Source organism: Nostoc sp. DedSLP04, from assembly GCF_034530775.1.
GTDB lineage: Bacteria > Cyanobacteriota > Cyanobacteriia > Cyanobacteriales > Nostocaceae > Nostoc.
The window spans coordinates 255,817-311,409 of record NZ_JAVRCL010000001.1 but is presented as its reverse complement, the minus strand read 5'-3'; the positions used below and the strand labels follow the sequence as shown (position 1 = coordinate 311,409).

The window sequence follows — 55,593 nt, the reverse complement described above, 5'->3', positions numbered from 1 at the left end:
ATGCGATGGAAGCTGTGCTTCACACAGCGGCTTAACCGCCTTGGCGGTTGCTATACCAGCACAAGTTTACCGATATATCTTAGATTTTTTGGCTAGCAACCCCACTCCCGAACAAATTGCTGAATTTAAACCTACTCCCGAAATGCAAGAACGATTGCGTACCTTGCTAACACGCAGTAACGCAGGTGAACTCACACCCACGGAGTTGAAAGAACTAGATGAATATGAACGTATTGAACACTTAGTAGTGATGATTAAAGCAGGTAACTTCTAAATAACGACGAACGACTAGCCCAACGGCAAAGATTGCACTGAACTCTTCAGACCTGACGCAGGCATTCACTTACACAGCTAAAATGATTTCAAGGAAACTCTTCAGCAGAACCACAACGCTGAAAAATAACCTGTAAGTATTATCTGGTGCGATCGCAGGAGGCAAAAAATGGGCTTGGCTGGATTAAGAATTGTGTTGGTAGAACCAGCTGGGCCGATCAATATCGGCGCGATCGCCAGGGTAATGAAAAATTTCGGTCTATATAATTTAGTATTAGTGAACCCCCAATGCGATCCGCTATCGACGGAAGCTTTGATGATGGCTGTTCACGCTCAGGAAATTATAGAATCTGCGGTAATAGTGGCAACTTTACCAGAAGCATTGCATGGATGTGTACGGGCGATCGCTACTACTGGTCGCGTTCGCAGTTTAGAAACACCTTTAGAAAATCCCCGCACTGCACTACCCTGGTTACTGGAGGAGCCAGAAAAACCCACAGCCCTGATTTTTGGCAGAGAAGACCGGGGATTAAGCAATGAAGAATTAAATTATGCACAGAGGTTTGTTGGCATTCCCACAAGTCAAGATTATGTCGCCCTAAATTTGGCTACTGCTGTCGCAATTTGTTGTTATGAATTGTCACAATCTGCCCAAAAACTTGACACTCAAACCTTACCTCAAACTGAACTCGCACCCTTGGATGTTGTGGAAGGATACTACCAGCAATTAGAATCAGTATTACTGAAAATTGGTTATGTATATCCCCATACGGCAGCTAGTCGGATGGGAAAATTTCGCCAATTATATAATCGCGCTCACTTGAAAACTGGGGAGGTGGCCATGCTGCGAGGAATTTTGCAGCAGGTAGAATGGGCCCTGAAAAACCAGAAGAATAGTGAAAACTTGTAATTATTCGTTTAATATATACGCAATCATCTCCCCAAAATAATTAATATGGCTTAAACTAAACACAAAAATGCTACTTAGTGGCAAAGTGGAATTTGAGTATTAATATTGCTTAAAAATTAAGTTTGGGGTCAAGAGTCTGCAAGAAAACAGTCAAGTGGGTCACAAGGAGTAACGGTGTCAGAATCAAGTGGCGAACTAACAGCTTTCTCGCGGCGTCAACCCTTAAATCGCCGCCCGCAGCCACAAAAAGTTCAAAAAGTGGTAAAGAAAAGAGTTAAAGCTAACAGTAAGCAGGAAATTACAAATGGGCCTGACGGGGGACAAACACGCCCAAAGAATCAAATTAGTCCTCCCCCAATCCCTGGCGCTACACGTAGGGTAAAATCGGGGTTAGTTATGCCAACGGCAGTAAAACCAATACCTAGTGTTAAGGGAAAAATTCCTCCCTTTCGACCGGGTGCTGTGATGGTTAAAACAGTGCGGATGGAAAAGCCAAAAACAGGCAGACGCTCATCGCGAAAAACCCAGTTAAAGCCAATGGCCAAAACCGTATTGTATGTTTTGCGGTTATTGATTGTGGGTGTTGGGATGGGTGCAATTGTGGGCACTGTATTGTCAGTATTAGACCCAGCCAATCGCATCAGCACAAATTCGGCGTCGCAATCTAATAATAATGTTAGTAATGTGGCGCGATCGCAACCACAACCTACCCAAACTCCCCCAGCCGCAGCTTCGAGTCTCTACCTATCTCAAGAAATTACCTCTTTGAAAAATGCCGTGCAAAATTTGGCGGCCACCAACCCAAATCTTACACCGGGAATTTTCTTAGTAGATTTGGATACTGGTAATTATGTAGATATCAATGCCTCTACGAGTTTTCCGGCGGCTAGCACGATTAAAGTGCCGATTTTGATTGCCTTTTTCCAGGATGTAGACGCGGGGAAGATTCGCCTAGATGATATGCTGACCATGCAACAAGATATGGTCGCTGGCGGTTCAGGAAATCTGCAATACAAACCACCAGGAACTCAGTACGCCGCTTTGGAAGTAGTCACTAAAATGATTACAATCAGCGATAACACGGCGACAAATATGCTGATTGCCCGACTAGGAGGAATAGACGCTTTAAACCAGCGTTTCCGTAGTTGGGGATTGACAACCACAACAATTCGTAATCAACTCCCAGATTTACAAGGGACAAATACCACTAGTCCTAAGGAACTAGGAAATTTGATGGCGATTGTGAGTCAAGGAAATTTAGTTAGTATGCCATCACGCGATCTCATGCTTGATATCTTGCGTCGCACCCAAAAAGACACTCTGCTGCCAGCAGGTTTGGGAACAGGTGCCAGAGCATACCACAAAACGGGTGATATCGGTACAATGTTGGCAGATACAGGTTTAATTGTGGTTCCAACTGGCAAGCGCTACATAGCCTCTGTAATGGTACAACGTCCTGCAAACGATCCTCGCGCCGAAAAATTGATTAGCTCAATTTCTCGTGCAGCCTACCAAGAGTTTAGCCAGAATGCTGTCACGCCAAACACCACTACAAACATACCCACAAATGGTTATCAGCCCCAGGTTGCGAATCCTGCTTTACCTAACGCTACAACAGGCACTGCGCCCATGAGCATTTATCAGCCTCCTGTTGCCACTCCTGTACCTAACGGCATGGGAAGTACAATACCCACAAACGGTTATCAGCCCCAAGTTGCGAATCCTCAATATTATCCTCAAAGATAATTTGTAATTCGTAATACTTTTCAAACAAATGAAACTATTAAGATTTGATGATATTATGATTAGGGTCTAAATTACCATTCAAATCTTAAGAGTTCCAATTCCTAATAGCTAGTTTTCAACATTAAACGCAATTTATTTTGAATATTTATAGTCAATTAAATTGTTCTAACAATGTCTCAACACTAGCATTACGATCCAAAAAAGAAAATAAATGCCAGTAGCGCAGTTTTCCTTCTTTATCTAATACAAACTGTGCTGGTAAAGGCGCTCCCAGTGCCTGCCCTGCTTGATATGTACGAAATACTCGACAACTAGGATCGCTCAAAAGTGGCATTTTTAAGCCTAAATCTTTGACAACTATTTGACTTTGCCTTTCATCGGTACTAGTAATCATTAAAACTTCTATACCGCGATTTTTGAATTGCTCGTAGTTTTTATTCAAGGCTTTGATGTGAGGAAAACAAAGAGGGCAATATTGCTTTTCGGTAAAAATGCGAGTAAAAGCAAGTAAAACTGGTTGTTTGCCTTTATAATCAGACAACTTTACTAAAGTTCCGTTGGTAATATCTGGCAATTGAAAGTCAGGTGTTCCTACTCCCAATCTGAGTTGATTACTAGCTGGAACTGGTAAAAAATTACGGAAGAATCGCTCATTTAATAAGCCACTAAAGTCAGTTGAAGTCAACATATTTTTAACCTTGGTTATTTAAATACTATTTTAGAAAAAACCACAGATATTTACGGAGGTTGACATTGTTTAATGTGTATCTCTGTTTATCTGTGGTTTTCATTGATTTTGCTTTCAACTCCAAAAAGCTGGATTAGAGTTTTTTAGCTAGCGAAATTTAGACAGCAGAGAAGTAGACTTTAGACTTCACTGGGTCAGGATTCATGGTCTTATCACCAGGTTGCCAACCAGCTGGGCAAACTTCGTCAGGGTGAGACTGAACATACTGAATTGCTTGTAATGTCCGCAGGGTTTCATCAACGCTACGACCAAAAGCTAGATTGTTAATCGTGGCGTGCTGTATAATACCATCTTTATCGATGATGAACAGACCACGCAAGGCAATGCCTGCTGCTGGGTCAAGAACGTTGTAAGCGGCGCTGATCTCTTTCTTGATGTCGGAGACTAGAGGATAATTCAGGTCGCCAACGCCACCAGACTTACGATCTGTTTGAATCCAAGCGAGGTGAGAAAATTCACTGTCAACCGAAGCCCCAAGGACTTCAGTATTGATTTTCTTGAATTCTTCGTAGCGATCGCTAAATGCTGTAATTTCAGTAGGACAAACAAAGGTAAAGTCTAGTGGGTAGAAAAACAGGATGACATACTTACCGCGATAATCGGAAAGTTTGATTGTCTTAAATTCCTGATCTACCACAGCCGTTGCTGTGAAATCGGGAGCTTGTTGACCAACGCGGAGGCTTCCTTCGGTTCCATAATTAAGGGACATTAACCTAATTCTCCTTTATCGGTTTAGTAGCGTTGGAATTTGGGTCAAGTAAAATTTACCCATCCACGCTCTCACAGTTTAATTACGATCTGTTACGACTATATCATACTCATAACGATTTTGAGTAGCAAATGTCTGATTTAGATACAAGAGAATGGTTGCTTACCAACGGCTTAGGAAGTTTTGCCAGCGGTACAGTTTCTGATGTCCGCACGCGTACTTATCATGGTTGGCTGTTTGCCGCCACAAACCCACCTTCTGGAAGGACTCTGCTGTTTTCGCACCTAGAAGCTAGCTTGGAAATATTAGGGCGCGTTGTGGCACTGGGGACAAATGTTTGGGGTAACGCTCAGATTGAGCGAACAGGCTATGAACAGCTACGCTGTTTTGATATTAACCCAGTTCCTAAATGGACTTGGGGTCAAGATAACTGGCAATTAACCAGACAATTGGTGATGCCCTATGGTTTGGTGGGGAATGAAGGCTGGGGATTGGGGATTGGGGACGAAGGGACACAGGGGCAGGGGAGCAGGGGAGCAGGGGAGCAGGGGGCAGGGGAGCAGGGGCAGGGAAGAATAATTTATAACCAATGCCCAGTCCCCAGTCCCCAGTCCCCAGTCCCCAGTCCCCAGTCCCCAGTCCCCAATCCCCAATTTTGCCATCGAATTTTAATCCAGTATCGCTATGAGGGAACTGAAACAGCGATTTTACGGTTGCGACTGTTGATAGCAGAACGTGACTTTCATCACCAGCAGATTGCTAGTCAAGAATTACAGTTTTCACAATTGCTAGGGGAACAGCAAGTCTGTTTACAAGCAATCAATTCTGGGCGCTTCGGCATACCTTGGCACTTGCGCTGGACACAAGGAAATTATCAACCAGATGCAGTTTGGTATTGGGATTATAGATTGTCTGAGGAGACAAAACGGGGATTAGGCGACAAAGAAGACCTCCACAGTCCTGGTTACTTGATAGTCACACTTCAACCAGGAGATACGGTAACTTTAGAAGCACGAGTAGGTTTTCCCGACTCAGTACCAGATGTTCTCACCGTCAAAACCTTCGCAGAAGCTGTGGAGGCAGAGCAAGAAAGGCTCTCACAGATTTTTGGATGGAGAGAGGGAGGTAGAGGGGCAGGGGAGCAGGGGGGTAGAGGGGCAGGGGAGCAGGGGGGCAGAGGGGCAAAGGAGCAGGGGAGAAGTTGCAGTAAGTTTTTCCCCTCTGCCCCTTTTCCCCTTGGCACCTCTGCCTCTTATGCCCAATTTCCAATCTGGCAACAACTACTCAAAGCAAGCGATCGCTTTATCGTCTATCGAGCCTCAATTGCAGGCCCTACGGTTATTGCTGGTTATCACTGGTTTAATGACTGGGGACGCGATACATTAATCGCTTTACCGGGGTTGGCATTAGTTCCACAGCGTTTTGACCTCGCAAAAGGAGTATTGCGAACTTTGGGGCATTATTGTCGCCACGGTTTGATTGCGAATGCATTTCCCGATCTCAATGGCGAACCAATTTATAACAGTATTGATGCGGCATTGTGGTGGATTGAAACTTTAGGACTTTATTTAGAAGCTACCCAAGACTGGGATTTTTTGGCAGAGCAATTCCCTGTAGTACAGCAAATCTATAAAGCGTTTGTCGGTGGTACACATTTCAATATCCAGGTGGATGCTACCGACGGACTAGTTAGTTGGGATGCTCGTGGTGTAGCTCTCACCTGGATGGATGTGGTAATTGGGACACACCCCGTCACACCCCGTTATGGGAAGCCAGTGGAAATCAATGCACTGTGGTATTCTGCTTTATGTTGGCTGAGTCAGTGGGCAGAGCGCTTGAGCCAAATGGAATATGGCTCACCAGTGCGTCTCACTAAGCAAGCACAGCGTTATGCTAACCAAGCACAACATATGAAAACCTCACTGCAAAAATTCTGGAATCCTCAGCTAGGTTATCTGTACGATACTATTGAACCAGACGATCGCCGGAATTTTCAAATTCGTCCCAATGCCGTTTTGGCGCTGTCGTTACATCATTGTGGGTTTTCCGAACAGCAAGGGTGTCAGATATTAGATTTGGCAACTACCAGCTTGCTCACTCCTTATGGTCTTCGCAGTCTCGATCCAGGAGATCCAGAATATAAAGGAAAATATGAGGGCAATCAACAGCAACGCGATCGCGCTTATCATCAAGGCACTGTTTGGACTTGGCTAATTGGGCCGTATATTCGGGCTTGGCAACGTTTTTATCCACAACAATCGTTGCCTTTTGATTGGCAACCTTTGCTAGATCACTTTTTCTTTGATGCTTGTCTTGGTTCTATTTCTGAGATTTTTGATGGCGATTCACCTCACACACCCAGAGGAGCGATCGCTCAAGCTTGGTCAGTTGCTGAAGTAATCCGCTACATAAAATAGTTGTAGGATAGAGATGGTCTTGGATAATTATTCTTGATTAATATACATTCACAAATTAATATTGCTAGTTGGAACCTACAAAACCCTTACTATACACGCTTTTTAGTAATTTATTTAATTATTTAAAAGTGACTAGAGATTTTCGTTTATTTCACCAATTTAGGCCGCAAAACCAAAGATATTTATTTTCTCTTGTGAGAAAATATCCTATAAGAAAACTTCGTGGATGAGATGTAGTATTATTGAGAGTAGGAATGTAATTAAGGCTTAATATACATACTCTAAAGGATGTATGATTAATAGCACAATTACTATTGATAACAGCTGAATTTACATTTCCTGATTATGAAAAACATCATATATTAAGGCTAAATAAGCCTAAAGAAGTATAGATATAAATCAAGAAATCAATTAATAAAATAAAGTACGAAAAATGAAGTTTACGTAGGAATTTTTGTAAATAAAGTGACTCAACCTAATAACAACACTAACCTCCAAGAGGCAACAGATTTAGGGGCTTCCATTGCTCTAGCTACTACTACAGATAAATGGCAAGTATTGTCGTACAAGGCTCCAATCCTACCTATACATGCGGCTCTACTTCGTACTGGTAAAATATTCTTTTTCTGTGGCTCAGGTAACGATCCCAATCGGTTAAATACTCCCTATGACAGTGTGGTCTGGGATATAAACAAGGGAACCTTTTCCCGTCAAGCGCCTCCATTGGATAGTAACAATCAACCGATGGATCTTTTTTGCGCTGGTCACTCCTTCCGGCCTGATGGTCAGTTATTAGTTGCAGGTGGAACTTTGCGCTATGACCCATTTTATGGTTCACCCTATGCTCTGATGTTCGATCCCATTGCTGAGAAATGGGTCAAGATATTATCAATGAATAATGGTCGCTGGTATCCTACTGTGTTAACACTAGGCAGCGGTCGAGTCTTAGCAGTGTCTGGGCCGGATAAAGATGGCAAGCTCAATAGACAACCAGAAATTTATTCTGCTTTCTTTCCAAATGGTTGGAACGCTTTTCCAACAACTAGTGCCTTACCGGCATACGCACATCTGTTTCTACTAAGTAGTGGTAAAATCTTTTATTCAGGTGCTCAGATGGGTGTTACTGGAGTGACACCAAGGATATTAACCCTGCCAGAGACATTTACACAATCCATTACAGAAAAAGTGGTGACAGGGCTGCAAGACATAGCTTTTGGCGATCAAGCTGCCAGTGTGCTTTTACCACCTGCACAAGATCAAAAGGTGATGATTCTTGGTGGAGGTAGTGGTAAAACAGCAACAAAGAGAGTAAATATTGTCGATTTAAAAGCTAGTAATCCAACTTACGTAGCAGCAAAGCCGTTAAACTATGCCAGGATGCATCACAGTGCAGTTTTGTTGCCCGATCGCACAGTGTTTGTTTGCAATGGTAGCAAAATGAATGAGGACACAACACAAGCAATGCTGCCAGCAGAAATCTACAATCCAGCGACAAATACCTGGACAGTAGTAGCTAAACAAACTGTTCCCCGCGTATATCACTCGGTGGCCTTGCTGCTACCAGATGGTAGGGTCGCAGCAGCTGGAGGGAACCCTCAACGGACGGTCAATGAACTGCGATTAGAAATCTACAGTCCTGCGTATATGTCGCGATCGCGTCCAGTTATTCGGAGCGCTCCTCAAACAGTGACCTACGGGCAGCAATTTACGATTCAGACACCCCAAGCTGCGAATATTAAATGGGTTAGTTTTATTAGACCAATGGCAACTACCCATTCTTGCGATACAGAACAAAGGTTAGTCGATGCACCCATTATTTCTAGAAACGCTACTTCTGTTAAGGTCACGGTCATAAACAATCGAAATATCGCACCACCGGGCTGGTACATGCTTTTTATTAGTGACAACAATGGAACACCCTCAGTAGCAACCTGGACGCAAATATATTAGCCTTATCTGTTTATGTTCGCACTGCTACCTAATAAAAGTCATTAATTCTAGGAAGGAAAATATGAATTACAAGCTATCACGTCGACGGTTTGGACAATTGGCACTTGCTGGAACTGTAGTATCTGGACTGAGTTATCTAACCAAGAAAGCCTTGGCAGAAACACCAAGTGTAAATATTGTCGGTATAGGTTCTAGCCCGATCGTTACTATTGACCAAACGGCTATTACAGAGGTAAACACCACTGAATTAGTAGAGAACACTGCCCTAAACAGTGTAAGCACAGATATTAAGCCTGTAGGACTAGTTTTGCAATCCTTAATGACAGGAAAAGCTCAGGTACTTACAGATAAAAGTACACCTCTATTAGAGCCTAATGAGATATTGAGTGGTTTTACCTCTTTAAGCGATGGCACACTTGTTGTAGCCATTACTCCGGTTGCGATTAGTCGGAGACAGGCGACATTTACTCGTATTACATTTTTGGGTACGCCTGTAAGAACTTTGATACTTTCAGGACTTAAACCAAATCAACAGCTTGGGAGCTTGCTAGGTACTAATGATGGGCGGCTCATTGGTCTAGTAGGTAAGAAGAACGGGACACCACCGATCAAATTGGTAGATATTGACCTTCAAACAGGAGAGATAAGTTTTATTAGTAAGGTTAAATTCCTGGAGGATGAGCGGATCAGCAATCTAGCTGAGTGTCCAAATGGAATACTTTATAGCTCTGTAGTTGGTGAGTATGGTGAGACAACTCTGGTACAGGTAGATCCAAATCAAAAAAAGCCTATCAGACTAGGACAATTGAAACTTAATGGTCAAGCATGGAATAATGGCTTACAAAGCTTAGTTTGCTCTGCAACAGGTCAAATCCTCGCCTTTGGAGCGATGAGATATGAGACTCCTAATGCTGTGTTTATTGTTGATAAGAACAGTGGAACTATGACTCGGCTACAAGACTTTGATAGTGCTCAGATTACACGTGCTCGTGCTTAGAAGAAATTGATGTCTGGTTTTGGGGGAAAGGGAAAGGGTTAAAAGGGAAAAAACCTTATATATCTAGCCTTCCACTCCTTTTCCCTTTAACCGAGCAGTATTGGGTACAGCTTATTATTAAGAATATTTTTGACTGATTTTCTAATTAGTTAACCCTGGAAATTCTGATTAATATAAAACAGCAGTAACTCAAACAAATATATAATGATTTTGATAGATAGCTGATATCAGGAAAGGTTGCCGAAGTTCAAAACTTGCTCATTAGATTCTCCTTTGGAGTACAGCGATCGCCTTTTCGACAGCTAAGAATCTAATGAGAGAGTGGGTTAGCTACGCTAACCGGAGGTATCGCTAATTATTAATTACGACGGAAATTTCTCTTGCGTTGTTTGTGTCTTGCGACTTCTTTGCGTTTGTGTTTTTCCAAAGGTGTTTCAAAGTGACGATTCTTTCTCATGTCTGGAAAAATACCTGCTTTGGAGACTTCCCTCTTAAATCGACGTAAGGCTGACTCAATTCCTTCATTTTCGCCCACAAATACTTGGGTCATTTATCATCTCCTACTTAATTGGTACTGGGCAATTAAAGCCATCCAGTAGACCGGAGCGCAAAAAGGGCAGATAATGATTCTGCCCTTTAGACGTTAAAACTTAATTTTTGATCTTAAAGCTTAGTAGCGCGATCTATTGTATCCACCGCCACCGCCACCGCGACGATCGCCACCACCAAAAGAACCACCTCTATCTTCCTTTGGTTTCGCTTTATTCACTTTGAGATCGCGTCCCATCCATTCAGCTCCATCAAGAGCATCAATGGCAGCTGTTTCTTCTGCTTCTGTGCCCATCTCTACAAAGGCAAAGCCGCGTGGCCGTCCTGTTTCACGGTCAGTAGGTAACTGAACCCGCTTTACAGTACCGTGTTCGGCAAAAACAGAATTGAGGTCTTCTTGTGTGACCTCGTAGGATAGATTACCTACATAAATTGACATGCATTATCTCCAAAATCATAGGTGTGTAGAGATTTAGATTTCGGAGGCAAGTTTGTTAAGACCAAAAGGAAAAAGCCTGTCAATACTAAAAACAAAGAATGTAACCGAATTTTATTCTCACTTGATTATCTTAGCACATCATTGAGTTCTTACCCACCGGAACTCAAGATTGGGGATTGGAGATTAGGCACAAGAAGCAGAGGTGCAAAGGGGTACGGAGGAAAAACTTACTGCAATTTCTTTTCTGCTTTTCCACTGCCTCATCTCCCTCAGTACCCAGTCTCCTCATAATAATTGATTAGCAGAAATTCCCCAAATAATTGCAAAATAAATGCAGTTCGTCATTGTTACTAATTGGAAATGCCGACTACACTTGCTGACGCACAAAATTTACTTTCTGACCTGATCGCCCGCTACTCTAAGCGTGTAGATTATCTAATGATTCGCCTTGAAGAAGCAGAAGGGACTGATATCTTGTTGCGTGGCGACAAGGTAGAAACTCTCAGTGAAGGCATCTCCATTGGTGGACATATTCGCGCTTGTTATAAAGGCGGATGGGGGTTGAGCTGCTTTAACCAACTGGCAACAATCGAAGATCGCATAGAAGAAGCGATCGCAGCTGCGCGGATGGTTGGTAATGAAGAAACTTTACTTGCACCCATTGACCCAGTGCAAGCAGTATGCATTTTACCTCTAAAAGGTACCGATCCCCGAAATATCCCACTCTCGCAGAAAAAACAATTGTGCGATCGCTATGCCCAATTGCTTAAAAGCGTCGATCGCCGAATTACCACTACCTCGGTGCGTTACGGTGACAGCGCCCAAAAAGTAATCATTGCTACTTCCGAAGGTACTTCGATCGAGCAATCTTGGGTGGATATGGAAATGCGCTTTGCCGCCACCGCCAGAAATGGCGAAACCGTACAAACTGGACGGGAAACTACTGGCTCTCGCAAAGCTTACGAAGATTTAACTAGTTTGGATGAACAGGTAAAAGATGCTGCTCAAAGAGCGATCGCCGCTTTATCTCTACCACCGGTCAAAGGCAATACTTACACTGTAGTCATTGACCCAATTCTCACGGGTTTATTTGTCCACGAAGCCTTCGGACATCTTTCTGAGGCTGATATGGCTTACGAAAACCCCGATCTGCTGGAAGTTATGACCATCGGACGGCGGTTTGGCCCAGAAGAACTGCAAATTTTTGATGGTGCGGCTCCAGAGGGACATCGCGGTAGCTATTTTTACGACGATGAAGGCACACCAGCTACTACTACTCAACTAATTAAAGATGGAGTTTTAGTGGGACGTTTACATTCTCGTGAAACTGCTGGCAAATTGGAGGAAGCGCCTACGGGTAACGCTCGCTGTCTCAACTATCACTTTACTCCCATTGTGCGGATGACAAATACTTGGATTGAACGGGGTAAAACACCAGTTGCAGACTTATTCACCGATATCAAAGAAGGAGTTTATGCCCGTAATTGGTTGGGTGGGATGACAAATGGGGAAATGTTCACCTTTAGTGCTGGGGAAGCGTGGATGATTAGGAACGGCAAAATTGCTGAACCTGTGCGAGATGTGACGCTTTCGGGAAATGTATTCCAAACTTTAGCGGATATTGAGGGACTTGGTGATGATTTTTATTGGGATGAATCTGGCGGTTGTGGTAAGGGAGGACAAAATGGCTTATCAGTGGGTTGTGGTGGCCCTAGCCTCCGAATTCGAGATGTAGTGGTTGGTGGGGAAACATGAACTATCTGCTTCAGTCGTAAGAATCATAATCTGCAAAAGAATAGGAATTGGTTTTGCCATAACCTTTAGCAGACGAACACCACAATTGAGTATAGCGATCGCTTTGCACTAATGCTTAACGTGAGTCTGCAACGGAGGCTCACGTTAATGCTTAAACTTTTAAGGTGAGCAGCATCCCTCCCAAGTATGAAATTAACTCACAACTCTAGGTAGTAGCGCTAGTATTTAAAAATAGCTAGTCTAGACAAAGTTGATTCAATATCCACTTTAGTTTGATTCATCACACTAATCCTCCGTGGCGCGTGCTGGGGATTTAGTGTTAGTCTGGATAGTCCAAAATTATTCATAATCGATTTCTTGCAGACTAGCTACTACTGCGCTAACGTAATTCGTAATTAAAGACTATTTCAGACACTTATTTAAACACCCAAACTGAAATAAAGCCACGTATATATAAAAGCTAATTACATTCAAAAATTACGAATTACGAATTACGAATTACGAATTAGTTAAACGTTCCTTAGCACAGCGACAGATATGAAAGCAGATCAACTCCTGAAAAACTATGCCGCAGGTGTCAGAGACTTTACTGGCGTCAACTTGAGCGAGGCCAATTTAAGAGAAGCCAATCTCAGTGGCGTAATTTTAGATCGAGCAATTTTAGATGGAGCTAATCTGAGTCACGCTAATTTAACCAACGCCAGTTTGATTGAAGCAGACTTAAATGGAGCAGATTTGAGCAATGCGGATCTCAGTAATAGCAACTTAAGCAAAGCTATTTTGGATGGAGCGATTTTGGATGGAGCGATTTTGGATGGAGCTAATTTGAGTCACGCTGATTTGACGGTTGCTAAATTGATTGAAACTAAATTGAGTGAGGCGGATTTGCAAGAAGCAAACTTGATAGCAGCAAATCTAGATGGAGCGGATTTAAGTGGTGCAGATTTAACTGTAGCTGACTTATCCCAGGCAAATCTCACTCAAGCAGATTTAAACCAGACAAATTTGAGTGGAGCAAATTTGTCTGGAGCCAATATAGAAGGAACTATTCTGGATGATAATGTCATCCCTTAATCTTCTCTGCACAGGCGCTACAGTTTACACACCAGTCTTTTTGAGTTGCAAAGGCATTGTTTTAACTGACAATGCCTTTGTTGCAGCTGACAATACCATCGAGATGAGAACTTGGAATATTGCATAAAAGTCTATAAGGGACTTCCAAGAAATAAATTATCCAATCTTGTGGGGCGGGCATCTTGCACGCCTTTGGTTACTGGGCGGGCGAGACGCCCACCCCACAATAAATAGTTGGATATTTTTTTATTTGGAAGTCTATAACTTGTGTGTACACACGATCTGCTTGCCAGAAAAAGTCAGATGGATATATTTTTTATACACAAGGATATTACTGTGAAAAAGTTTGCTACAAGTAGTGTTATTTACGATTGTCATAATTAAAACAATTGACTCTCAACTATCAATGGTGAACTCTACCCTCGTCGTCACACTCTATGTCAACCCTATGACAGGGAATGATAGCAATACTGGTTCACGGTTGAGTCCATTTAAAAGCCTCACCCGTGCTTTAAAAGTAACCAAAATCCCGACGATAATTTATCTGGAGTCGGGGACTTACAACGCCGCTAGTGGTGAGGTGTTTCCACTAATCATACCTGGAGGAGTGACAGTGGTAGGTAATGAAGCTAACAAAGGTGTAGGGATTGTAATTTCCGGGAGTGGTGAATATCAAAGTCCCAGTTTTGGTATACAAAATATTACGCTGCTCTTGGTAGATAATGCCAGTCTTTTAGGTGTAACTGTCACCAATCCCTCAGTTAAAGGTACTGGTATCTGGATTGAATCGGCTGCACCTACTTTAAGTAACAATACTTTGAGCAACTGTGGGCGGGAAGGTGTGTTTACCACTGGTACTGCCAAACCCGCAATTTTAGATAACATATTTGTACAAAATACTGCTAGCGGGTTAGTAATGGCAGGTCATAGCCAGGGAGAAGTACAACAGAATGTATTTCAAAGAAACCCTTTAGGTATAGCAATTAGTGACTTTGCCGTTCCAACGATCGCCAATAACAAGTTATCAGAAAATCGCACAGCGATCGCACTTTCTCGTAATGCCCAACCTGTGCTGCGTCAAAATCTGATTACTAAAAATACCCAAGGTGGTTTATTAGTCAATGGCAATGCAGTCCCAGATTTAGGTAATAGCGAAGATCCAGGTGATAATATTTTTCGGGATCATAGGGAATTTGATTTATATAATGCCACTACACAAAAGCTAGTTTCCGTAGGTAATCAATTAAATCCTTCTCTAGTTAAGGGCATGGTAGAATTACTCCCAACCAATCGAGTAACGGTTAACACCAGTTTCTCTGATACCTCGACAGAATCCCCACCTCAAAAACTCCCCTTGCCCCCTTGTCCCCTTGTCCCCTTGTCTCCCCCTCCCCCCTTCCCCGCCTCTCCCGAACTAAACGGACATTGGGCAGAACCATTTATTCAGGCATTAGCGAGGATGGATTTAACTCATGCTTTTGCCGATGATAGTTATCAGCCAGATAAACCCATGACTCGCGCCCAGTATGCAGCAATGGTGGCGATCGCTTTTAACCCATTTCCCAAAATCCCCGCACCTGATTTTACGGATGTACCCAAGGATTTTTGGGCTTATAGCGCTATCCAAATCGCGGCTAGCGGTGGTTTTGTTGGCGGATTTAGCGATCGCACTTTCCGCCCCGATCGAGGTGTGCAACGGCTACAGGTGATTGTCTCCTTAGTAAACGGACTGGGACTACCAGCTGTCGATCGCGATGTTGTAGAAGTATATAGCGATCGTCATACCATTCCCGACTACGCCCGGACAGCCGTTGCTAGTGCTACACAACGTGGAATAGTTGTCAACTATCCAGATCCGAAAGTACTTGCACCTTTACGTTTTGCAACACGCGCTGAAGTTGCAGCGATGGTTTATCAGGCATTAGTCGCGATTGGGCGAACATCTGCGATTAAATCAGTCTATGTGGGGTTGCATTCTAGAAGTTGGCAAGTAGAATAAGGAACACTGCCTATCGGCTCGGCAACTCTTGGAAAAATAAACCATGTAGTTAAAAGCACGCTAGGCTAATATGCGGTGGGTGACAAATCTTAGACCTATTGCCTAAAGCTAATAGCCTCATGTTAACAACACTTCCAGACACCTCTGCCAACTTGGCGATCGCTTTATTAATTAACTATAGTTTCGATCTCGGTGGGTATAGTGCCAATGAGCTAGTTGAGCGTTGGCAAACGCAATACCCCCTTAATTGGCTACACTTGGCAGTGATTGAGGCACTATATCAAGGTCGTTATAAAGCGGTTTCTGTGCAGCAAATTTTAGTATTTTGGCAGCGCCGGGATCAGGCTACATATCATTTCAACATGGAATTTGAACGGATGATTTGTAGCAAGTTTCCTCAAAACTTAACGTCATCGGCTGCGCCAGCTTTACCGCCAGCCAAGAGAAAACCCACTGTAGAGCAAGTGACAAGTCCTCAATTACCACCAGCTAAGATTCGCAACGGCTATCAACACAGCAATACTGCAATTCTCCAACTGAAAAGTTATCAACCAAAGACATCTTTGAGTGAAGAAGAAGGAAAGCAGGAAGATAGAGACAATAAAACTGTCTTGAAGTCTCCGCTTTCTGGGAAATTTACCTCTTCGGCAACCCTTGAGCGATTATCTGCTGTCAGCCAGAGGCAAACTTCACAAGAAAGTCCAGTGCCTTTCCCGTCACCAAACCATCATCAACGACAGCCAAAACTGCTCCCGCCTGCTCCTATTCATGCCCCAATCGGGCAATTTACTCCCGAAACAAGCGATCGCTCTGATTCTTTTACATCTAAACTCAAAGCCATGTCTAGCGAACATAACCCAGGTGTGGAGAGCAGGGGAGCAGAGGAGCGCGGGAGCAGGGGAGCAGAGGAGCACGGGAGCAGAGAGCACGGGAGCAGGGAGCAGGGAGCAGGGAGAGAATAACTAATGACAAATGACAAATGACAATTGACAATTGACATTCTATTCTGCAACTAACAACTTAAAGCGTTCATCGTCGGCAATATCATCAAAATCTAGGTCACTTGCTGCGTCTTCTTTATACCTGGGATTAAGTTCAATCGCTTGTTGTAAAGTTAACAGAGATCGGTCAATTTGTCTTTGCAGTGCGTAACAGGCTGCTTTGTTGTAATAAGCACTGGCATAATCTGGCTTAATTTCTAAGGCTTTGTTAAAACTAGCGATCGCTTCATCATCGCGTCCTAATCTTACCAATGTATAACCATGTTTATCCCAGATTTTGGGAGAATTGGGTTGGAATTCCAGCGCTTTCTCAAAGGAGATTATTGCCTCTTCGTATTGTTCTAATGCTACTAGAGAAAGACCGCGATTTAACCAAGCAACGGCATCATCGGGTTTAATTTGTGTAGCTTTATCAAATGAGTCAAAGGCTTGCTGATGCTGTTGGAAGTTACCAAAAGCAACGCCGCGATCGCACCAAGCTTGATGATAATCTGGCTGAATCGCAATCGCTCGATCGTAAGATGCGATCGCATCTTGGTAGCGTTTTAATCTTCCCAGAGTTAGACCACGTTTTAACCAACTCACAGGTTCATCATGTTGGATTTTAACTGCTTGGTTGTAAGCTGCGATCGCATCTTCATAGCGTCTTTGAGAAAACAGATCGTCTCCCTGTTTTACATACTCATCAGCAGTGAATTCTGGTTGTTGCGGCTGTTCCTGTATTTCTTCTTCAACTTCAGAATTTACCACCTCTAGAATGGATTCCGGCGTAATTTCAGATAGTTCTTGAAGAATCAGATCCTTTCTTTCTTCGGCATCTAATTGTAACTCAGAGAGTTGAGAGTCAAATTCAGTTTCTAATCTTTCTAACTTCTCTAAAATGAGAATTTTTTGTTGTTGGGCATTCCATTGTAATTCTGAGAATTGCGAACTAAACTCAGAACCAGATTTTTCTAAATTCTCAATGAGTAGCTCTTTGGATTTTTGAGCATCTACATGTAATTCCGATAATTGAAATTTAAATTCTGACTGCAATACTTCTAAATTTGTAATAATTTTATTTTTTTGTTCTTGAGCATCTACCTGTAATTCCGATAATTGAGATTTAAGTTCCCGCTCAAATATAGTTAAACTGTCAAAGGCAATCTCTTTTTGCTTTTGAGCATCTACCTGTAATTCGGATAACTTTTCTACAAACTCTGACTGTAATTGTGTTAAGCTTTCAAAAATTATATCTTTTTGCTGTTGAGCATCAGACTGCCATCCAGAAAGTTGAGATATGAACTCAGACTTTGATATTTCTAAATCAGTAACGGCTAGTTCTTGCTGTTGATGCACACCTAACTTTAACTTAGACAGTTCTTCTGCGATCGTAGATGCTAATTTTCCTAAATTTTCCAATGCTATATCTTTTTGTTGTTGAGCATCAAACTCTAACTTAGATAGTCCCGAAGCAAATTTTGACTCTAAATTTTCTATATTTTTTTGAGATTTTTTTAGTTCCGCTTCTAATCTACTTAATACCTGCGCTTTAGCTAAATTTAGATCGGATATCTGAATAGATACATTTTCTTGTTCATTTTTAATTTTTTGTTGTAGAGCAGTCGTTTCCTGTTCTAATTCATAATTTATTTTTTTTGCTTCTTGAATAACATTTTCAGCTTCTTGTTTAACGGTGGTTAGCTGATTTTGTAATTTTTCCATTCCCTGGACTTGTTGCATCGCCCTATCAACAATTTCCCGGATTATCACCCGTCGCAACAGCCATAACAAAGCAATGACTGCGACTGGAAAGAGACTTAGTATAACTAGCCAAACATCGAGTAAAATAGTTGTGCGGTTAAAAGTGCTTTTAAAATCAGACTGGACTTGCTGTTGAATTCGTTTTTCTGCTCGTAGTCGTGCTAACTCTTCCCGTTCTGAATTCGATAACACCGGAGTCGGAGTTAGTGCTGGGTTGGGTGATGGTGCAGATTGTCCACTGGCGATTCCAACGAATAACAATAAGGGTAAAAATACAATCGTACTTTTTACAATTAAAGCGAAAACAGCTTGATTTTTGCTCTGCATAACAACCATCTGCGTCTGTTGGTCAGTTTTTGAAGCGGCGTGCCTCTTTCCAATCTATAACAGAATTAAGTAGTTAAATGTTGTAAAGGCAGTGTAAAATTCTGAGCAATCCTTCACTAATCCGTTTCCTCGTCCTTAGTGTACGTACAACTTTAGTAGTAGAGTGCAGTTAAGTTTGTGACAATTTTTTTGAGGTACTATTATAACATTATTAAGTTGTAACTGCTGCTAAAGATGGTGAAAATCAAGCAGTACAAATAGTAATTTCTCAACTAGTGGAAGACAAATTGCAAAATGATAGACGCTTTCTTAGACCATCCACCAAAGAAGGTTCGGACTTTGTTCTTACAGATAACAAGGCGTTGAAACTGTAAGTTATACCTATATGGTAAGTGTCAGATGTGGTTACTTCGCATTAACATTAGATTATCTCCGGTAAGCAGATTACTTGTCCTAAAATTAACTTAACAAAGGCGGTAGAAAATGGGTCGCATAAATCCTTACACACTACAATTGCAGATTACCCGAATGTTTGAGCAAGGGCAATCATTATTTGCCACAACCAAGGTACAGGAATGGTTGAAAGAACGTAAACACAATCCAGAAGATTATGACATTATTTTCCATAAAAAACCTGCACCTCCTGGTTCCAAAGAAGTGATGGTTGTGGAAATTGAATTACGCCGCAAAGATGGACAACCTGTAGATCCGTGGTTGCAGGAACAAGCAAATCTCCATGCCTGATCGCAACTATAGCAATCCTAAATTAGATGTGAAATCTTCTTTTTCTTTTCTTGGCATTTTGCAGAAAAGGTGATTTGTTGATTTTCACAGCTTAGAGGATATTTGAAAAGTCATGATTGATGTATTAAATATTTTTACCCCACCCTCACCCTCCCCTTATAAAGGGGAGCCACTGCGTTGGGCGGCTCTGCCGACTTGAAGCAAGTGGCGTGAGGGAACCGGATTTTTTTGTTTCCCGCATTTATAAGGGGGGATTAAGGGGGGTAATAATTCGATTAAAATCACAACATACCACTTTTAAACAACCTCTTAGATAGAATTGCTATGTGTGAGGGCTACGCCTACACCCCAACTCAAAACATAACTTACTGTAAATATTGAAATAAGTTTACAAAAATTTTATACAAGTGACGTTGCATCTCTAAAAGATGCAACGTGTAACTTTTTAGTTCAAAACTTAATTCAGAATGCTGTCTTGTTAAATAAACTTACTGCGAGAATTTTTTGGGCGGATACCAATTACAGATGGTCGGGGAATACCTGTAGCTTCCTCCTTACCACCATCATTTTTTGAGATATTACTCGGCCAACTACTGCCACGAGGTAAACTTCGAGTTTGATTAAATGTACTACCATTCAAATCTAGTAATTCAATGCTGCGACTTAGCATTGTGCCATCGTTAATTGGACAATCTTCACCAGGATGTTGTACTGAAATAATCAGTGTATTTCCGACAAAAGTTGGGCCGGTCATTTCGCAACGCACTGGCCCGTGAGCAAATGGTATTACCTGTCCGGCATTTGCACCACTGGTCGGGATATAAAACAGCCAGTTATTACCGAATACTCCGGTAAAATCAGAAACATTACCACTAACTGTATGATCGATTTTGGTTTGCTTACCTTCAGCACCTACATCAAAACCGTTGTGAGTGCCGGTAGACATATCCGTGACACCCCAAACATTTCCTTGATTGTCAAAAACTAGATTATCAACGTTGGCAAAACCAGCACCATTAACTGACCCGGCTTCGCCGCCTTGGGCAAATCTCTGCCACCGGAAGGTTAAACCTGTAGCATCAGCGCTATCTTCAATAATCTTGTACAGTCCTCCTGATTGCTGAGTCGCCTTGGCATCTGTACTTAACTTGGCAACTTGAAAAATCCGCGAATCAGGATAACCATCACTTCCCGGCGCACCATCAGTATAGGCAATGAATACTTCTTTGGTGGTTGGATGCACTTCTATATCTTCTGGACGCGCTGTAGGAGTTCCCCCGACTAAGTTTGCAGCTAAAAAGGCATCACTCAGAACAGCACCTTGGCTAGAGTAGAAGTCAGAAAGTTTCTTATTTTGATAATCAGGTAATGCTTTTGCTTCGTTAGTGCGATCGCATTTAAATGTACCACCATCTTTGACTTCACCTGCAACCCCATTGCGTCTCGGTAGTGGTAAAAGACCTTCTTTTTGTACTTTCTGCAATGCAGCAAATTCTACAGAAGATAGAACTGTCGGCGTAATTGGATTGGTAGCGGTAGTTAAAAGTAACGGTATCCATTTACCTGTACCGTCTGGATTGTAACGAGCAACATATAATGTACCACTTTCCCATAAACTGCTGTTAGTTTTACTGGTGGGTGAAGAAATAGTGTTTGCACTGACAAATTTCCAAGTGTGTCCCCCCCGTCTGTCATCACCCAAGTAAGCAATTAATTTTTTGCCTTTTTCAACACGCAGGGCAACATTTTCATGGCGAAAACGACCCAACGAAGTGTGTTTGCGGGGACGAAATTTCGGATTTTTGGGGTCAATTTCTACAATCCAACCGTATTTTTCGCCAACTAAACCAAAAGTTTTGCCGATAGTTTTCTCTGTATAATCTGTCTGAGTCCCATTAGCTTTGACTCCTTCTGTAACGCTATTTTGGAAGTTTTCTTCCGCAGATAAAATTGTTCCCCAAGGAGTTTTACCGCCAGAACAGTTAAAGGCAGTACCAATAATTTTGTTGCCCAATTCATCAGAGGAGAGATTAAAAACTTGGCTGGCAGCTGGGCCAGTTCCCATTAAATAATTTTTGTCACCTTTTTGATGATTGCGACTTCCCCAAGCTGTGATACTTTTGTAGTCATCATTGCGTTGGCTATTGATTCCCAACCCAGAAAGACCATGAATTCGGCGATTTTTGGCATCTTTGACTACAGCAAAACGTTTATTGTTATTCTGGCGGGAGATACGAACGATTGAGCCGCCTTGATTATATAAAAATTCACCTTCGACTTCAATATTTTTGCTGGAGGGGAAAGCCCAACCAATGACGTTTTCAAATGCGTCAGGCAGTCCTTTCAGATCGGATGAATCTTCTACTAATAAACTAGAAAATGGAAAACTAACGTATTCATGATTCACCCATAAATACCCGACATCATTAGTTTTACCAAGGGGAATAAATCCAGTGAAATCGTTGTTATAACCGAAATAATCATCTTTGTTGGGAAAGACGCGATCGCCCCAACTGACAATTACATAACGTTCGTACTCTGGCGGCACTATCACATCATCAATAACGTTATAGTTACCTAACTTAATATCCGCAGATGCATTAACTACTTCTCCCTGACCAATTCCTGTTGGTAAGAAATTTTTCTGTTGTTCATAAATTGGTAGGGGATGTGGTAGGCGTACAGGTGTAAAGCTAATACTGGACGTTTTTGCATCTGCCCCACTAGCAAAACTATTTAGAAGTTTGTCTCCCAAAATAGCAGCACCAGCACTGCCAGCAAAAAATATTAAAAGTTCTCTCCGACTTAATTTAGACATTCAACTTTCCTCTGTGTGGCAGAAAAAATTAGTAGAAATAAACTCTAATTTCTGAAAAATTACTGTATTTGAAATACTTAGTAAGTTATTAATAATAAAGGGATATTATTTTATTATTTACTTTAGTTGATAATGATTAAGCTGAGGTTATAAGTTAATTAACTAAAAATTATTACCTCTTGCTATTTACTTAGCCCAAATCAAGTAAGGAACAGTGTCAGCGCCCCATCTGTCCTATCCTGGAGATGGATAAATCAATAGTGTTGTGGGTGAGACTGTGTTTTTCAGCATTGTGATACCGACTTATAATCGCCAACCGATTTTAGAAAAGTGCCTCCGCGCCTTGGAGTTGCAGGAGTTAAGTCAGCCAACGGTTACTAATTACGAGATTGTCTTGGTGGATGATGGTTCTACTGATGGCACATTGGAGTGGTTAGCAGCACACAAAGAAGAGTTTCCCCATGTGCGCTGGTTTCAGCAAGATCATGCTGGCCCAGCTGCTGCTCGAAATTTGGGGGTAGAGAAGGCGCAAGGAAACACAATTATCTTTATTGATAGCGATTTAGTGGTGCTGAAGAATTTCCTGCAAGCTCATGCTGACGCGTTAGTGCAGGGGAAAGAGAAATTGGGAAGCGATCGCTTTTTTACTTACGGTGCAGTTATTAATACTTGCAATTTCAACAATCCAACCGCTGAACCCTACAAAGTCACAGATTTTTCAGCAGCTTTTTTTGCTACGGGAAATGTAGCAATTCCCAAACATTGGCTAGATAAAGCCGGACTTTTTGATACTAGTTTTCAACTCTATGGCTGGGAAGATTTAGAATTAGGTGTGCGGCTGAAAAAACTAGGTTTGACACTAATTAAATGTCCAGAAGCCGTAGGATATCACTGGCATCCAGCATTTAACTTAGAGCAAATTCCCCGATTAATTGACCAAGAAATTCAACGCGGACGGATGGGAGTTTTGTTTTATCAAAAGCATCCCACATGGGAAGTGCGAATGATGATTCAAATGACTTGGCTGCATCGGTTACTTTGGGGAATTTTGTCACTCAATGGCGCATTGAATGAACGAACAATGGCTCCGTTGTTGCAATGGCTAATTAATTTAGGTAAACCGCAATTAGCTTTAGAAATTGCTCGAATTTTCCTCAACTGGTACAACGTGAAGGGGGTCTATGAAGCGTATGCTCAAATGCAGCAACCATCGTGATTGAAAATAGAGAATAGGTGATAGAAAACAGGGAATCAGAGAAAACGCATCTTATTTCTTTTGTCTATTATTCCTATTCATTATTTCTTTGATTGCCTTAGAAGTTATAAGGGAAATGAAGCTATAAATACAACTTCAGATGAAACAAAATATTATCGGCCCAGTTTCGTAAGTTTCACTGTTACAAAATTGTTGAGTTTTTAGACAATTCAAAAAAGCATCAAGTATCACTCCAACAGGAAAACATATTCCTCATAATAAAATTGCAAGCCGCTTGAAATTGATAAAATTAACAAGAAGTATAGGAGTAAGAAAAATTATAGATAAAAATATAATGTCTAATAATGGTTCTATAACAAGAAGATAATTAATAAAATTTGTAATCTTCATTTTTTAATTCTTTGATTTTTTATCTGCTGATAAATATTAAAATATATTATGTCAAAATCGCCCCACCCATTAAGCGCTCATATCGATACTTCAACTCTTCTTTCATCAAATACCAACGCTCTAAAGTAACATCCATCTCTATTATTTTTTCCGCTGCTTGCCGTGCTAAAAGTAAAACTTCTTCATCGTCAACCAAACTCGCTAAAGTAAAATCTGGCACTCCAGATTGACGAGTTCCTAGCACTTGCCCTGGCCCGCGAAAACGCATATCCATCTCGGAGATGAAAAAGCCATCCTGAGATTGTTCCAATACCTTCAACCGTTGTTGAGCATCAGGGCTTCTAGAACTGCTCATCAACAGACAGTAGGACTGAGCCGCACCCCGACCAACACGCCCCCGCAGTTGGTGCAGTTGTGATAAGCCAAATCGCTCTGCATTTTCAATGAGCATCACCGTAGCATTAGGTACGTCTACACCAACCTCAACAACGGTAGTAGAAACCAAAATTTGCGTTTGGTTATCGCGGAATTTGGTAATCGCTTCATCCTTATCGGCTGAACTCATACGACCGTGCAACAGCCCCACTTGAAAGTCGGGAAAAACGCTTTCTTGTAACTTTTGATGCTCGTCAACAGCCGATCGCAAATCTAATTTTTCTGATTCTTCCACCAAAGGCAAAACCACATAAACTTGTCTACCTTGGACAATTTCTCGGCGGATCAGGTCGTAAGCATGGTTGCGTTGCTGACCTGACAATACTGTTGTCTGAATCTTTTGCCGCCCCGGTGGTAACTCATCAATTTGGCTCACATCCAAATCCCCGTGTATCGTCAGTGCTAAGGTTCGGGGAATTGGGGTAGCTGTCATAGTTAACACATGAGGTTGATTGCCTTTTTGCTGCAAACGTGCCCGTTGTTCTACCCCAAAGCGATGCTGTTCATCGATCACTACTAACCCTAATTGCTGAAAGTTTACAGGGTCTTGAATCAACGCATGGGTTCCTACTAACAAAGGTAATTCACCAGTTCCTAACTGAGAATGTATTTGTCTTCGTTTAGCAGCTTTAGTCGAACCTGTTAGTAATTCCACTGGTAAATGCAAGAGGTTAAACCAACTAACCAACTTGCGATAATGTTGTTCTGCCAAAACTTCTGTCGGAGCCATCAGCGCCGCTTGGTAGCCAGATTGAATTGCTGCGAGGATAGCCAGCACGGCGACGACTGTTTTACCAGAACCGACATCACCTTGTACCAAACGATTCATTGGCACAGGTTTTTGTAAATCGTTGAGAATGTCGTTGAGAACTCGTTGCTGTGCGCCTGTGAGTTGAAAAGGCAGTATTTCGTGAAATTTCTCTACAAGTTGACCGCGCGGGACAAGAATAGCGCTGGTTTGAATCGCTCTTGCTTGCTGTTGACGTTGCAGCAACCCAAGTTGCAGGTAGAAAAATTCGTCAAAAACTAGGCGACGACGGGCAACTTGTAGGGCGGCGCTATCACTGGGAAAATGAATATTAGCGATCGCATCTTTCAATTCCATCAAACCATACTTCTGCCGCAAACCACTTGGCAAAGGATCTTTCAGGTTAGCCGCAGCGGGTAAAGCCGCAATTACCGCCTGTCGCACTGTATTCGCCACCACGCCTTCAGTTAGTCCATAAATTGGCACTACCCGCCCAATATTTAGCGACTCAATGGTATCTCCTGGACTTGCCAAAACCTCTAGTTCTGGATTATCCAATGTCAAGCCATATTTACTTTCTTTCACTAATCCACAGGCCGCCAGAATGCTACCTACTGGATAACGGCGTTTTAAACTTTCTTGCCAAGCGCGACTGCTAAAGCGCGTACCTGCGTAAAAACGACCAATTTTGATTTGACCGCTGTTATCTTTTACTACCAATTCTAAAATTGATAATTTCTGATTTTTAGGGCTAGTAAAGCAGTTGCAACGCTTCACTGTAGCCACTATTGTCACCGTTTCACCCGCCTGTAACTCGCGGATATTCACCTGACGCGCATAATCAATATGGTCACGAGGATAGTAGAAAAGCAAGTCGCGGACGGTATGTAAACCAAGCCGTGCCAAATTATCAGCTTTTTTAAAACCTATTTCTGGTAGATCGCTGAGCTTTTGCTCAATTTTCGGTGCAAGTCTCCGACTCACCTCAGAGATAATTTTGGATTTTGGATTTTGGATTTTGGATTGATAAGTTTTCCCTTGCTCCCCTGCTCCCCTGCTCCCCTGCTTCCCCTGCTCCCCCTGATCCTCTTGCTGTAGTTGGGAAAGATACCTACGAGTCTCTGCTACTAAATGCTGCCTTTCTTCCAGTGCTAGATGTGGATAACTAGCAAATTGCACCGCTAATCCTTGCCAACGGCGGCGTTCAGTGTGGGGTAAGCCTGTTGGGAATTTGCCCAAAGTTAAGCTTAGAAATTCACTGAAACGGTATTCTCTGCCCATCAAGTCTGTAAAGCCACGTTCAGCTTCTATTGCCAAGGCTTTGTGCAATCGTATCCAATCTGGTTTTTCATTAGTCATTGGTCAGCAGAGTTAGGAGTGAGGAGTTAGGAGTGAGGAGTTAGGAGTTAGGAGTTAAGAATAAATAACTCATAACTCATAATTCATAACTCATAACTTTATTCAAACCAACTAGCGCGCCATGCAGCTTCAGCTTCAGCGATCGCTTTTTCTTTATACCTTTTTTTATACTCTCGTCCTAGTTTGTTTAGCTGAACTAAAATACTGCGGATTCGCTTGCGATCGGAGGAAAGTGTCACATCAGCAAATTCAATTTCTCCTAGCCGCAGGTTAATAGCCATAATTTGAGTCAGTCCAGAATCTTCTGACTGTTGCTCATTTTCAATTTCAATTACTAAGTTTAATAAATTGGGTGGCCCTGGCATGACCTCAGCAGATGCTTCTGATGCTGCCGCCGCTGCTGCTAAAATCGGTTCTGGTAATTTTTTCGGCAATACTCCAGCTTTTTGTAACAAAAGATTAGCATCATGCGAAAGTTTTTTCAGTATATCTTGCGCAACCTCTTCTAATTTCTGTTGCCATCTTGCCAGTTCTATAGGATCGGAGGTGTTGGCAGTGAGATACTGAGAATTAGAAGTGTCAAGAAATAGTGAAGATGAAGAGGGTGTTACTTCCTCATCCATATCGTCTCCCTCATCTTCCTCATCCATCTCATCTCCCTCATCTTCCCCTGATTCTTCACTTGTAAGATAAATGAGCAATTGTTCAGCTGCGAGTTCACCCAACTTGCGAATAGCTTGTTGCAATTGTTGGCGCTGATTCAATGACAAATGCAAAAAGTTTTCGGGATATCCTTGAGTGCAGAGGTGGTAACTTGCGAGAATCAACTGTTTGCGTACAGCTAGCCCCAAGGTATTTAGATAACTAGCATAAGCGCTTTGTAGTTCGATCGCGATCGCCCGGATCGCTTCTTGGAGTGCTGCAATATCCTGCTCAATTCGCTCGATTGCTCTTGCCATATTTTTTCGCTCTTGCCCATCTGAACCATTACATAGTACAAATGTACAAACTTATTTTAGGATAACTTTTCAGAGAATTTTATATTTTAAATTAAATGCGATATTTTCTGTCTTTTAGGGAACTCCAAGAAATAAATTATCCAATATTGTGGGGTGGGCATCTTGCCCGCCATATCGACTGGGCTATCGTGTCGCCCACCCCACAGGAGTTAGGATATTTTTTTATTTGTAAGTCTCTTACTAAATAAAAGACAGGTCAGGCTATTTGCTTGACCTGTACTTTAAGCAGTTAGGAATTAAGAATTATAAGTTATGAATTATGAAGTTAACTTCCTATTAACTCCTAACTCCTAACTCCTAACTAATATTACTTAGTGCCCATTTGTGCAGCGACTTCATCAGCAAAGCTGATTTCTTGCTTTTCAATGCCTTCGCCCAGTATATAACGGACAAAGCGAGTCACTTGAATCTCTTCACCTAATTGAGTCTTGACTTGTTTTATCAAGTCTTCTACGGAAATACTCTGATCGCGAATGTAAGGCTGATCGAGCAAAGTCAATTCTTTCAGGCGTTTTTCAATCCGTCCCTGAACAATCTTTTCTTTGATGTTTTCAGGCTTGTTCGCCAAATCATCCTTGCCCATTTCAATGTCTTTTTCCTTTTGGGCAATTTCGGCGGGGATTTGGTCTACGCTCACATACTCGACATTGGGACAAGCCGCAACTTGCATTGCAGTGTTCCGTGCCAAGGTTTGGAACTCTGAATTAGTAGCCACTGACTCAGTTTGGGAACCTAGTTCTACTAATACACCAACTCGACCGCCAGTGTGAATGTAGCTGTCTACTACACCTTGTGTGCCCTCTGCTATTGCAAAATTAACAAAGCGGCGCACTTGGATGTTTTCACCAAGGGTGGCAATAGTTTGCTTGATGGATTCTTCTACAGTCGCACTTTCATTCTCAATATAGGGTTGAGCCAGCAAAGACTCAACACTATCAGCTGTCGCTGCTTGCTTTGCTAGATTCTTAACTAAAGCTTTAAAAGCCTCGTTACGAGCAACAAAGTCGGTTTGGCAGTTGACTTCTATGAGTACACCCACTCGACCTTCGGGCTGAATGTAAGTGTCTACTAGACCTTCCGCCGCAATGCGATCGCTTTTTCCCCCCGCTTTAGAGATGCCCTTTTTCCGTAGCCAGTCTATGGCTTCTTCTATATTGCCATCAGTCTCTATCAGCGCCTTTTTGCAGTCCATCATGCCAGCACCAGTTTTTTGGCGTAGCTCTTGGACGAGTTTTGCAGATATTTCCGCCATGTTCCCTCAATTCCTAACTTGACCTCGAGTTGTAATCACTCACCTAATTTAGTACTGAGTACTGAGTTTTGTTAGCGTTAGCTCGGCGTTTAGCCCGTGCTGAGTTTTGAGTGTTCAGTTATCAATTTTATTCTTCATTGACAAATCACAACTTACAACTTCAAAAATTAAGACTCAGCACTATTCAATTTGCTGAGTCTTTCTATCTTACTCAGGACTTAGCACTCTTGACTCAGCACTATTCTTCTGTCTCCTCGTCGGGAATTACGGCATCAGTATATTCGGTTTCTTCGTAGTCATCGTCATACTCACTACCGTCGTAATCTTCGTAATCATCTTCAACATCCAGCTGACCATGACGACCTTCATAAATGGCATCTGCCAATTTTCCGACTATCAGTTTAATTGACCTGATAGCATCGTCGTTTGCTGGGATGGGGATATCTACTACATCGGGGTCACAGTTTGTATCCAACATGGACACAATGGGAATATTCAGCTTTTGGCATTCTTGAACTGCGTTATATTCCCGGCGTTGGTCTACAATTACCACGATATCGGGCACTTTTCGCATTGTTTTAATGCCGCCCAAGTATTTCTGAAGCTTCGTCATTTCCCGACGTAGCATTGATGCTTCTTTTTTCGGCAATAAATCTAGTGCGCCAGTTTCTTCACGGCGTTCTAAATCTTTCAGACGGTCAACCCGTGTTTTGATGGTTGCCCAGTTGGTCAACATTCCGCCCAACCAGCGTTGGTTAATGTAGTGTGAACCACAACGGCTAGCTTCTTGGGCAATAATTCCAGCTGCTTGGCGCTTGGTGCCGACGAAAAGAAATTTCTTCCCTTGTTCTGCGTGCGATCGCATGTAGTTGTAAGCATTATCCATCAACTGGGCAGTTTGCACCAAGTCGATAATATGCACGCCATTGCGGGAAGTATAAATGTAAGGAGACATTTTTGGGTTCCAACGCCGGGTCTGATGCCCAAAGTGAACCCCTGACTCCATCATTTGAGCCAATGAAACTACTGGCATATATTTTTCAACTCCGATTCGGGTTAAACCTCCATCCAAGTGTATTTCCCAATCGGGAAACACCCGAATTCTTAGATGTGCGAGATTAGTTAACCATACTAGGTTAACATATTCCGAAGAGTTGTAGTTGCTTGACCGAATGAGGTCAAAAAAATAGTGCTGCCTACTCAACAATTGGGCAGCACTATTAATGAAAATCTTGCTATTTTAAAGGTCTACTCGCGGTCTTCTCGATCTTCGGGTTTAGGTTTTTGCTGCCGTTGTTCAATCTGGTCGTCGATAGTTTCTCTCATTTTGCGATCGGCAGCGTCCATCGCAGAATACTTAAAGCGGTTGATTATGCCACTGAACAAGTTGCCAAAGAATCTTTCAATTTCTTGCATAATTTTATACCTCAGTATTTAAAGGTAAATTCTTATTGATCTTGGACTTTCTAGTGGAAGTAGGAAATAAAACGCTAACCTGTGCTTGAAGTATCTGTTAATCTCTTAGCGTCTCTGGGTGCTTAGAGGGCTGGCGGTTTATTTATCCTTTGATTCAGTTTTGCTTGGGAATGACTGTATAAAACAGTCTTCTCAATAAAATCAGTATTGTTGAGACTTACTAGATTGAAACGCGCTAGAGATTCATCTATTGTATTCTGTCTCAGGTAATAAATGTGGCAAAGACACAGGTAACAAATTGTCTACTTGTTTGTAACATGTCCTGTAGCTACAGGAACTTCTAGAATTACACCCTGTATATTACTGAATAGTATCGGGGTCTATATTGAGCGATCGCAACCTTGCCTTTAACTGTTCTATCTGCAATTCTGCTTGTTCTGCTCGTTGGCGTTCCTGTTCTGCTCGTTGGCGTTCCTGTTCTACCAGTTCTTCTGCCTGCTGCCTTGCTAAAACTTCCTGCCCCAAAGCCTCTGCCAGTTCATTAGGGATGAGTAATTTTTCCCCAGTATCTTCTCGATAAAACCCAATTAGCCTTCCCTCAATCACCAAACGCAGTTGTAATGGTTCACTGCGTCCATCCTCTATAGGTTCGTAGATTTCTCCCCGCAGACGATAGCCACGTAGCTGTTGTTCCACCCACTCGCCTTTAGGATCAAATAGCCAGTATTCCTTGACACCCAACTGCTCATAGAGGGTCTTTTTGAAGATTTCGTCTTGTCCTTTAGTACCAAAGGATGTCATTTCAAAAATAACTCTGGGTACTTGACCCTCTTCCCAAATTTTATAGTTGTCTCGACCACCGGGTGCAACATCAAAAATCACCATCACATCTGGGGCTACCCGCAACTTAGGAAAGCCCTGTGCATAGTAAAGGAATTGATTTCCTAATACTGTTGCCTGACGATTTGCCAAATACTGTTTCAGGACTTCTAAGGTAGTTAGTAAGGCATAAAGGTGGTCGTAAGTTTCTGCCACTGGTTGACCATCAGCACTGGGGTAGAAGATTTCTGATTCGACACTAGCAGGTAAAGTAGCCGTCATGGTTGTAAAATCAGTGCTACAAGATTATTGTAGAACAACTCTACTTCTCTCTAAGTTGAGATGTGCAAGCTTTTCAAAATATAACTAGATAACTCACAAAATCCTTCCCCTTCGGCAGCTGCGGTCATATAAGCCGGCTGATGTTGCAATTTATCTGCATATTCCAACACGTTTGCCACGCCTACAGAAACAGGAAAATAACGTCGATCGAATAAACTTTCATCATTAGGACTATCGCCGACAGTGACAATTTGTTCTGATGAATACTGGGGCAAATATTCGCGCAATACTTGCAACAATCCCACAGCTTTATCTTGTCCTTGGGGTTTAATGTGACACTGCACGTTGCTATAGGTAAATCCCCAGCCCATTTGTTGACAGAGATTATCTAGGGTTTGTAGTTCATCTTCACACAAACCAGCTACATCAAAAGTCCAGTCGGTGATGCGAAAGCGATTATCAGCAGATTCTTGGATTTGGGGAAATTTAGTTTGTAAATTCTCAAAAGTCATAGCCAAGTGCTGGCGATGTTGAGCTAAATCAGGAATGGGTGTTAAGACTATTGGTTTCTGATTTCCAGGTGGAAAGTACAAACCGCCATTTTCTGCCATCGCACCTGCCACTGGCATCAAACTACTCAATCCACTTACCCACCCAGCAGAACGTCCGGTGACAATTAGCACTTGAATGTCAGCTGCGGCTAAATCCTCTAAAGCTTGTAGCAGTACGGGAGTAAATTTTCCTCGTCTAGTCAGGGTGCCATCCATATCTGTGGCTATCAGACGAATCTTGCTCAAGCTTGTAGATGAAACCTCAGATAGGGGAGCGAGGCTCAAATGTCTGGACATATACGGTTTGTAAAATGCTGTAAAAAATATTAATCATACAGCAAGATGACCTTGAAGATTTGGGCATCCTAAACATCAGGAGTCAAGTTTTTCAGTTTCCCACCATGTCCACTTCAATGTTTCTTGCCCAATCCTCTGGGAAAAAGGCTACTAAAAAGGCATCCCAGGAAGTACCAGCAAGTAATCCTCAAATACCACCATTATTGTTGGTAACTTCTGGAGGACTGGCTTTAGTGGTGATTGCTTTGATTGTGTATATTAAACTCCAGAAGGATAGGCTGGAGAAAAAACTTAAGTTTGAACAATTCCGCGCGCGAGAACTAGAGAAAAAGTTTAAGCTGGCGCTGGAAACAATTCGCAAAATGGAAACTAATCCCGATTTGGTGAACTCACGGGATTTTAACCTGGATTATCTGCGAATGCGGATGTCAGAGGAGGTGTTTCATTTTGCAATTCTTAATCAAATAAAGATTCAGATCAAAGAAAAAATTTCTCAAGCCCTGCGTCCAAGTCAAGCCCAACAAGGATCGGTTGGAATTGCTAATAGTGCTGGACGGCAAGTAGATGAAATTTTTGATGTCGAGTATGAGACTGGTAGTCCGGGGAATTCTGCTAAACGGGTGCTGTTTCGGATTCAAATCAAGTTAATGAAGTTACCGACGCAAGCAACTTCTGCGACTATTAGTCAAATTATTGATTGTATAGAAACTTACCTAAGCCCGATAGAAGACGAAGATAGTTGGCAACCAATAATTCAAGGTCGGATTGCTACCATGCATTGGGATCAAAAGGCTAAACCTACGCCTCTACTAGTGCTAGAACAATCGAATGAAGGGGTGAATGTAACTTTCCGTACTACTCGCCAACCAAATACTCCAACTCCACCAAAGTCATCTGGAATTAAAAAATCAGGCTCGGCTAGACAATAAATTATGGTTGTCATTGGTCATTGGTCATTGGTCATTGGTCATTGGTTATTGGTTATTGGTCACTTGTACAGAGTTTCAACTGCGCGGTAATCGAGCGAAGTCGAGATTCAACTACCGCGTAGTCGCTGGCGTAGCCTCTCCAAAAGTTGTATTGGTCATTCACAAAGGACAAAGGACAAATGACTAATGACTAAAAATCATGACTGAATAACTGTATTGGGGGAATTACGGGTTAAAAGACCATCTTCCATTTCGACGATGCGATCGGCTATGTCTAAAATGCGGTTGTCGTGCGTAACTAACAAGATTGTAGTTCCCTGATTTTTGGCTAGACTCTGCATTATTTCCACGACATCGCGTCCTGATTGTTTGTCTAATGCTGCTGTTGGTTCGTCTGCTAGAACCAAGGGGGGACGATTCACCAAGGCGCGGGCGATCGCAATTCTTTGTTTTTGTCCACCAGAAAGATTATCTGGGTAGTAATCAACTCGTTCTTCTAGACCTACAGACCCCAGCATAGCTTTTGATTTAGCCATTGCTTCTGCTTGAGAAATATTATCGTTCAATTCCACTGCCATTTGCACATTTTGCTTGGCTGTCAAGAACCCTAGCAAATTGTGAGCTTGGAAAATATAACCAATGTTGCGTCGCATCTGCACTAATTTGTTTTGACTGACGCCAATAAGTTCTTCACCTAAAAATTTTAAACTTCCTTCTTGTACAGACCGCAAACCACCAATTAAGCTCAGTAATGTTGTTTTACCTGAACCCGATGGCCCGGTCATAATCACAATCTCACCTGGATAAATGTCTAGGTTGATATCAAATAATATTTGTTTTCTCAGTGCGCCTTTGCCATAGAAGTGATTGAGATTTTTAATGGCGATTACAGGTTCTTTTTCCATGATATTTTTGTTATTTATAAATTAGTAGTTCCAAACTTTAACTGTAGGGACTTTCAGAAATTAAATTTGCTTGTTTTTTATCATAAGCCAAAATTATTATTCATATTTTTTAATTAACATTGTATTAATTAAAAGATATCTGCTGGATCGGCAGAGCGTAATTTTCTAACTGCGATCGCACCAGAAATAATGCACATTAGCATAGTCAAAATTAATACCATTACCGCTCGCTCAAAACTCATAAAAACTGGTAAAAGTGTTGCATTTCTGGCGCTGCTATACATAAATAAGGCAAAAACTATCCCAGGTAAATAGCCTAAAACTGCTAATAATAAGGCTTCTTGAAGAATGACTGTCAATAAATAGTTTTGTGTGTAACCTATCGCCTTGAGAGTAGCATACTCAGCTAAGTGGTCTGCAACTTCTGTATAAAGAATTTGATAAACAATCACAGTTCCCACAATGAAACCCATGACAGTCCCTAATGTGAAAATAAAGCCAATAGCTGTACTATTCGCCCAGTAACTCCGCTCAAAATCAATAAACTCTTGTTTAGTTAAAACATTCACTTCATTAGGTAAATACTTTCGTAATTGTTGGGCAACAATATTAGCATCGGCTCCCGGTTTTAATCTAATTAGCCCAATATCAATTAATCCTTTTTGACGATTGCTGAATATTCGGAAAAAGTTGAGATCGCTTGTAATTAAATTACCATCTGCACCAAATGATGCACCTAACGTAAATAGCCCTTCTACTTTAATTCGCCGCCTTCGTACTTCTGCTGTTACAGTCTTTCCTTGGTCATAATTAGCAGCGATCGGCCCATACTCTACCCTAGAAGAACGGTCAAAGAGAACTACATCAGGTAGTTTAAGTTTATCTAAATTTTCCTGAACTCCAGGTAAATTAACTAGGTTAGTTTCTGGGTTCATTCCAAAAATTAGGATACTCCGAGGACGCCCGGTTACAGGATTTTTCCAGATTGTAAAGTCCAAATAGATCGGATGTACAGATTGAACTGCGGGTAATTCTAAAGCTTTATATAACCGTCGCTGAGAAAAGCTTCTCATCGCCAATATAGCGTTAGATTGACTATTAATTAAAACAATATCGCCTTGCAAACTGTTATGGAATCTAACGTTACTATAATACAGAGCATCTCGAAAGCCGAGTTGCATAAACATTAAAATATCGGCAAAAGCAATTCCTGCTAATGCCACAGCTAGGCGAGTTTTTTCCCTTGTCAGTTGTAGCCATGAAAGAGGTATTTTTTGATTCATTTTATAGGCATCCAAGCAGAGTTCAGATAATTCGTAATTCGTAATTCGTAATTCGTAATTAAGAGCATTTTCAATCCAAAATATCAAGTTGTACATTGGTATTGCTGCTCACCTATAACTTAATTAGTTATTAATATCAACAAGAACTTTGGCGTAAGTTAAACCAGAAACTTTTTGGCTATCTTCTGGAGACAGAGCAATTTTAACTTCTACTACTCTGGCATCCACATCTGCGGCTGGATCTGTATTCAGTACATCTTTTTTACCAATTTTTCTGCCAATTTCAGTGACAGTCCCTTTTAATTCACCGTTAAATGCGCCGTTATCACTGGTGATAGTAGCATTTTGACCAAGACGCACTTTACCAATGCTGTCTTCAGCGACTTCAGCAATTACAAACATTTGGTTGGTTTGGCCAAGTTCAGCAATGCCATTTGCGCCGATCGCTTCGCCTGATTTGGCGTAAACCTTTAAAATTTCTCCAGCGATTGGTGCTTGAACATAGCTCAATCTCAGTTCTGCTTCGGCTTTTCTGACATTTGCGATCGCATTGCTAACTTGGGCTTGCGCTACTTGCACATCGGTAGGACTAACATCTAAAATTCTGCTTAGTTTGGCCTTTTCTTCATCGATTTGTCTTTGCAAAGTTGCTAAAGTTTTATCACGATTAACTCTGGCTTCGATTAACTGCTGTTGCAAAGTTGCTAAATTTTGTATTTGGGTAGCTCTGGCTTCGGCAAGTTGCTGTCGCAAAGTTGCCAATGTCTGCTTTAGGGTAGCTTGGCTTTCAGCCACCTGTTGATTAGAAGTTACTGCACTCAAGCGTCTTCTGTCCCGCTCTTGCTGAGAAATAGCACCTTCTTTGTATAAATAATCATAGCGTCCGGCATCGACTTGAGCATTGCGCTGTTCGGCTTGAATACGTGCAAGCGTTGCTCTGAGAGCATCTCTTTGCCCACTGAGTTCAGCTTCTAGGCGATTCACGGTTGCTTGTTGGACAAGTTTATCACCACTTAACTGAGCTGCAATCCGCGCGATCGTTGCTTGCCCTGCATTCCTTTCGCCAATTAACTGCGCTTGTAGACGAGCAATAACTGCTCTTTGAGCTTGAATATCTCTTGGAGAGCCAGCCCTGACTTGCGCTAAATTCGCACTGGCTTCTTGGACTTTCGCTTTTGCCTCTTGTAGTCCGGCTACTTGGGTATCGCGGTTGTCCAAAATTGCCACAATTTGACCTTGCTTTACCCGTTCACCCTCTCTCACTAGAAGTTGCTGAATTCGTGATGATGGTGCTAATCCTGATGATGGGGCGGACAATTTAACAACTTCGCCTCGCGGTTCCAAACGCCCTACAGCACTAATGCTATTGGTAGATGGCATTACGGGTGCGGATGTAGTTAGTTTTCTTAACTGCTCGATTTTGGCCGTACCTAGTATCCCAGCAGCGATTACTACTGGCACGGCTACAGCGATACCCCACCAAATCTTAGGTTGTTCATGATTTAGTGTCTGTTCACTTGGTTTCGGCTTTTCAGTCACCCTTGACATAGTATGTTGCCCATTTACCTGAATTGTGCTGATGGAAGTAAAAATAAAAAGGTTTTTAATCAACAGCCAGCTGTTAGGACAAACAACAGTGGTTTCAAGCTGGGTATGGCTTAAAAATCCATTGTGTGATGAACGTTCAACACTATGGCTTTACAAAATGGTGTTTTCTATAGCCGCTCATTATGTATGCAATACACTTTGACCTCTCTCCAAACCTCTCTCCTAAAAGGAGAGAGGCTTTGAAGCTTACTTACTCCCCTTCCCTCGTAGGGAAGGGGCTGGGGGTTAGGTCTGTATTGAAACCCAGAAACGCTATAGTAGCTGACTATTTAATAACTCTGAGTATTATTGAGACATGAGTGCAATGGAAGTTAGCTGAATTCACAAGCAGTATGAATTTAGATATAGAGACGCGATATATCAGGTCTCTATAAAAAATTCTAAATTGGTATGATGCGCTACTTTACTGCTACATTTACTACGGCTATAGTTGGTCACAAAATTGAAAAGAAATATCAAAAATAGACTGTTGCCTTTGTTGGACACAATCTTGCTAAAAAAGTTAGTCTTCCTTAAGTCAATCAACGATTAACTAACTAAAAAATGTCTGTCAATTTGAACATTCCTAACATCACATCAGAGTTTCCTTAACTTTCTGGTCAATGAGTTAGCTGTCTCTAGTTGTTTGCACCTACCAAGACAACAAACCATTTTGTGATATTCGCTTCAAAGACCTTACTATTCTCCTTGTTGCTGTTTTGGAACTCCATAAAACTCTCGTTGAATGAATTCTACATTTATCCATTAGCTGAAAACGTAGCAGAGCCTACAGATGGGAGAGATGAGGGTGATGGAGGAGATGATTAAGTTGGCAGGTCGAATAAAACTGTGGTCATATAATTTTCTGCCCAAGCTGGGCCAAAGGCTTTTTCAAGTACGCGGCGGGTTTTATCGTTTTGCTGCTGTTTGGTGCAGTAGTTGTGTTGTCCGGCAAGATTTTGGGTGACTTGTTCAACTGAAACAGGATGTGACGCGATCGCTTGGGTGCAATGAATGTCTAAAAATTCTCGCACCCGCGAGAGAAACATTGTTTCTTCTTCAGGGGAACTGGGGCGGACAAAGATACAAAAATCAGAAAAAATATTTCCCCATTCTGGTAATTCACGGGGTTGGGAAAAGTTAAGCACTGTTAGCTGTGTCAGCGCCGAAGTATAAGATTCTGGTAAGGTGCGTTCTGCTTGAATAGGAGAAAGGTCTGCGATCGCTGCACTAATTTGACCTCTACCCCCAACTAAATCGCAACCAAACATCGGCAGGTTGTATTCTGGGCGAGGAAACATGACGCAGTGCAAAATATCCAGCATATTTCCGATTTTTGCCAGTTCCAAGTGCATTTTCCGAAACTGGGGCGTTTGATAGCAACGGTTTTCAATCGTCAGTTTTTCGCCTTCTAGTCTACCTTCCACATACCCCAACTCATTAGGCAAATGGTAAGGGGATAAATCCAGGTGCTGATGCCAAGCTGCCTCAATACAATCAGCTAGCTGACGAATTAGGGGATGTTGTTGCTCGCGCAGCGAGGGCATAGAAGTAAATGACATATTCTAGTTGGGAATGCGATCTAGTGGCCAGTCTACAACCTGTCGTGCCATACCTGTTGTGGTCTGCAATATAAGCAAACACTTACACCCAGCCAACGTAAATTTATAAGACAGATACTTTTCAGAAGGATTATTTATTTTGTAGTCTAGGTTACAGAATTAATTTTGGATTAGCCCATTCGTAAAGGCTAATAGAAAGCTATGAAACTAGATTCTCGTAGACCAGATTTGGCTGTGCAACCAAAAAGACAGAATCTGGAAGGTTTGCAGCAGTTAAGAGCTTCTACTTGGGTAAACCTTTTGCAACTTCCCAACCCCTTTAGTTTTGACGAAGCACTTTTATTGTGTCCGGTTTCAGCAGATGAATGGCTAGCCTGGATTCCAGATCATGGCGAAGCAATACTCAATATCAGGCAATTTAGTTATTAGTTATTGGTCTTTGGGCACTTGTACTGAGCGTAGTCGTTGGCGTAGCCTCTCGTAGAGAAGTATTGGGCACTAGGCATTGGTTATTCACTTTGGACAAATGACAAATGACAAATGACTATTGCTGCCAGAAATCAGTGACATCGTATGCCAATTCACTTAACATCTGCCGCAGCAGAGGTAAACTCAGTCCAATTACATTGCTGTGGCAGCCTTCAATTTTTTCTACAAAGAAACTACCAAAACCCTCAATGGCAAAAGCACCAGCACACTTGAGCGGTTCACCTGTGGCAACATAAGCTTTAATTGCCTTCTCGCTCATTTGAGCAAAGTAAACTCTTGTGACTTGTGACTTGACTAAAGTACGGTTTTGCTGATTATCAATTAAGGCGTGACCTGTGTACAAGTCGCCAAAGTTACCTTGCATTATCTGCCAACGAGCGATCGCTTCAGAGAAGTCTGCTGGTTTGCCGTAAATTTCACCATTGATGGACAAAACTGAATCACAACCTATAATCAAAGCTGATTGAAACTGTGGGGCTACTGTTTCCGCTTTATACTGGGCAAGAGTTTTGACCAATTCTGCTGGTTCACTTAGTTCAATTTGCGACTCATCAAAGTCACTAGGTTGAACTATTGGTTCAATACCAACAGTTTGCAGCAAGCGGCGTCGGGCTGGAGAAGCTGAAGCAAGTACAAAAGGTGGAATTTTCATGAGATTTTAGAAAAATTATTAATTGGGCATTGGGCATTGGGCATTGGGCATTGTAATTAAGTTTCTTTCTTATTCCCCATTCCCAATTCCCCATTCCCCATTCCCTACTCCCTAATTAATAAACAGAAAAAGAATTAACAACCTCATCAATCATTCGTTTAACTTTTTGCCAGCGTTTTTCAGGAATTGAGGCGTTGAAGGTAAAAAGTTTACCACGGCTCACAGCAACGCTGGCGATGTTGTGTCGTTCCTGTTGATTGGGGAGTTTAACCTCATACTCTAAAAGGTAGTATGTTTTACCGTCTACTTCTCGCTGGGCAGCATTGACTAATTCAGCCGAACGACCAGAATCAGGAGGCGCAAGAGCTGCTTTTCCTAATTTGTATCCTACTTCTGTTGGGGTTCCCAATTCTGACAAAGTTTTGCCTTCAGGAACTGGGCTAATCACAACCGAAACATTTTCAGACACCTCAATCAAATCGTGGAAAACCACATCTGGCCCATCGGCAACTTTAACTGGCAGCCAGCCGTTAGGATATAAAAACTGATAGCCATCACCACTGTCTACAAAGCTTTTGAGTCCAGCCGCAGCCGCAACATCCGAATTACTCAGACTGAAGCTCAACACCAATAGCAAAATTAATACAATTCGTTTCCACATTTCTACAGATTCCTTTGGGCTGGAGATAACACAAGGCTTGCATCATTTCTCGTCTTTATTCTCCCACCAACCGGGACGCTTCGGATAATGTATTAGATGGTGAAGTATAAATGCTTATGTTCCCTAACGTCTAATTTTGAAGAAGAATTCAAAAGTCAAAATTCAGTAGTCATCAAGACGCTTCTGGTAGAAAAGCATCTCCGACAGGAGAAGGCTTTACGCTACGCTATCCGTCAGTTTACAGAATTCCCAACTGAATCCTGGCTCACCTTGACTGCGCTTCGCGGATCGCCTGACTCCTGAATTCTGTTTGAAAAAAAAGGAGAGGCAGATAATTCTACCTCTCCTATACAGGGACAAACAAATGACTTGAACTATCCCATGATTAATTCCAACTGACTAGACTTAGTATCTGTTGGGTTTGTGAACAAGAAAGCTGAGAACTTGGCACTGCTTGATGTTGTCAAAACCCACAACACGGATATAGCTGTTGTTAAATTGAGAACGGCATCCTTGAACTTCGCTCAATACTTCTTGAGTAGATTTAGCACCGAACAAAGGCAACTTCCACATTGTCCAATATAATTCTGTTGGCTCAGAAGTTTCGTTAAACTCGATCGCAGGAATGTAACCTTGATTCAAGATGTACTGGACTTGTTTAGCGATTTGAGCATCAGACAGAGGGGGAAGATAAGAAAGGGTTTCGTAACGACGCTCTTTTGGTAAAGTTTGCATAGCTTTTGATAATGGGTTGCGATTTTTACTAGTAGATTGACCGAACTAATTGGATAAGTTATCCAAATCCCGATCTGAAGGTGTTTGCTGTTCTGGTTGCAGACTGGGGTTAGATGTGTCTATTAGTGTGATGCGTTCTAAATGCTGGCGACGCTGCTCCATGTTGGCTTGCTGAATGCCAGTGCGAACCATTTCCGGTAAAAATTCTGCAATTTCTTCCGCAATATGTTCTCTGACAGTCATGATTCGCAAAGCCAAATCTGGTTTTTCTCGCAACAGTTGCTCAATGAATGACTCACCATTTTGAATTTTGCCAGACGAAAAGTTATGCAACCAAAGTTCTAATGGCGGATTAGTTTCACCTAGCTGTGCCAATACTGTCCTTAGAGCCTGATAAGTCAGATAGCTTTGGAGAGTTTTGGCTGTGTCCTTCGCAATTTGCTTAAGATTCATGCTTGACCCCAGCCCTGAAGAGTTATGAGTTATGAGTTACGAGTTATGAATTAATGCAAATCCTAACTCTTGTACAGACGCGATTAATGAGCCAGCGCGTTGCGGTGAATCCAGCGCTGTAGGCAACTGGTGACATCCAAAAGAGGGTTTCCAAGGCAGCTGCTCATGGGGGAAGCCCCCAAAACCGCGCTGCCTTACCGTTGTAGCGACTGGCGTCGCGTCTTTACTTCTAACTCTTAACTCTTAACTGTTAACCCAGATCAGACGGTATCCATTGCTTCAAACTCGAACTTGATTTCTTTCCACAGTTCGCAAGCAGCAGCCAGTTCAGGAGACCATTTGGCAGCTTCACGGATGATATCGTTACCTTCACGAGCCAAGTTGCGGCCTTCGTTACGAGCTTGAACAACGGCTTCTAAGGCAACGCGGTTAGCAGTTGCACCAGGAGCGTTACCCCAAGGGTGTCCCAGAGTACCACCACCGAACTGTAGTACGGAGTCATCACCAAAGATTTCTACTAGCGCGGGCATGTGCCATACGTGGATACCACCAGAAGCAACTGCCATTACACCAGGTAGAGAAGCCCAGTCTTGGGTAAAGTAAATACCACGAGACTTGTCTTGCTCAATGTAGTTTTCACGCAACAGGTCAACGAAGCCCATTGTGATGCCGCGCTCACCTTCTAATTTACCAACTACTGTACCAGTGTGGATGTGGTCGCCACCAGACAAACGTAGAGCTTTAGCCAATACACGGAAGTGAATACCGTGGTTCTTTTGACGGTCAATTACAGCGTGCATAGCACGGTGAATGTGCAGCAAGATACCATTATCGCGGCACCAACGAGCCAATGTGGTGTTGGCGGTGAAACCTGCGGTGAGGTAGTCATGCATGATGATGGGCATTTTGAGTTCTTTAGCGTACTCAGCCCGCTTCAGCATTTCTTCACAGGTAGGAGCGGTGACGTTTAGGTAGTGACCTTTAATTTCACCGGTTTCTGCTTGAGATTTGTTGATAGCTTCAGCGACGAACAAGAAGCGATCGCGCCATCTTTGGAATGGTGCGGAGTTAATGTTTTCGTCGTCTTTGGTGAAGTCCAAACCACCGCGTAAGCACTCGTATACAGCGCGTCCGTAGTTCTTAGCGGAAAGACCCAATTTGGGCTTAATGGTACAACCCAACAAAGGACGACCGTATTTGTTTAACTTGTCGCGCTCAACTTGGATACCGTGAGGAGGCCCTTGGAAGGTCTTGATGTAAGCTACTGGGAAACGGATGTCTTCTAGACGCAGTGCCCGTAGAGCTTTGAAACCAAATACGTTACCGACAATTGAGGTCAATACGTTGGTTACAGAGCCTTCTTCAAATAAGTCCAAAGGATAGGCAACGTAACAAATGTACTGGTTGTCTTCGCCCCGAACTGGTTCGATGTCGTAGCAACGACCTTTGTAGCGATCGAGGTCGGTGAGCAAATCTGTCCACACAGTTGTCCAAGTACCTGTGGAGGATTCAGCCGCAACAGCCGCACCTGCTTCTTCGGGAGGAACACCAGGCTGAGGTGTCATACGGAACGCAGCTAGAAGATCGGTATCTTTTGGTGTGTAATCCGGTGTGTAATAAGTTAGTCTGTAATCTTTAACCCCGGCTTGATACCCAGATTTGCTCTGAGTCTTCGTTTGAGCGTAAGACATAATTTTATCCTTCCCTGAAATCACTCTTGTTAATTATCAAATCACGTTTTGTGCAACTTCCCCTCACCCCGCTCTTGCCCCCCTTGAGCGAGGGGAAGATCGGAAAAATTTTTTGTTAGGAGTTGCCTTTGGCAAAGGTTAGCAGTTTTTTTGCGGCGGACACAATGGATAGCGGTGGTAGCCCTCCTCACCAGTGTTTTCCCCTTCTAGGGGTACACGACCTAGCGCTTCTACTGTTCCCTCTTGCTAAAAATCAAAATTCTTTTTTACCTCTTCTTCGCACCCAACTAAACCTTCTCTTCTCAATTTCACCAAAACTTCCGCACTTTGCGGCTTGATTTAGATAATTCCCCCATAAATTCGGGTATTTAGGGGATTGGGCTGGCTGGCACACATTCCCGCCTTTACACTCCTTATATCTTTCCCTTTGATGGAAAAAATACCAGAAAAGAATTTACTTGACAGAGATTTAGCAGAGTGGTGAGCAAAAGATAAAAGAATTGCACACCACGTAATTTGTAACTTGTTTCACAATATATCAAGAATTCGATAAGTTATTCTTTGAAAGTTTTTAACTTATCTATTTAATTTTGTTATTACATAAAGATTTAAACTTTTTGTTACAAAAGCTTTACAAAATGTCATTAATGATATTCGGGGACTGGGTATTGGGTATTGGGTAATGAGAAAGTATTCCTAAATATTTATTTCCTAGTTCCCAGTCCCCAGTCCCCAATCCCCAGTCCCCAGTCCCCAGTCCCCAGTCCCCAGTCCCCAGTCCCCAATCCCCAATCCCCAATGTTTAAAAAATCCCAGCAAGGGGAACACTGAAATTAACCCAAAGCCAGTTTAGGTAAATGCTATGGGTACTGTCTTTAAAGGAAATGTCACCGTGGTATTGTTTTACAAGCGTACTAGTTTATTAATTACTTCTATCTTGCTGGGGTCGATAGCTTTGCCAAATATGGGATGGGCGCAAAAAACCCCTGACATTAATTCATCTGATGTAACCCCCGCTTACCCAGCTTCCGCACCGCCACCGCGAGTAGAATCTTTGCCTGATGAGCGGGGAGTTGAAGAAAATTCGCCAAAAACTGATTATCGTGTTGGTAATTTATTGGGAGATGTTACAGGTAATCTTTGGGTAGGTTCTTGGCGGGGATTATCGCGGATCGATCCTAAAACCGGCAAGATTATTTCTCGTGTTAGCTTACCAAATGTTGCCATTGGGGCTTTAGCCCAAGACAAAGTAGGACGTTTGTGGGTAGGAAGTTATGAGGGACTAGTTCGAGTTGACCCCCGCACTAACGAAATCACCGCGCAAAATTTATTTTTGCCTTCTAAACGCGTGTTGTCACTGTTACTTGACAAACGGGGTTATTTGTGGACTGGAACCGATAGCGGTTTAGCTCTCATTAGTCCCGACCAAGGCTTGATTATGACAACATTAAAAAATCTGCCTGGTGTCAGTGCTAACGCCCTGACTTTAGATGCTGAAGGTCATTTGTGGGTTGGTACTCTGGATGGATTGGTGCGGGTAAATACTGCTAGTGCTGCGATTATGAAGCGAATAGCCGATTTACCAGGAACGACTGTACAAGCTTTAGCTATTAGTCCAGAAGGGTTAATTTGGGCGGGAATGCCGAATAATTTGCTAGTTATTAACCCAAAAACTGGTGCAGTGTTGCGGTCTGTAACTCGTTTGCGTGGGCGTGACGTGACAGCAGTACGTTTTGCGAAAGATGGTAGCGTCTGGGTCGGGACTAATAATGGTTTGTTACGATTAAATCCAAATACAGGAGCTGTATTAGACTCAGAAGTTGCTGGACTTCCTTCTAGTCGGGTTCTTACCCTTGCACCTGACATCGGCAATAAATTATGGATTGGTACTAGTGAAGGTCTAGCGTGGTTAATGCCCAAAACGGACAGTGCAAAACCCCATATTGCTTTCAGTCGCGCCGTTAAATGATTAGTCATTTGTCCTTTGTCCTTTGTCATTAGTCATTTGCTAAGGACAGAAGACAAAGGACAAAAAATCCAAAATCTAAAATCTAAAATCTAAAATTGGCAATGGCAATCACTACCCAGCAATTAATTCAATGGAAACAACAGGGACGTTCAATTGTGGCGTTGACTGCCTGGGATTATGCGATCGCTCAACTCCTGGACGCAGCTGGTGTAGACTTAATCCTTGTGGGTGATTCTATGGCAGTAGTTTTAGGGTATGAAACAACACTGCCGATAACTTTGGATGAAATAATATACCACGCTAAAGCTGTACGCCGTGGGGTTAAACGGGCATTAGTAGTTGTAGATTTACCATTTCTAACGTATCAAGAAAGTCTCCAACAAGCGATGCACTCAGCTGGGCGGGTACTAAAGGAAACAGGCGCTCAAGCGGTAAAGTTAGAAGGTGGCTATCCAGCAATGGCCGAAACTGTGGCTCGTCTAGTAGAAGCCGGAATTCCAGTTATGGGTCATGTGGGTTTGACACCGCAATCGATACATCAACTGGGTTTGCGACAACAAGGTAAAACGCAAGAAGCCAGTGAGAGGATTTTACTTGAAGCGATCGCTCTCGAACAAGCGGGTGTATTTTCTCTCGTGTTAGAGCATATCCCCGCAGATTTAGCAATGCAGATTTCACAAAAATTAAGTATTCCCACAATTGGTATCGGTGCGGGAATTCACTGCGATGGACAAGTTTTAGTTACCTCAGATATCCTCGGACTTGCCCAGAAGCATCCACCATTCGCCAAAGTTTACACGAATTTGCGCGAGACGATTACCAAAGCTGTACAAGATTATGCTGTGGAAGTGAGAGAAAGGAAGTTTCCATAACTGAATTTATCTAATCTTTTGCAATTTCTCCAAGGAATAACTTGTAGCTAAGGGATAATAATTACATTTGCTTATAGATGCACAGTTATGATCTGCTGCCTAAATCCAGCTTGCGATAATCCGCCCAATCCAAGATCGCACAATGTTTTGCTCTAACTGCGGCACAGGATTGGTGGTGTTGAGAAACCGCTATCGCCCAATTCAATTACTAGGAAGTGGCGGATTTGCTAACACCTATTTAGCAAAAGATTTAGACAAGCTGAATGAATATTGTGTTATCAAGCAATTTGCGCCACGAGTGCAGGGAACTGCGGCAATAAACAAAGCCACAGAACTATTTGAGCAAGAAGCAAGGCGACTGCAACAACTAGGAGAACATCCGCAAATTCCGACGCTGTTGGCGTACTTTGAAGAAGAAAATAATCTGTATTTAGTGCAGCAGTTTATCAACGGGCAGAATTTATTAGCTGAATTAAAACAACAGGGAACTTTCAACGAAGAAAAAATCTGGGAAGTTTTGCTTGATTTATTAAATATCCTGAAAAAGGTTCATCAGCACAAAGTTATTCACCGCGATATCAAACCAGAAAATATCATTCGTCGCAGCACTGACGGCAAGTTAGTGTTGATAGATTTTGGGATTTCCAAGCAACTCACCATGACAGTTATCACTAACCCAGTAACAAGAATTGGTTCCCCTGGTTATGCGCCATTAGAACAAATACAGGATGGTAAAGCTTATCCAGCAAGTGATTTATATAGTGTTGGTGCAACTTGCTTTCACTTACTGAGTGGAATTCACCCTTGGATAATGTGGGAACAACAAGGTTATGGGTGGGTTTCTTCTTGGCGGCAGCATTTGCAACAACCACAAAGCAGCGAATTGGAGAAGATTCTTGATAAGTTACTGCAAACAGATTATCAGCAACGTTACCAATCTGCTGAGGAAGTTTTACAGGATTTTAGTTCACCGTCACCATCACTTTCAACAGTACACCCAACTCAGCCAGTAGTTGAAAATCAACCAGCATCATCATTCCCTGCTACATTGCTTCATCAGCATCAAACTGGAACATCACCAGCACCAGTAAAGCCAAAAGTACCGCTACAAAAGCCATCTAGACAAAATATTAATTGGAGAACAAGATTATTGGTGGGTGCTGCTATTACAATAGTTGGAACTCAAATCTATGGTTCTGTTCGCTATGGCTTGTTTCCAACTAATCCGATATCTATAATTGCCAGCATACCAAGCGGAGTTTTATTACAAAGAACTCTCACAAGGCATTCTGGCGGGGTTTATTCTGTTGCCATTAGTCCAGATGGCAAAACCCTTGCAAGTGGTAGTGCTGACAGTACCATCAAACTGTGGAATATCCCAAGAGGAGAGCTAATCCGCACCCTTACAGGGCATTCTGGCTTGATTTATTCCGTCGCCATCAGCCCAGATGGCAAAACCCTTGCTAGTGGTAGTTTTGACACCACCATAAAACTGTGGAATCTGGCAACCGGAGAACAAATAGGCACTCTCACAAGGCACTCTAACTCGGTTTATTCCGTCGCCATCAGCCCAGATGGCAAAACCCTTGCTAGTATTGCTGACAACACCATCAAACTGTGGAATCTGGCAACCAAAGAGCAAATCCGCACCCTTCCTTCGGAACGCTACGCGAACACCGGACATTCTAGCTTTGTTTATTCCGTCGCCATCAGCCCAGATGGCAACACCCTTGCCAGTGGTAGTCTTGACAACACCATCAGACTGTGGAATCTGGCAACGGGAGAGCTAATCCGCACCCTCAATAGGCATTCTGACGGGGTTATTTGCGTTGCCATCAGCCGAGATGGCAAAACCCTTGCCAGTGGTTGGCAACAGGAGAAGAAATCCGCACCCTAACAGGGCATTCTGACGGGGTTTTTTCCGTCGCCATCAGCCGAGATGGCAAAACCCTTGCCAGTGGTAGTGCTGACAACACCATCAAATTGTGGAATCTGGCAACAGGAGAAGAAATCCGCACTCTCAATAGGCATTCTCAGGGGGTTATTTCCGTCGCCTTTAGCCCAGATGGCAAAACCCTTGTTAGTGGTAGTGATGACAAGACCATCAAAATTTGGCGGCTAAAGTAGTGAGTGCTGCGATCGCTGTTTTGAGTATTTATCTGAATACAGAAGAAGTAACCTAAACTAAAATCAATATGGTTGGCTCATATTAGCCTCGATATAGGAGACGCATTTGTTGGCGAAGTTAAACACGCTCTCAATCGTATAGTAGAGAATATTCCAATTGTTAGTGCACATACAGCATTTGATGCTTATTCAATTACAAGACTTTGGTGATATTGACTTTAATTGAGCAAATATAAGTGTGAAAACTGACAGCATCTTTTATCGTCTGTTTCAAGAATTTCCCCATATCTTCTTTGAACTGATTGGCAACTCAGGCGAGACAGCGAATCTCTACCAATTTTCTTCAGTTGAAGTCAAACAAACAGCTTTCAGAATTGATGGTGTATTTCTGCCCATCCAAGATCGAGAAGTGCCGATTTATTTTGTCGAGGTTCAATTTCAACCAGACATAGAGATTTACTTACGCTTAGTATCAGAAATTTCTTTATACTTACGCCAAAATAGACGCAAAAATCCTTGGCGAGGAGTGGTGATTTATCCCAGCAGAGATATAGATATAGGTGAGAAAGAAGATTTCATAGAATTCTTCCACAGCCAGCGTATCAGTAGAATTTACTTAGATGAATTAGGCTCAACTGCATCCTTACCAATAGGCATTGCTACGATAAAATTAGTAATTGAAGACGAAGATACAGCCATTAACAGCGCCAAGGAATTAATCAACCGCACCCAGCAAGCATTAAATTTGCAACTTCCACAAAAACAATTATTAGAATTGATTGAGACAATCCTAGTTTATAAATTTCCCAAAATGAGTCGCAAGGAGATAGAAGCAATGTTTGGCTTAAGCGATTTAAAGCAAACGCGGGTTTACCAAGAAGGACGTTTAGAAGCAAAATTAGAAGCTGTACCTAAACTTTTAGCATTGGGTTTAACTGTAGAACAGATAGCGCAGGCCTTGGATTTAGATGTTGCACAAGTCCAGCAAGTAGAACAGCAAAAGCGATAACTTCTCTGCGAGACGCTACGCGTAGCTTGCTTCCCCGTAGGGGTACGTTAAGCTTTGCTAACGCCGGAATAATTGCCGCGATCGCACATTAATCAAGATTATCTGGGTTTATGCCAAGCGATATCTAAAGTTACGTTAAGTTATAATCAGCAGTCCAACATTTAAAACAAATGAACTGGAAACTTGACGAAGCACAACAAAAACTGCTAGAGGTGATTGATGCGATCGCATCAGAACCTCAATTAATCTTCAAGCAGGACAAATTAGTTGCTGCGATCGTAGAACTTAAACTTTTTCAAGCCTTCCTTGCTTGGCATCAGCAACAAAAAGTCTCTTCCTTCGCAGACGCTTTTGCAGAATTACGTCAAATCTGTGCTGAAGAAAATTATATTTTAGAAACTCCTGCACGATGTAGCGATCGCCCTATTCCATTTGCTGAGGAAAGTTAAAGAAATAAGGAAATAATCGAGAACATAAAAAACCCCGACTTGATAGCCGAGGTAAATGGGAGAAGTCCAAATGTCGATGGGATATTGCAAAACCGAAGTCTGTTTTTCTTAGTTAACACCCAATGCAACCAAAACTATATAGGTAATAGACAAGGTGCAATTTTAGCTATGCAGCTTACTCTAGGGCTTTACTAAGCTATGTAAAGAAATATAACAATAATATTACAAATGGTCAATTAGACTTGACAAACAAAGGCTAATATAATTTATAAGGAATACTTATCAAAACAGTACGATCGGCAAATAAAACGGGTTACTGGGTGGATAGTGCAATGAAAGCGAGAACCGATGTTTTGGGGAGTAGAAAAACTAAGCGATTAGCTGCACAATTCAGGGTAGGTGGAATTAAGCCAGAGATTTGAGAAGCTAGCTACTAGATCGCGAAAGTCTTTACAATTCCTTTGTTGACTCAAAAAGTATTTCTCGACCTATGACGAATCAAGCTCCTATCCCGGTTATTGTCAACGGTGCTGCTGGCAAAATGGGCCGTGAAGTGGTTAAGGCGGTGGCACAAGCGCCTGATTTAAACCTAGTGGGTGCAATTGACTACAGTTTAGAACATCAAGATAAAGATGCCGGGGAGTTGGCGGGTTTAAGCGAACCTCTGGAAGTGCCAATTACCAATCAATTAGAACCGATGTTGGGATATGTGGCTGGTGACAGACAGTCTCCTCCAGGGGTGATTGTAGACTTTACCCATCCCGATTCAGTTTATGACAATATTCGCAGTGCGATCGCTTACGGTATTCGTCCTGTAGTCGGCACTACTGGGTTAAGTCCAGAACAAATTCAAGATTTGGCAGATTTTGCCGACAAAGCTAGCACTGGTTGCCTAATTATTCCTAATTTTTCCATTGGCATGGTACTGTTGCAACAAGCTGCGATCGCAGCCTCAAAATATTTTGACCATGTGGAAATTATCGAACTGCATCACAACCAAAAAGCTGATGCACCCAGTGGTACTGCCATTCAAACAGCGCAGTTATTAGGAGAATTGGGTAAAACTTTTAACCCTGCTGTTGTAGAAGAAACGGAGAAATTACCAGGAGCCAGGGGCAGTATCGCAGATGAAGGAATTAGAATTCATAGCGTCCGCTTGCCGGGATTGATTGCCCATCAGGAAGTGATTTTTGGCGCAGCAGGGCAGATTTATACTTTACGACATGATACGAGCGATCGCGCTTGTTATATGCCAGGAGTGCTACTAGCGATTCGCAAAGTCTTAGCGCTAAAGTCGTTAGTATATGGATTAGAAAAGATACTTTAAACTCACTATTGGGCATTCATTACTTAGCACTCATGTTAGTACCACTGACTCGCCAGAAATTTGAACAAGTTGTCCCCCTAATTGCCACTGGTTTGCAGTACAAGTACTACTGGGGGAAATTCTCAAATTTTTTGCAACGGCTGTTAATTTCTGTAGTTGCGGTAGTTGTTATTTTGCTTGTAACAGTTATTTTCAAGCTTGAGTTTGCTTCAATAGTATTTGTACTAGGGGTAATTAGCGCTTTTTTTTGGCTGTGGTATCCAGTGTTTCAAGCAAGTATGCGGAATTTACAATGCCGTCGTTATAAGTACGGCGGCTTTTTCCGTGGTCGAGTCCTAGATTGGTGGATTACAGACCAGTTGATAGGTAAAACCGAAACAGTCAACAACAAAGGCGAATTGGTGATTGTAGAAAACCGAGAAAAACAGATAAATTTAGAGGTAGGTGATGACACAGGATTTAGCATTGAGTTTGTAGCGCCATTACGTCCTGCCCACAAAGTTATTACTCGCGGTCAAATTGCAGAAATGGTAGTGATGTCAAATCGCCCAGATTTGAGCAGTATTGATGAATTTAGCGATATATACTTTCCCAATCGTGACCTGTGGGTTAGCGATTATCCTTATCTGCGTCGGGATTTCTTTAACGAAGTCGGTCGTCGCTTGCGTGAAGACCAACAACAAAAGCCGCGTCGGCGGCGTCGTAGAGTAGAGGATTGAAGAAGTGATTACTAGACGACCTACACCTTGCATCTATGTAGGGTTCAAATCATTTAATAATTACGAGATTACGAGCTAAATATCGCCAATATCTCGGCAGGTTGCTCTCAACTGCAAAAATTCTCAATGGTTGTCCAAGAGGTTAGAGCATTTAAATTCGGGATAAATCTTTCCTGCCTGATTGCTAACGAGAGCATCCCACTTTGATGAGTTTTCCTTGCAAGCGATAAGTCACTGTCCCACAGGCAAAACCTGCCGACTTAGATTCTACATAAGGCCGTGTCGGCGGATTTTGTCTATCTAACCGCGATTTCCAATTGCCAGATATTTTTTTTAGAGTGGGATACTTGCTTAAAAATTGTGAGCCTGCAACAATATCGTGAGGCCCTTTAACATTTATTTTAGAGCTATTCATGTAAATATTATAATCATAAACAGCGTTTTTATTTTTAGTCTTATTATTAATATTTTTTCCAGGGAAAGCATAAAGAATGTTCCTAAGAATTCTGACATCAGATGATGTATAAGCAAATATTTGCCCGCCATTAAGTTCTGGACTTTGATTATTTAAAACAGCTGTGTTATTTACAATATCAACATGCTCGCTTAAAAATGCATGAATACCCGACCCACCATTATTAAATGCAAGATTATTTTGAACTAAAGTGTATCCTTTATATGCATCCAATTTGGAGTTATTTTGATCGTTTCTAGAACTATCGATAATAATACCATTACCGTCTGTGATCTTTCCGACTGCAATCCAAGGGATGTACATACGATTGTTGTAGGTTTTGTTGTTAGTAACAAATATCTTGTATCCCCGCTTCTTGTCAGAGTTCCAACTATTCAAAATTGAAATGCCACTGTTACCATAAACGCTATACCAGGCATTATCAAACACTTCGTTATTATTTATTGTTACATAATCCGATTGAATAGCGGAAATGCCTGCTCCTCCACACTTATGTACTTTGTTGTTGACAATACGTATATGGTGACTATGACCATTTGTTCGTCCATCCACACTGATGCAGTTTCCATTTGTTAGCGGGTTTTGTTTGTTAGTCTTCTGACTCATCGCATAATCAAGGGTTATATTGGCATTATTTCCTATTACCTCCAGCCCATTTATCTCGATATATGAAGCTCCATTTGAAATCGAGATACCGTTCCATGTATTGTGCTGAATTTTTGGGAAATGACCGGGATATGCTTTATACTTAATCCATGCATTTGCAGTTCCAGAACGTCTAATACTTACTGCACTACCAGCTTTTCTTAAATTTGTGTACACTCCGTTCATAATCAATACTGTATCGCCAGGGTTAGTCAGATTTGCTGCCTTTTGAATTGTTCTAAAGGCGGATGAAATAGAGAGTCCGCTATTTGTGTCATTTCCAACACCACTAACATAGTATGTTTTTGGAGTTGCCCTAATACTGATTAGCTGACGGTTGGATAAAATAATTTCCTTGTTAGTAGATACCTGACGAACGTTTTTAACTAAAGATACTTTTATTCCCTCTCCATCAGCCAAAAGACTTAATACCACAGGAATTGTAAGATATGCACTTAAATTGAAACCTTGAATTACCACAAGAAAAGGCTCCTTGAACGGCACGACTTCAGAAAAATATCAGGATATTCAATGATTGATGAATACTCTTTTGGATACAAAATATAATAATAGAGTCGACTTTCCTAGCTCCCCCGATTTCCATCTTGTCCATAGGCTTGCCAAGCTAAGTCTACCAACCCATCAACGATCGCAGCTGCTACAACTGCATTTCCTTTGCGGCCGTCAATTATAATGTGAGGTACTAGAGAGTCTTGTAAACGCTCCTTAGCTTCATCAACATTTACAAATCCCACTGGAGTTGCGATCGTTAAAGCAGGTCTAATTTCCTCAAGTTCAATTAAATCCAGCAGTGCAGTCAGGGCCGTTTGTGCTTGACCCACCACAAAAATTCCCTCTGGATAACGCTTTGCTAAGGTTTCTATTCCCCATGCTGCGCGAGTCTTTTCTTTTTGAGGGCGTGTGAGAGCTTCCATGCTGCAATACACTGGATTCGCAAAGGTATTTTGAATATCGTAGGCAATACCTACTTGTACCATCGGGACATCTACCACAATCGTGGTACGTGCGGCTAGCGCTGCTGCTCCAGCTTGCAAGGCACGCTCAGAAAAGCGAATCAAAGACTTATACTCAAAGTCAGCCGTGGCGTAGATTACCCGACGCACAATCTCATACTCTGCGGGTGAAAAGACATGATCGCCAATTTCACTATCAATGATTGCTAAACTTTGAGCATCAGTTACGTGCCATTCCATTTTTGTTGAGCTTCTCAAATATTAGCTTTCAGCTTATCAGCTTCAGAGAGTTAAGAGTTAGGAGTTAAGAGTTATAAGTTAATTAAACTACTCATTCCTAACTACTCACTCATAACTCATTACTAGAAGAAGACCGGCTGAAAATAGGAGATAGGTAGGCAACCAAGACGCCAATGAGAAACCCAGAGATATTGCGAACTAAAGGCAACCAGTCGCTTGTACGTGTCACAACGGGCCCAATGCCGAAGGCAATAAACAAGATTCCCCATAAAGGTGAGAAAATTAAAGCCCATTGCCAAGCAAAAACTTGTCCTTTTTGGCGGGGTTGAGCTGCAAATCCACAAATCACCCCACCAATAATTGAGGTAATCAAGGTGAGAATCCACTGCTCTCGTGGTAGTCCGGGGACAACATTACAACCCCCTTTGAGCAAACAGCCTTTAACGGATTCTAAGGCTTGTAGAATGGCTTGGTCTTCGCCTTGTTCGCGGACAAAATACAAATTACCGAAGCGAGTTTGCAGTTCTATCCAAAAAGTCCGGGGTAAAAGTTTATAAACAGCATCGCCGACGCTAAAACTGAGGATGTTACCGCCACGAGAATCGGCAACGAGTAGAATACTTTTGTCATCCAAACCCCAATATTTGATCACCGCGCGACCTGGGGTGCGGTCATATTGGGTTAAGACTCGCAATTTCCAGCCTGTATCGGCTTCAAACTGCTCTAAATCTTTGACAAGCTTTTCTTCTTGCAGTACAGGCAGAGATTTAGCTAAATCTACAACTGGGGTAAAGGTGTCAGGAAGTAACTCAGGATTGTCATAAGCCAATGCTGGGGGAGAATGCATCACCCAAATTGACCCAGCCAGGAAAAATACTGCAATAGATACTAGAATTCGTCGCCAAAAACAAGATTGCATGGACGTTTTTATACAAATATTAACGGTAAAAGCGAACAAGTTGTTTTAAAAGAGTACTAGAAAAATGATAGTCCTTTACACTTGTTTACTTTACTCTAATCTAGGGGATCAAAGCAAAAGGTTTTTGAGTATTGGGCATGGGGCAGGAAACGTAGATTCGGTTAATCGTTCGCGTAGTGTCCCTGTAGGGAAGAGCAACCCAACAAAACAATGTCAATGTTGGGTTGAGGAACAAAACCCAACCTACAATTAAGTCTAATTTGGGGTTTGAAAACACGCTCTAGGGACTAGGAAAAAGTTTTCAAATACCAATGCCTAATGCCCTATGCCCAATGCCCTATGCCCTATGCCCTAATTCAATCTTCGTCATCAAAATTGTTTTCCCAGCTAGTGGCATCGTTATAACCGTCATTAGCGCGGTACACTTCTGCTTTGATTCGGCGATTTTCTTGCCTTAACACTTCTCGTTCTCGCAACGTTAGTGGTGGTTTTTCATTGGTTGGTAAGCGATCGCTCGTCCGCCTTACGGGTTTTTGGCGCGTGAAGTTTTTCCAAGCAGCTTTCGCGCCAATAAAAATGCTGCGCGTACCTACTTGCAGATTTTGAGCCTGTTTTCTTGCAGTATCAAGACTTTGGTCAACTTGCTTCGCGACTTGACTAGCACTTTTTACGCCCTCACTGACATCATCAGTTAAGTCAGTGATTTCTAAGCCAGTCACGCGGATAGCTTCTAGAGTGGGTGGTAACTCCCGCGAGAGAGTATCAAATAGCTTTTCTGCACTGCGAGCCGCGCGTGCTAACTCCTGCAAAGCCGGTATCGCCGCCACTAAAACCGCAGTCAAGCTTGTAGCGACTAAAAGTAAGGAAAGTCCCAACCAAAACAGGGGTTCAATCACGGTTATGTCATTTATGAGCGTTCTAATGGCTGGGGAAGCGAA

At 42.2% G+C, this 55,593-nt stretch carries 47 protein-coding genes and 2 pseudogenes (1 of these 49 only partly in view); 22 read left to right on the top strand and 27 right to left on the bottom strand.

Features of this window, described 5'->3' with window-relative positions:
- The 3 genes and pseudogenes from RMX89_RS01055 to RMX89_RS01045 all read left to right on the top strand — a co-directional run.
- Positions 1 to 274: pseudogene (locus RMX89_RS01055) on the top strand (hypothetical protein); the annotation flags it as partial.
- Between the two features lie 168 nt (positions 275 to 442).
- Entirely contained in the window at positions 443 to 1,183 is a 741-nt protein-coding gene (locus RMX89_RS01050; protein WP_322683145.1) for an RNA methyltransferase, read from the top strand.
- 174 nt (positions 1,184 to 1,357) lie between these two features.
- A complete protein-coding gene (locus RMX89_RS01045) occupies positions 1,358 to 2,929 on the top strand; it encodes a serine hydrolase (protein ID WP_322687606.1) in 1,572 nt (523 codons plus the stop codon).
- Positions 2,930 to 3,080: 151 nt separating this feature from the next.
- Here the strand turns inward: RMX89_RS01045 and RMX89_RS01040 are convergent, their stop codons facing one another.
- Together RMX89_RS01040 and RMX89_RS01035 are read right to left on the bottom strand one after the other, a co-directional pair.
- Positions 3,081 to 3,617, bottom strand: coding sequence for a peroxiredoxin (locus tag RMX89_RS01040; protein ID WP_322672569.1), 537 nt, complete (start codon positions 3,615 to 3,617; stop codon positions 3,081 to 3,083).
- Between the two features lie 157 nt (positions 3,618 to 3,774).
- Positions 3,775 to 4,386 carry a peroxiredoxin gene (locus RMX89_RS01035; RefSeq protein ID WP_322687605.1) on the bottom strand — a complete coding sequence of 204 codons (612 nt, stop codon included), beginning with the start codon at positions 4,384 to 4,386 and terminating at the stop codon, positions 3,775 to 3,777.
- A 131-nt stretch (positions 4,387 to 4,517) separates the two neighbouring features.
- Between RMX89_RS01035 and RMX89_RS01030 the strand changes: the two genes are divergently transcribed.
- The 3 genes from RMX89_RS01030 to RMX89_RS01020 all read left to right on the top strand — a co-directional run bounded on the left by RMX89_RS01030 (position 4,518) and on the right by RMX89_RS01020 (position 9,750).
- Positions 4,518 to 6,803 (top strand): amylo-alpha-1,6-glucosidase, encoded by a 2,286-nt coding sequence (locus RMX89_RS01030; protein ID WP_322687604.1) that lies wholly within the window; start codon positions 4,518 to 4,520, stop codon positions 6,801 to 6,803.
- A gap of 465 nt (positions 6,804 to 7,268) precedes the next feature.
- The gene (locus tag RMX89_RS01025) at positions 7,269 to 8,753 is read left to right on the top strand and encodes a galactose oxidase-like domain-containing protein (protein WP_322672571.1); all 1,485 of its coding nucleotides are present in this window, start codon (positions 7,269 to 7,271) and stop codon (positions 8,751 to 8,753) included.
- A 61-nt stretch (positions 8,754 to 8,814) separates the two neighbouring features.
- The gene (locus RMX89_RS01020; RefSeq protein WP_322687603.1) at positions 8,815 to 9,750 is read left to right on the top strand and encodes a hypothetical protein; all 936 of its coding nucleotides are present in this window, start codon (positions 8,815 to 8,817) and stop codon (positions 9,748 to 9,750) included.
- 358 nt (positions 9,751 to 10,108) lie between these two features.
- On the opposite strand, the gene rpsU is transcribed toward RMX89_RS01020, so the two are convergent.
- Together rpsU and RMX89_RS01010 are read right to left on the bottom strand one after the other, a co-directional pair.
- Positions 10,109 to 10,300 (bottom strand): 30S ribosomal protein S21, encoded by a 192-nt coding sequence (gene rpsU, locus RMX89_RS01015; protein WP_069073774.1) that lies wholly within the window; start codon positions 10,298 to 10,300, stop codon positions 10,109 to 10,111.
- A 120-nt stretch (positions 10,301 to 10,420) separates the two neighbouring features.
- Positions 10,421 to 10,738, bottom strand: coding sequence for an RNA-binding protein (locus tag RMX89_RS01010; RefSeq protein ID WP_322672574.1), 318 nt, complete (start codon positions 10,736 to 10,738; stop codon positions 10,421 to 10,423).
- Positions 10,739 to 11,098: 360 nt separating this feature from the next.
- On the opposite strand from RMX89_RS01010, the gene RMX89_RS01005 reads away from it, so the two are divergent.
- The 4 genes from RMX89_RS01005 (at position 11,099) to RMX89_RS00990 (ending at position 16,528) form a co-directional block, all read left to right on the top strand.
- A complete protein-coding gene (locus RMX89_RS01005; RefSeq protein WP_322683140.1) occupies positions 11,099 to 12,493 on the top strand; it encodes a TldD/PmbA family protein in 1,395 nt (464 codons plus the stop codon).
- A gap of 537 nt (positions 12,494 to 13,030) precedes the next feature.
- A complete protein-coding gene (locus RMX89_RS01000; protein WP_322672576.1) occupies positions 13,031 to 13,567 on the top strand; it encodes a pentapeptide repeat-containing protein in 537 nt (178 codons plus the stop codon).
- 406 nt (positions 13,568 to 13,973) lie between these two features.
- A complete protein-coding gene (locus RMX89_RS00995; protein ID WP_322687602.1) occupies positions 13,974 to 15,566 on the top strand; it encodes a DUF1565 domain-containing protein in 1,593 nt (530 codons plus the stop codon).
- Positions 15,567 to 15,685: 119 nt separating this feature from the next.
- Entirely contained in the window at positions 15,686 to 16,528 is an 843-nt protein-coding gene (locus RMX89_RS00990) for a hypothetical protein (protein WP_322687601.1), read from the top strand.
- A 39-nt stretch (positions 16,529 to 16,567) separates the two neighbouring features.
- On the opposite strand, the gene RMX89_RS00985 is transcribed toward RMX89_RS00990, so the two are convergent.
- A complete protein-coding gene (locus tag RMX89_RS00985) occupies positions 16,568 to 18,637 on the bottom strand; it encodes a tetratricopeptide repeat protein (protein WP_322687600.1) in 2,070 nt (689 codons plus the stop codon).
- Positions 18,638 to 19,120: 483 nt separating this feature from the next.
- Between RMX89_RS00985 and RMX89_RS00980 the strand changes: the two genes are divergently transcribed.
- A complete protein-coding gene (locus RMX89_RS00980) occupies positions 19,121 to 19,381 on the top strand; it encodes a hypothetical protein (protein WP_322672580.1) in 261 nt (86 codons plus the stop codon).
- A gap of 478 nt (positions 19,382 to 19,859) precedes the next feature.
- On the opposite strand, the gene RMX89_RS00975 is transcribed toward RMX89_RS00980, so the two are convergent.
- Positions 19,860 to 22,199, bottom strand: coding sequence for a PhoX family phosphatase (locus tag RMX89_RS00975; RefSeq protein ID WP_322687599.1), 2,340 nt, complete (start codon positions 22,197 to 22,199; stop codon positions 19,860 to 19,862).
- A gap of 265 nt (positions 22,200 to 22,464) precedes the next feature.
- On the opposite strand from RMX89_RS00975, the gene RMX89_RS00970 reads away from it, so the two are divergent.
- A complete protein-coding gene (locus RMX89_RS00970) occupies positions 22,465 to 23,415 on the top strand; it encodes a glycosyltransferase family 2 protein (protein ID WP_322687598.1) in 951 nt (316 codons plus the stop codon).
- A 436-nt stretch (positions 23,416 to 23,851) separates the two neighbouring features.
- Here the strand turns inward: RMX89_RS00970 and recG are convergent, their stop codons facing one another.
- The 4 genes from recG to rpsB all read right to left on the bottom strand — a co-directional run bounded on the left by recG (position 23,852) and on the right by rpsB (position 29,651).
- Entirely contained in the window at positions 23,852 to 26,347 is a 2,496-nt protein-coding gene (gene recG / locus RMX89_RS00965; protein WP_322687597.1) for an ATP-dependent DNA helicase RecG, read from the bottom strand.
- A gap of 98 nt (positions 26,348 to 26,445) precedes the next feature.
- Positions 26,446 to 27,306, bottom strand: a complete 861-nt coding sequence (locus tag RMX89_RS00960) for a hypothetical protein (RefSeq protein ID WP_322687596.1) — start codon at positions 27,304 to 27,306, stop codon at positions 26,446 to 26,448.
- Between the two features lie 367 nt (positions 27,307 to 27,673).
- Entirely contained in the window at positions 27,674 to 28,618 is a 945-nt protein-coding gene (gene tsf, locus RMX89_RS00955) for a translation elongation factor Ts (protein WP_322687595.1), read from the bottom strand.
- A 238-nt stretch (positions 28,619 to 28,856) separates the two neighbouring features.
- Positions 28,857 to 29,651: a 30S ribosomal protein S2 gene (rpsB, locus tag RMX89_RS00950; protein ID WP_190913288.1), complete on the bottom strand. Its 795-nt coding sequence runs from the start codon at positions 29,649 to 29,651 to the stop codon at positions 28,857 to 28,859.
- On the opposite strand from rpsB, the gene RMX89_RS00945 reads away from it, so the two are divergent.
- Positions 29,576 to 29,740, top strand: coding sequence for a hypothetical protein (locus tag RMX89_RS00945; protein WP_322687613.1), 165 nt, complete (start codon positions 29,576 to 29,578; stop codon positions 29,738 to 29,740). The genes rpsB and RMX89_RS00945 overlap by 76 nt on opposite strands.
- 126 nt (positions 29,741 to 29,866) lie before the next feature.
- On the opposite strand, the gene RMX89_RS00940 is transcribed toward RMX89_RS00945, so the two are convergent.
- From RMX89_RS00940 to RMX89_RS00930, 3 genes are all read right to left on the bottom strand, one after another.
- Positions 29,867 to 30,034, bottom strand: coding sequence for a hypothetical protein (locus RMX89_RS00940; protein ID WP_322687594.1), 168 nt, complete (start codon positions 30,032 to 30,034; stop codon positions 29,867 to 29,869).
- Positions 30,035 to 30,394: 360 nt separating this feature from the next.
- Positions 30,395 to 31,135, bottom strand: a complete 741-nt coding sequence (locus RMX89_RS00935) for a Uma2 family endonuclease (RefSeq protein WP_322683128.1) — start codon at positions 31,133 to 31,135, stop codon at positions 30,395 to 30,397.
- Positions 31,136 to 31,185: 50 nt separating this feature from the next.
- Positions 31,186 to 31,983 (bottom strand): HAD family hydrolase, encoded by a 798-nt coding sequence (locus RMX89_RS00930; RefSeq protein ID WP_322673505.1) that lies wholly within the window; start codon positions 31,981 to 31,983, stop codon positions 31,186 to 31,188.
- Between the two features lie 104 nt (positions 31,984 to 32,087).
- Here RMX89_RS00930 and RMX89_RS00925 point away from each other — a divergent pair, with 104 nt between their 5' ends.
- On the top strand, positions 32,088 to 32,912 hold the full coding sequence (locus RMX89_RS00925; RefSeq protein WP_322673506.1) for a hypothetical protein: 825 nt from the start codon (positions 32,088 to 32,090) through the stop codon (positions 32,910 to 32,912).
- A gap of 197 nt (positions 32,913 to 33,109) precedes the next feature.
- Here the strand turns inward: RMX89_RS00925 and RMX89_RS00920 are convergent, their stop codons facing one another.
- The 4 genes from RMX89_RS00920 to RMX89_RS00905 all read right to left on the bottom strand — a co-directional run bounded on the left by RMX89_RS00920 (position 33,110) and on the right by RMX89_RS00905 (position 38,249).
- Positions 33,110 to 33,817, bottom strand: coding sequence for a DevA family ABC transporter ATP-binding protein (locus RMX89_RS00920; RefSeq protein WP_099100678.1), 708 nt, complete (start codon positions 33,815 to 33,817; stop codon positions 33,110 to 33,112).
- Between the two features lie 128 nt (positions 33,818 to 33,945).
- Complete coding sequence (devC, locus tag RMX89_RS00915) at positions 33,946 to 35,100, bottom strand: ABC transporter permease DevC (protein ID WP_322687612.1); 1,155 nt, start codon at positions 35,098 to 35,100, stop codon at positions 33,946 to 33,948.
- A 123-nt stretch (positions 35,101 to 35,223) separates the two neighbouring features.
- Positions 35,224 to 36,648 carry an HlyD family efflux transporter periplasmic adaptor subunit gene (locus tag RMX89_RS00910; protein WP_322673509.1) on the bottom strand — a complete coding sequence of 475 codons (1,425 nt, stop codon included), beginning with the start codon at positions 36,646 to 36,648 and terminating at the stop codon, positions 35,224 to 35,226.
- An 863-nt stretch (positions 36,649 to 37,511) separates the two neighbouring features.
- Positions 37,512 to 38,249: a phycocyanobilin:ferredoxin oxidoreductase gene (locus RMX89_RS00905; RefSeq protein ID WP_322687593.1), complete on the bottom strand. Its 738-nt coding sequence runs from the start codon at positions 38,247 to 38,249 to the stop codon at positions 37,512 to 37,514.
- A 201-nt stretch (positions 38,250 to 38,450) separates the two neighbouring features.
- On the opposite strand from RMX89_RS00905, the gene RMX89_RS00900 reads away from it, so the two are divergent.
- The gene (locus tag RMX89_RS00900; protein ID WP_322687592.1) at positions 38,451 to 38,678 is read left to right on the top strand and encodes a hypothetical protein; all 228 of its coding nucleotides are present in this window, start codon (positions 38,451 to 38,453) and stop codon (positions 38,676 to 38,678) included.
- Positions 38,679 to 38,793: 115 nt separating this feature from the next.
- Here RMX89_RS00900 and RMX89_RS00895 read toward each other — a convergent pair whose 3' ends face one another.
- The 5 genes from RMX89_RS00895 to RMX89_RS00875 all read right to left on the bottom strand — a co-directional run bounded on the left by RMX89_RS00895 (position 38,794) and on the right by RMX89_RS00875 (position 42,930).
- A complete protein-coding gene (locus RMX89_RS00895; protein WP_322687591.1) occupies positions 38,794 to 39,390 on the bottom strand; it encodes a nucleoside triphosphate pyrophosphatase in 597 nt (198 codons plus the stop codon).
- A gap of 115 nt (positions 39,391 to 39,505) precedes the next feature.
- Positions 39,506 to 40,051 carry a photosystem II reaction center PsbP gene (gene psbP / locus RMX89_RS00890; protein WP_322673513.1) on the bottom strand — a complete coding sequence of 182 codons (546 nt, stop codon included), beginning with the start codon at positions 40,049 to 40,051 and terminating at the stop codon, positions 39,506 to 39,508.
- A gap of 405 nt (positions 40,052 to 40,456) precedes the next feature.
- Positions 40,457 to 40,786, bottom strand: a complete 330-nt coding sequence (locus RMX89_RS00885) for a ribulose bisphosphate carboxylase small subunit (RefSeq protein ID WP_069072884.1) — start codon at positions 40,784 to 40,786, stop codon at positions 40,457 to 40,459.
- A gap of 45 nt (positions 40,787 to 40,831) precedes the next feature.
- Positions 40,832 to 41,239 carry a RuBisCO chaperone RbcX gene (gene rcbX / locus RMX89_RS00880; protein WP_322673514.1) on the bottom strand — a complete coding sequence of 136 codons (408 nt, stop codon included), beginning with the start codon at positions 41,237 to 41,239 and terminating at the stop codon, positions 40,832 to 40,834.
- Positions 41,240 to 41,499: 260 nt separating this feature from the next.
- Positions 41,500 to 42,930: a form I ribulose bisphosphate carboxylase large subunit gene (locus RMX89_RS00875; protein WP_322673515.1), complete on the bottom strand. Its 1,431-nt coding sequence runs from the start codon at positions 42,928 to 42,930 to the stop codon at positions 41,500 to 41,502.
- An 862-nt stretch (positions 42,931 to 43,792) separates the two neighbouring features.
- Between RMX89_RS00875 and RMX89_RS00870 the strand changes: the two genes are divergently transcribed.
- From RMX89_RS00870 to RMX89_RS00840, 7 genes and pseudogenes are all read left to right on the top strand, one after another.
- Complete coding sequence (locus tag RMX89_RS00870; protein WP_322687590.1) at positions 43,793 to 44,899, top strand: ligand-binding sensor domain-containing protein; 1,107 nt, start codon at positions 43,793 to 43,795, stop codon at positions 44,897 to 44,899.
- 101 nt (positions 44,900 to 45,000) lie between these two features.
- Positions 45,001 to 45,771: a 3-methyl-2-oxobutanoate hydroxymethyltransferase gene (panB, locus tag RMX89_RS00865; RefSeq protein ID WP_322683119.1), complete on the top strand. Its 771-nt coding sequence runs from the start codon at positions 45,001 to 45,003 to the stop codon at positions 45,769 to 45,771.
- A gap of 87 nt (positions 45,772 to 45,858) precedes the next feature.
- Positions 45,859 to 47,898: pseudogene (locus RMX89_RS00860) on the top strand (protein kinase domain-containing protein).
- A 238-nt stretch (positions 47,899 to 48,136) separates the two neighbouring features.
- A complete protein-coding gene (locus RMX89_RS00855) occupies positions 48,137 to 48,907 on the top strand; it encodes an Rpn family recombination-promoting nuclease/putative transposase (RefSeq protein WP_322683118.1) in 771 nt (256 codons plus the stop codon).
- A gap of 170 nt (positions 48,908 to 49,077) precedes the next feature.
- Positions 49,078 to 49,356 carry a prevent-host-death protein gene (locus tag RMX89_RS00850; RefSeq protein WP_322687589.1) on the top strand — a complete coding sequence of 93 codons (279 nt, stop codon included), beginning with the start codon at positions 49,078 to 49,080 and terminating at the stop codon, positions 49,354 to 49,356.
- A gap of 490 nt (positions 49,357 to 49,846) precedes the next feature.
- Complete coding sequence (gene dapB / locus RMX89_RS00845) at positions 49,847 to 50,683, top strand: 4-hydroxy-tetrahydrodipicolinate reductase (RefSeq protein WP_322687588.1); 837 nt, start codon at positions 49,847 to 49,849, stop codon at positions 50,681 to 50,683.
- 32 nt (positions 50,684 to 50,715) lie between these two features.
- Complete coding sequence (locus tag RMX89_RS00840) at positions 50,716 to 51,402, top strand: phosphate ABC transporter permease (RefSeq protein WP_322673520.1); 687 nt, start codon at positions 50,716 to 50,718, stop codon at positions 51,400 to 51,402.
- A gap of 184 nt (positions 51,403 to 51,586) precedes the next feature.
- Here the strand turns inward: RMX89_RS00840 and RMX89_RS00835 are convergent, their stop codons facing one another.
- From RMX89_RS00835 to RMX89_RS00815, 5 genes are all read right to left on the bottom strand, one after another.
- Positions 51,587 to 53,002 carry a right-handed parallel beta-helix repeat-containing protein gene (locus RMX89_RS00835; RefSeq protein ID WP_322687587.1) on the bottom strand — a complete coding sequence of 472 codons (1,416 nt, stop codon included), beginning with the start codon at positions 53,000 to 53,002 and terminating at the stop codon, positions 51,587 to 51,589.
- A 104-nt stretch (positions 53,003 to 53,106) separates the two neighbouring features.
- Positions 53,107 to 53,736, bottom strand: coding sequence for a precorrin-8X methylmutase (locus RMX89_RS00830; RefSeq protein ID WP_322673522.1), 630 nt, complete (start codon positions 53,734 to 53,736; stop codon positions 53,107 to 53,109).
- A 109-nt stretch (positions 53,737 to 53,845) separates the two neighbouring features.
- A complete protein-coding gene (locus RMX89_RS00825) occupies positions 53,846 to 54,655 on the bottom strand; it encodes a TPM domain-containing protein (RefSeq protein WP_322687586.1) in 810 nt (269 codons plus the stop codon).
- Between the two features lie 356 nt (positions 54,656 to 55,011).
- Complete coding sequence (locus RMX89_RS00820) at positions 55,012 to 55,551, bottom strand: DUF948 domain-containing protein (RefSeq protein WP_322673524.1); 540 nt, start codon at positions 55,549 to 55,551, stop codon at positions 55,012 to 55,014.
- A gap of 11 nt (positions 55,552 to 55,562) precedes the next feature.
- Positions 55,563 to 55,593, bottom strand: the 3' portion of a protein-coding gene (locus RMX89_RS00815) for a YtxH domain-containing protein (protein WP_099101749.1). 320 nt of this gene lie beyond the right edge of the window; 31 of the gene's 351 nt are visible here — the last part of the coding sequence; the start codon falls outside the window, past its right edge; it ends in the stop codon at positions 55,563 to 55,565.

Excerpts from the sequence above, each read along its gene's own strand:
- RMX89_RS01050 (WP_322683145.1), top strand. The coding sequence starts at position 443 with ATGGGCTTGGCTGGATTAAGAATTGTGTTGGTAGAACCAGCTGGGCCG.
- RMX89_RS01040 (WP_322672569.1), bottom strand. The coding sequence starts at position 3,617 with ATGTTGACTTCAACTGACTTTAGTGGCTTATTAAATGAGCGATTCTTC.
- RMX89_RS01035 (WP_322687605.1), bottom strand. The coding sequence starts at position 4,386 with ATGTCCCTTAATTATGGAACCGAAGGAAGCCTCCGCGTTGGTCAACAA.
- RMX89_RS01030 (WP_322687604.1), top strand. The coding sequence starts at position 4,518 with ATGTCTGATTTAGATACAAGAGAATGGTTGCTTACCAACGGCTTAGGA.
- RMX89_RS01020 (WP_322687603.1), top strand. The coding sequence starts at position 8,815 with ATGAATTACAAGCTATCACGTCGACGGTTTGGACAATTGGCACTTGCT.
- rpsU (WP_069073774.1), bottom strand. The coding sequence starts at position 10,300 with ATGACCCAAGTATTTGTGGGCGAAAATGAAGGAATTGAGTCAGCCTTA.
- RMX89_RS01010 (WP_322672574.1), bottom strand. The coding sequence starts at position 10,738 with ATGTCAATTTATGTAGGTAATCTATCCTACGAGGTCACACAAGAAGAC.
- RMX89_RS01005 (WP_322683140.1), top strand. The coding sequence starts at position 11,099 with ATGCCGACTACACTTGCTGACGCACAAAATTTACTTTCTGACCTGATC.
- RMX89_RS01000 (WP_322672576.1), top strand. The coding sequence starts at position 13,031 with ATGAAAGCAGATCAACTCCTGAAAAACTATGCCGCAGGTGTCAGAGAC.
- RMX89_RS00995 (WP_322687602.1), top strand. The coding sequence starts at position 13,974 with ATGGTGAACTCTACCCTCGTCGTCACACTCTATGTCAACCCTATGACA.
- RMX89_RS00990 (WP_322687601.1), top strand. The coding sequence starts at position 15,686 with ATGTTAACAACACTTCCAGACACCTCTGCCAACTTGGCGATCGCTTTA.
- RMX89_RS00985 (WP_322687600.1), bottom strand. The coding sequence starts at position 18,637 with ATGCAGAGCAAAAATCAAGCTGTTTTCGCTTTAATTGTAAAAAGTACG.
- RMX89_RS00980 (WP_322672580.1), top strand. The coding sequence starts at position 19,121 with ATGGGTCGCATAAATCCTTACACACTACAATTGCAGATTACCCGAATG.
- RMX89_RS00975 (WP_322687599.1), bottom strand. The coding sequence starts at position 22,199 with ATGTCTAAATTAAGTCGGAGAGAACTTTTAATATTTTTTGCTGGCAGT.
- recG (WP_322687597.1), bottom strand. The coding sequence starts at position 26,347 with ATGACTAATGAAAAACCAGATTGGATACGATTGCACAAAGCCTTGGCA.
- RMX89_RS00960 (WP_322687596.1), bottom strand. The coding sequence starts at position 27,306 with ATGGCAAGAGCAATCGAGCGAATTGAGCAGGATATTGCAGCACTCCAA.
- tsf (WP_322687595.1), bottom strand. The coding sequence starts at position 28,618 with ATGGCGGAAATATCTGCAAAACTCGTCCAAGAGCTACGCCAAAAAACT.
- rpsB (WP_190913288.1), bottom strand. The coding sequence starts at position 29,651 with ATGCCAGTAGTTTCATTGGCTCAAATGATGGAGTCAGGGGTTCACTTT.
- RMX89_RS00940 (WP_322687594.1), bottom strand. The coding sequence starts at position 30,034 with ATGCAAGAAATTGAAAGATTCTTTGGCAACTTGTTCAGTGGCATAATC.
- RMX89_RS00935 (WP_322683128.1), bottom strand. The coding sequence starts at position 31,135 with ATGACGGCTACTTTACCTGCTAGTGTCGAATCAGAAATCTTCTACCCC.
- RMX89_RS00930 (WP_322673505.1), bottom strand. The coding sequence starts at position 31,983 with ATGTCCAGACATTTGAGCCTCGCTCCCCTATCTGAGGTTTCATCTACA.
- RMX89_RS00925 (WP_322673506.1), top strand. The coding sequence starts at position 32,088 with ATGTCCACTTCAATGTTTCTTGCCCAATCCTCTGGGAAAAAGGCTACT.
- RMX89_RS00920 (WP_099100678.1), bottom strand. The coding sequence starts at position 33,817 with ATGGAAAAAGAACCTGTAATCGCCATTAAAAATCTCAATCACTTCTAT.
- devC (WP_322687612.1), bottom strand. The coding sequence starts at position 35,100 with ATGAATCAAAAAATACCTCTTTCATGGCTACAACTGACAAGGGAAAAA.
- RMX89_RS00910 (WP_322673509.1), bottom strand. The coding sequence starts at position 36,648 with ATGTCAAGGGTGACTGAAAAGCCGAAACCAAGTGAACAGACACTAAAT.
- RMX89_RS00905 (WP_322687593.1), bottom strand. The coding sequence starts at position 38,249 with ATGTCATTTACTTCTATGCCCTCGCTGCGCGAGCAACAACATCCCCTA.
- RMX89_RS00900 (WP_322687592.1), top strand. The coding sequence starts at position 38,451 with ATGAAACTAGATTCTCGTAGACCAGATTTGGCTGTGCAACCAAAAAGA.
- RMX89_RS00895 (WP_322687591.1), bottom strand. The coding sequence starts at position 39,390 with ATGAAAATTCCACCTTTTGTACTTGCTTCAGCTTCTCCAGCCCGACGC.
- psbP (WP_322673513.1), bottom strand. The coding sequence starts at position 40,051 with ATGTGGAAACGAATTGTATTAATTTTGCTATTGGTGTTGAGCTTCAGT.
- RMX89_RS00885 (WP_069072884.1), bottom strand. The coding sequence starts at position 40,786 with ATGCAAACTTTACCAAAAGAGCGTCGTTACGAAACCCTTTCTTATCTT.
- rcbX (WP_322673514.1), bottom strand. The coding sequence starts at position 41,239 with ATGAATCTTAAGCAAATTGCGAAGGACACAGCCAAAACTCTCCAAAGC.
- RMX89_RS00875 (WP_322673515.1), bottom strand. The coding sequence starts at position 42,930 with ATGTCTTACGCTCAAACGAAGACTCAGAGCAAATCTGGGTATCAAGCC.
- RMX89_RS00870 (WP_322687590.1), top strand. The coding sequence starts at position 43,793 with ATGGGTACTGTCTTTAAAGGAAATGTCACCGTGGTATTGTTTTACAAG.
- panB (WP_322683119.1), top strand. The coding sequence starts at position 45,001 with ATGGCAATCACTACCCAGCAATTAATTCAATGGAAACAACAGGGACGT.
- RMX89_RS00850 (WP_322687589.1), top strand. The coding sequence starts at position 49,078 with ATGAACTGGAAACTTGACGAAGCACAACAAAAACTGCTAGAGGTGATT.
- dapB (WP_322687588.1), top strand. The coding sequence starts at position 49,847 with ATGACGAATCAAGCTCCTATCCCGGTTATTGTCAACGGTGCTGCTGGC.
- RMX89_RS00840 (WP_322673520.1), top strand. The coding sequence starts at position 50,716 with ATGTTAGTACCACTGACTCGCCAGAAATTTGAACAAGTTGTCCCCCTA.
- RMX89_RS00830 (WP_322673522.1), bottom strand. The coding sequence starts at position 53,736 with ATGGAATGGCACGTAACTGATGCTCAAAGTTTAGCAATCATTGATAGT.
- RMX89_RS00825 (WP_322687586.1), bottom strand. The coding sequence starts at position 54,655 with ATGCAATCTTGTTTTTGGCGACGAATTCTAGTATCTATTGCAGTATTT.